Below are 54664 nucleotides of genomic sequence, written 5' to 3'. Positions count from 1 at the left end.
GACGCCGGAGTCCGGCACCCGGGTCGCGTTCCTCACCACCTGCGTGCCGGGCAAGGAGCCGCCGGAGATGGTGCGGGCCACGCTGGTGGCGGCCCGCAGCGTCCGGCACGAAGGACCGTACGACGTCTGGCTGTTGGACGAGGGAAACGATCCTGCAATGCGGGCCCTCTGCACCGAACTGGGCGTCCGCCACTTCAGCCGCGCCGGCCGCCCGCACTGGAACCAGCCGAAGGGGCGGTTCCGTGCCCGGACCAAGCACGGCAACTACAACGCCTGGCTCCAGGCCCACGGCGACGACTACGACTTCTGGGTGTCCGTCGACACCGACCACGTACCGCTGCCCGACTTCTGCGAGCGCATGCTCGGCTACTTCCGCGATCCGGACGTGGCATTCGTGGTCGGACCCCAGGTGTACGGGAACTACCGCAGCTCGGGTTCGGCCGTCACCAAATTCTCCGAGAGCCAGCAGTACCTGTTCCACGCACTCATCCAGCGCGCCGGAAACCGTTACGGCGCACCGATGTTCGTCGGCACCAACAACGCCGTCCGAATCCGCGCGCTCCAGTCGATCGGCGGGTTGTACGACTCCATCACGGAGGACATGGCAACCGGTCTGGAGTTCCACCGGAACCGGAACCCGGAGACGGGGGAGAACTGGAAGTCCGTGTACACCCCGGACGTGCTCGCCGTCGGCGAAGGCCCGTCCTCCTGGACCGACTTCTTCTCCCAGCAGCTGCGCTGGAGCCGCGGCACCTACGAGACCCTGCTCACCCAGTACTGGCGGGTGCTCTGGCGGCTGTCACCCGGCCGGCTGCTCAACTACACGCTGATGGTGGGCTTCTACCCGATGGCGGCGCTCACCTGGCTGCTCGGCGGCGTGTCCAGCGTGCTCTACCTGGGCTTCGGCGCCTCCGGCGTGCACGTCTCCTCGGAGCTCTGGATGATGCTCTACAGCGACGCCGCCGCGCTCCAACTCCTGCTCTACACCTGGAACCGCAAGCACAACGTGAGCCCGCACGAGCCGGCCGGCTCCTCCGGGGTCGCGGGCATGGTGATGTCGGCGCTATGCGGCCCGGTGTACGCGGCCTCGCTGCTCCAGGCGCTGGTGCGCCGCCGCGGCGGCTTCGTGGTGACGCCCAAGGGCCGTGAGGCCAGCGCCGACCGGATCGGCACCTTCCGCTACCACCTGTTCTGGACCGTGGTGTTCGGCGGCGCCGTCGCGGCGTCCTTCCACACCGGCTACGACCACGTCGCGATGCGCACCTGGGCCTGCATCGCCCTGGGACTGACCGTGCTGCCGCTGCTGATCTCGGCCGGCGACGCCGTCCGCCGCCTCCGCACCCGGCCCACCGCCACCCTGACCGTGACCGGCGACCCGACCGGGACCCCCAAGGTCCTGCTGGAGAAGCGTCCTCCGCGCCACGCCCGCGGCCGCCCGGGAACGGGACCGGGAACGGGAACGGGACAGGCGACAACAGCGCCACCGGCAGTCACCCCGCCCCGGCCCGACGCGCTCGACAGCCCCACCCTCGCACTCCGCCTGGCCGCGCCCGACAACCCGACGGTCACGCTCCGCCTCGTCCCACCGGACGACCTGGCGCCCGACCACGCCGAGCGCAGCACGCCCACCCGCTAAGCAGCAGGCCCAGGCCCCGACTCAAGCCCCGGCCCCGGCCCACCGAACCAGTCCCGCCCGCCTCCCGAGGGGACCACCACCGTGAAGATCCACAAGACCGGCCGCACCAAGCGCTTCGCCCTCGGCAGCACCGTCGCGCTGACCGTCGCCGGGATGAACGCCCCGGCCGTCCTCGGCTTCGCCAGCGACCAGTACCACCAGTACGTGATCAACCGCCCCGAGTACAAGGCGCAGTACGGCCACTGGCAGACCCTGTCGCTGCCCGCCGAGTTCCGGGTCAACGCCGTCCACGCCACCCTGCTGCGCACCGGCAAGGTGCTCATCGTGGCCGGTTCCGGCAACGACGAGAAGCAGTTCAACGCGGGCACCTTCAAGAGCCTGCTCTGGGACCCGGCGAAGAACACCTACAAGCTGATACCCACCCCCGCCGACATGTTCTGCGGCGGCCACGCCTCCCTCCCGGACGGCCGGGTGCTGGTGGCCGGCGGCACCCAGCGGTACGAGAAGCTGGACGGCGCGGTGAAGAAGGCGGCCGGCGTGATGCGGGTGCGCAACGAGAGCCCGGACCGCGACCGCACCTTCCCCAAGGGCACCGTGTTCGTCGCCCCCAACGGCCGGGAGTACGCCAGCACCGTCCCGGTGACCGTCCCCGCCGCGACCAAGAGCGGCGCCGGGAAGCAGACCGTGGTCACCGCCGGCGAGCAGCACGTGTTCGTCGAGGCGGTCGGCGAGGGCCGGGACTACGTGAGCGACTCCCCCGCCCAGTACCGGATCAAGGGCCTGACCGGCGCCGACGCCCACAACCTGTACGGGCAGAGCGAGAAGCTGACCCTGGACAAGCAGGAGTACCAGGGCATCCGCTCCGCCTTCGAGTTCAACCCGGACACCGAGCTCTACGAGCAGGTCACCGACATGGCGCACGCCCGCTGGTACCCGACCCTGACCGGGCTGGGCGACGGCCGGGTGGTCACCGTCTCCGGCCTGGACGACACCGGGCAGATCCTCAACGGCAACGACAACGAGGTCTACGACCCGAAGTCCAAGACCTGGGCGAAGGGCCCCGACCGCTACTTCCCGACCTACCCGTCGATCTTCCTGACGGCCTCCGGCAAGCTCTTCTACTCCGGTTCCAACGCGGGCTACGGCCCCGCCGAGAAGGGCCGCGAGCCGGGTGTCTGGGACCTCTCGAACAACGGCTTCCAGCCCGTCCCCGGCCTGCGCGACCCGAACCTGACCGAGACCTCCGCGTCGGTGCTGCTGCCGCCCGCGCAGGCGCAGAAGGTCATGGTGCTGGGCGGCGGCGGGGTGGGCGAGTCCCCGCTGTCCACGGCCCGGACCGACATCGTCGACCTGTCCGCGCCCAAGCCCGCCTTCGTCCCGGGCCCTGACCTGCCGGCCGGCGGGACCCGCTACCTCAACAGCGTGGTCCTCCCGGACGACACCGTGTTCACCACCGGCGGCTCCAGCGGCTACCGCGGCCGGGGCGACAGCGACCTGCTCAAGGCCCAGGTGTACCACCCGGATTCCAACACCTTCAGCACCGCCGCCGAGCCCGCCGTCGGCCGCGACTACCACTCCGAGGCACTGCTGCTGCCGGACGGCCGGGTCGCCGTGCTGGGCTCCAACCCGCTGTTCGCCGACAAGGCCGAGACCCAGCCCGGCGGCTTCGAGCAGCGCATCGAGATCTACACCCCGCCGTACCTGTACCACGGCGACCGCCCCGAGGTGACGGCCGCGCCGACGGCGGCCAAGCTCGGCGGCACCGTCCGGGTCGGCACCGCCCGGCCGGACGCGGTGGCCACCGCCAAGCTGATCAGGCCGAGTTCGGTGACCCACGTGACCGACGTCGAGCAGCGCTCGGTCGCGCTGGACATCACCGGGCGCACCGCCGACGGGGTGTCGCTCACCCTCCCCGGCAACCCGAACCTGCTGCCGCCCGGCTGGTACATGCTGTTCCTGACGGACGCCGCCGGCACCCCGTCGGTCGCCCGCTGGGTCCAGGTCACCGGCTGACCGCCCAGCGCGGCGCAGCTCAACGCGCCGCAGGCCGACGCGGCCCAGCGAACCGCGCCTCAGCGTGCCGCCTGCGCCAGCCCGAGCGCGTACGGCAGCCAGAACTGGCCCGCCCGGGGTTCGCCGCGGCCGCACTCGCCGTCCGACTCCCCCGGGTTCTTGATCCACAGGTAGGCGTCGACCCCGGGCCGCCCGGTCTCGGTGGTCGGCGCCTCGCCGAGCGCCCGGCCGGGCGGGTTGCACCAGGAGTCGGCGCCCGCCGAGCCGTTGCCGCTGCGGCTGGTGTCGATGACGAAGTGCTTCCCGCTCAGGGCGGCGGAGAGCCGGTTGCCGTAGGCCGCGTTCCGGTCGGTCGGGTAGAAGTTGGCGACGTTCACGGCGAAGCCGTCCGCCGCCGCGATGCCGGACTTGCGCAGTGCCCCGGCCATCTCGTCCGGGTCCTGCGCCCAGCCCGGGTTGCCCGCGTCCAGGTAGACCCGGACGTTGGGACGCTTCTTCAACTCCTGGACGGCGAAGGCCAGCAGGCCGTAGCGCTCGGCGGCCAGGTCGCCCTTGATCCCGCAGGTGTCCAGGGTGTGGGCGACCGCGTCCGGCTCCAGCACCACCCAGGCCTTGCGGTCGCCGAGGGCCTCGGCGACGCCGGTGATCCAGGAGCGGTAGGCGGCGGCGTCGGGAGCACCGCCGGCCGAGTACTGGCCGCAGTCCCGGTGCGGGATGTCGTACGCGACGAAGACGGCCGTCCGGCCGGCCTCGGTGGCCCGTCGGCTCACCTGGTCGGCGATCTCCCGGGCGCCCTGTTCGCCGAGCCACTGGGAGGACGGCTGGGCGGCGATCCGCAGCAGGGTGCCGGCCTCGGCGGTACGGCCCTGGCCGCGCAGCACGGCGAGTTGCTGGGCCGCGTTGGTCCGGTCGGAGACGTAGAAGGCCTGCCCGGGAAGCTGGTCGAGACCCGCGGAGCCGACCGTCGGACTGACGGCAGGGGCTCCAGAGGTTCCAGGAGGCCCGGACGCTCCGGCGGCCTCGGGGCCGCCGGGGGATCCACCCAGCCCGCCGCTTCCCCCGCTGCTCCCCCCGCCGCCCTCGGCGCCGCACCCGGCGACCGCCAGCAGCGCCAGACCCGCGATCAGCCCGACCCACCGAATCGTTCCTGCCCGTCCCACCCCGCGCACGTACCGCCCCTCCGAGCCGACTCCCGCCCCCGTCGGACCGGTCCGGCGACCGGTCGGCACCAGCTAAGCACACCCGGCCCGGACCGACGGCCGCCACCGGTGAACGCCAAGTGGCCGTGGGCGGACGGGAATCCGAACCCCGTCCACCCACGGCCACCGACAGACCGAGTGCGCGTCAGCCCTGCTTGAGGTCCGGCACCCGCCAGTCGATCGACTCGCCGCCGAAGCCGTCCAGCGCCTCGTTGATCTGCGAGAACGGGCGGCTGCCGAAGAACAGCTTGGCGGACAGCGGCGACGGGTGCGCGCCCTGGACCACCACGTGCTTCTCGGTGTCGATCAGCGGCAGCTTCTTCTTGGCGTAGTTGCCCCACAGCACGAAGACCACCGGCTCCTCGCGCTCGCTCACCGCCTTGATCACCGCGTCGGTGAACTTCTCCCAGCCCTTCGCCTTGTGCGAGTTGGCCTCGTGGGCGCGGACCGTGAGCACCGCGTTGAGCAGCAGCACGCCCTGCTCGGCCCAGTGCATCAGGTAGCCGTTGTCGGGGGCGGGGATGCCGAGGTCGGCGTCCAGCTCCTTGAAGATGTTGCGCAGCGAGGGCGGCGTCTTCGTCCCGGGCAGCACCGAGAAGCTCATGCCGTGGGCCTGGCCGTTGTCGTGGTACGGGTCCTGGCCGAGGACGAGCACCCGGACCTTCTCGTACGGGGTGGCCTGGAGCGCGGCGAACTCCTGGCCGCTCGGCGGGAACACCTCGTGCTCCGCGCGCTGGGCCGCCACGAAGGCCGCCAGCTCCGCGAAGTACGGCTTCTCCGTCTCGGCACCGAGCACCGCGCGCCAGGACTCGGGCAGCTCCAGCCCGCCGCCCTCGCCGGCCTCGACCACGCCCGCCTCGACCGTGTCCGTCACGACATCTACCTCCCACACCGCGGCTGCTGCGCCGCCCGCCCTCTTACACCCCGAACGCTACACAGCCCCACCGACAACTCACTCCACGGGCGCCGACGCCGACCCGGGCGCGGACACCGAAGCCACCCCACCGACCCGAGCTGCCCGCCCCACCTTCACGTGCTCCACCCAGTTGAGCCCCACCAGCAGCACGGCCAGCACCACCAGCACCACCAGCGCCGGCAGCCGCACCATCGCGGGCAGCAGCCCCAACACCACCGCCGCCGCGGCGATCCGGGTGGTCGAGACCCGGCGGAACATCATCCACCGGGTGTACCCGAAGGTCAGCAGGTACAGCCCGCAGCCGCCGTACAGCAGCGCCACCGACCCGGCGCCGAGTGCCCGCCACGGGTCCGCGACCGTCTCCCCGAAGCCGACCGCCACCCCGATCACCCCGGCCGCCAGCGCCAGGTGCCCGTACTGGAAGACCCGCCGGACCACGTCCCGCCGGGAGTCCGCGACCTCCACCGCGTGCCGCATCGCGTCCGCCGCGAACACGAAGTACTGCCACCACAGCCCGGCCGAGATGGTGAACGCGGCCGCGACGGCGACCAGTTCGGGCGGGTCCAGCCGGGCCGTGGCGGCCGAGCCGCCGATTCCGACGACCGATTCGCCGAGCGCCACCAGCAGGAACAGCGCGAACCGCTCCGGCATGTGCGACGGGTGGTACGCCACGTTCGCGAGCCGTCGCCGGAACGCCAGCGGCGCGGACAGGTCGCAGAGCGCGGCCGCCGCCCACAGCGCCAGCCGCGGCCCGTCCGGCAGCAGCCCGCCGACCAGCAGCAGCGGTCCGCTGACCAGCACGCCCGCCCCGTACGGGCCGCGCCACACGCCCGGGACGCGCACCAGCAGGAGCAGCAGCACCACCCGGGCCAGCCAGTACGCGGCGCCGAGCAGCACGCCCCGCCCGCCGTACGCGCCGGGGACGGCGAGCGCCATGAACAGGCCGGCCAGTCCGACCAGCAGGATGCCCAGGCGGTCGCGCGGGTTGTCCACGTCGCGGATGTTGGCCTGCACGGTGGTGCCGACCCAGCACCAGTACACCGGCACGAACACCACCAGGGCCCGGACCAGACCGGTGAGGTCGTGCTGGTGGTGCAGCAGTCCGGAGACCTGGGTGATCGCGAAGACGAAGACCAGGTCGAAGTACAGCTCCGCCCAGGTGACCCGCTTCTCCGCCTCCTCGACGCCCTCCCCGGCCGCCTCCCCCACAACCTCCCCGACAACCTCCTCCACAGCCTCCTCCGCGACCTCCCCGGCCGCGTCCCCCGTCGTGCTCATCCGCCCGGTCCTCCCCACGCGTACGGAACGAGCCCCGCCCCGGCGCTCGGCCGGGACGGGGCTCGCGACTGCACCGCAGAGGTTAGACCAGCTCGACCAGGTCCGCGATGGACTTGACCACCCGGGTCGGCCGGTACGGGAAGCGCTCCACGTCGGTGGCGGAGGTCAGGCCGGTGAGCACCAGGATGGTCTCCATGCCGGCCTCCATGCCCGCGACGATGTCGGTGTCCATCCGGTCGCCGATCATCACGGCGGTCTCGGAGTGGGCACCGGCGGTGTTGAGCGCCTCGCGCATCATCAGCGGGTTGGGCTTGCCGACGAAGTACGGGTCGACGCCGGTGGCCTTGGTGATCAGGGCCGCGACCGAGCCGGTGGCCGGCAGCACGCCCTCGGTGGAGGGGCCGGTCTCGTCCGGGTTGGTGCAGATGAACCGGGCGCCCGCGTTGATCAGGCGGATCGCCTTGGTGAGCGCCTCGAAGGAGTAGGTCCTGGTCTCGCCGAGGACGACGTAGTCCGGGTTGTTGTCGGTCAGCACGTACCCGGCCTGGTACAGCGCGGTGGTGAGGCCGGCCTCGCCGATCACGTACGCGGTGCCGTTCGGGCGCTGGCTCTTGAGGAACTTGGCGGTGGCCAGCGCGGAGGTCCAGATGCACTCCTCCGGCACCTCCAGCCCCATCCCGGCCAGTCGGGCGCTGAGGTCGCGCGGGGTGTAGATGGAGTTGTTGGTGAGGACGAGGAAGGGCTTGCCGGACTCCCGCAGCCTGCGCAGGAACTCCTCCGCCCCGGGGATCGGCGTGCCCTCGTGGATGAGGACCCCGTCCATGTCGGTCAGCCAGGACTCGATGGGCTTGCGCTCTGCCACGTGCGTGTCTCCCGAAGTGTTGCAAGGTCGTGCGGTGGGGCCCTGACGCGGCACAGCCTAATCCGCACGGGTGGCCGGGGACAGAACGTCCCGTCCAACGGGATGCGGCGACGGACCGACGGAAGGCGATCCGTCGGAAAGCGGGAGTAAAGGGAAACCGGGGGCGGGCGGGGGCGGCGTGATTGAGTAGGGCGTATGAACCCGCTGACCGCCTCCCGTCCCCTTCGTGTCGGCCTGATCGGCTACGGCCTGGCCGGCTCCGCCTTCCACGCCCCGCTGATCGCCACCACTCCGGGGCTGCGGCTGGACGCCGTGGTCACCGCCAATCCGGAGCGCCGCGCGCAGCTGGGGCAGGAGCACCCGGACGCGCGTGCCGTCGACACTCCTGAGCAGTTGCTCGCCGACCCGGACGAGCTGGACCTGGTCGTCATCGCCTCGCCCAACCGCACCCACGCGCCGCTGGCCCGTGCCGCCCTGCGGGCGGGCGTGGCCACGGTGGTGGACAAGCCGCTGGCCGGTACCGCGGCGGAGGCGCTGGAGCTGTGCCGGCTGGCGGAGGAGCGTGGCGTCCTGCTGTCCGTGTTCCAGAACCGGCGCTGGGACGGCGACTTCCTCACCGCGAGCCGGCTGGTGCGCGGCGGCGCGCTCGGCCGGGTGCACCGCTTCGAGTCCCGGTTCGAGCGGTTCCGCCCGAAGCCCAAGCCGGGCTGGCGGGAGCTGGCCGACCCGGCCGAGGTCGGCGGCACCCTGTACGACCTGGGCAGTCACCTGGTCGACCAGGCGCTCACGCTGTTCGGGCCGGTCGAGACGGTGTACGCGGAGATCGACGTGCGGCGGGACGGCGCGGTGGTGGACGACGACGCCTTCGTCGCCCTGACCCACGCCTCCGGCACCCGCTCGCACCTGTGGACCAGCGCGATCACCCCGCTGATCGGCCCCCGGCTGCGGGTGCTCGGCGACACCGCCGGGTACGTCAAGCACGGCATGGACCCGCAGGAGGCCGAGCTGCGCGCGGGCCAGCGCCCGGACGGCGCCCGCCGCTGGGGCGCCGACCTGCCGGAGCACTACGGCACCCTGGGCAGCGATGGGTCCGCGATCACGCTGCCCACCGACCCGGGCGACTACCCCGCCTTCTACGCCGGCATCGCCGCCGCCCTGGCCGTCCCCGGCACCCCGCCCCCGGTCGACCCGCGCGACGCGGTGGCCACCCTCACCGTCCTGGAGGCCGCCCGCACCTCGGCGGCCACCGGCCGGACGATCCGGGTGGGCTGACGGAAGAGCGCCAAGGGCAGGCGCTTTACCTGTCCTTGACTCTTTCTCCTACGATGGCCGCGTGACGACACATCAGCGGCGCCCGCCCACTCTCGAGGAGCGCCAGGAGCGCGAGCGGGCGTGGTCCGCCGAGCAGAAGAAGCGCGAGAAGGCCTGGACCGCGCAGTTCGAGAAGCGGCAGCGGGAGCAGGTGGCCGAGGCGGTGGTCACCTCCACCGTCCAGGAACGGGAGGCCTGGGCGAAGGGCGAGCGCGCCGGGCAGATCGGCTACGTCGACGTCACCGGCCCGGACGACCGGCGGGTCCGGCTCGCGGTGGTGTGGCTCGGCCGGTACCGGGCGACGGCCAAGCCGCTGAACGTCTACGACCCGATGCGCCGCTTCGGCGCGGCGTTCGGTGAAGGGATCCTGGTGCTGATCCCCATCGCCGCGCTCGTCGGCCTGGACTTCGTGCTCCGCTCGACCGTCCTCCGGCTGCTCGGCCGCCCCCGCTGGGCCGTCGCGGCCGCGGTCGGGCCGCACGTCGGCACTGCCGGCAACAACCTGGTGCTGCGGCGCTGCCGGAGCCGGCGGGAGGCCCTGCGGTACGCGGCGGCCGTCGCGGACAACGTCGAGCGCGACGGAGCGGCCGCCCTCACACCCCGATGACCTCCACCGCCGAGCCCAGCCCCCGGAAGTCCGAGACGTTGCGCGTGTACAGCGGCAGTCCGTGGGCGGAGGCGACGGCGGCGATCATCAGGTCGATCCGGCGCGGGCGCGGCTGCCGGCCGGCGGCGATGGTCAGGGTGACGAGGGTCCCGTAGCGGGCGGCGGCGGCCGCGTCGAAGGGCAGCGGGTCGAAGTCGGCCATGGCCGCGCCGAGCACCTCCAGCCGGGCTGCCCGGCTGATCGGGTCGCGGGCCATCGAGACGCCCTGCTGGAGTTCGGCGAAGGTGATCGCGGTCAGCTCCGGTACGGCGGGCAGGTCGCCGGGGTTGAGCAGCGCGAGGTCGATGTAGACGCAGGTGTCCAGCACCCCGGCGGGCCGCCGCCGGGATGCCCTCCGGCGCTCAGCCACGCCGGCGCTCGAACGGGTCGTCGCCCTCGTCGCCGATGAGTTCCTCGGGGCCGAAGTACTCCTCGGCCTCCTTGCGCATCTGCTGGTAGTCCACCCGCGGCAGCTTCACGTGCCGCGCCACCAGCTCCTCCGCCGTGAGCCGCCGCCGCCCGGACACCGGCCGCAGCTCGGCGACCTCGACCCCGTTCCTGGTGATGTGGAAGGTCTCGCCGGCCTCCACCGCGTCCATCACCGCGGCGGAGTTGTTCCGGAACTCCCGCTGGGTAATCGTCTTCATGCCTTCCACGGTAGCCCCGTGTAGCACCGGTGGCTACGCCTTGGACAACAGCGGGATCGGACGGGGTGGTGGGACAGGGCGGTGGGACGGGAACTCGGCGGGCCGTACGATCGTCCTGCTGAACGTCCGAAGCCGGGAACACGTCGAGAGGGGGGCCTGCCATGAGTGTCGTCGCGATGCTGCTGGGCCTGCTCCGGGTGCTGACCGGACAGCTGGTGACCGACGGCGGCGCGCTCGCCTCCGTCGCCGCCGTGGCGGCCATGGTCCTGGTGGCCGGGGCGGTCGCGGGGGCCTTCGCCGGGACGCGGCTGCTGGGGGCACGGGCCCCGGCCGCGGTGCGCAGCGGGGTGCTGCGGCGCCGGGCGTTCCGTACGGCGTTCCTTCCGCAGCGTGATCCGGACGCCCGGGGCAGGCGACGCCCCAGGGCTCCGGGAGCGGCCCCGGCGGCCGCGTAGTCCCGCAGTTCCCCCGTACGGTGCCCGCGTTTCCGCGGCCGCCCGTACGTCACGTCCTTCGCGGCCGTCCTCCGCCGACCACTCATGTCCTGAGACCCCGGAGGGCTCGCTCCACCATGTCCGTTCTGTCTGTTCTCGACCCGGCCGTCACCGTCGCCCACACCGTGGTCGCCACGCTCGCGCACGTCCTGCCGACCGCGCTGGCGATCGTCCTGTTCGTACTCGCCGTGCGGCTGTGCTTGCACCCGCTGGCGCGGGCGGCGGCGCGCGGGGAGAAGGCCCGTTCGAAGCTTGCGCCGAAGGTCGCCGAGCTGAACAAGAAGCACAAGAACAACCCGGAGAAGGCGCGCGAGGCGCTCGCGGAGCTGTACCGGAAGGAGCAGGTGTCGCCGTTCGCGGGCTGCCTGCCGATGCTGGTCCAGGTCCCGTTCTTCTCGGTGATGTACCGGCTGTTCACCACCCCGAACGACCTGCTGGACCACACCCTGTTCGGGGTGCCGCTGGGCCTGCACGTCGGGAACGCGCACGGCGCCGGGCAGTTCGCGGTGTTCGGCCTGCTGTACGCCGGGCTGGCGGCGGTCGGGTACGTCAACTACCGCCGGGCCCGGCGGGCGACGGCGACTGCGGCGGCGACGCAGGCCGCCCCGCAGCCGGGGGCGGCGCTGCTGCCGTACCTGTCCTTCGCCTCGGTGCTGTTCGCGGCGCTGGTGCCGGTGGCCGCCGCGCTCTACCTGCTGACCACCAGTGTGTGGTCGGCCTCGGAGCGGGCCTGGCTGTACCGGGGCACCGGCCAGGTGCCGGCGACGGCGCTCGCGGTCTGACCGGGAGGACGCCCGAGGACGCCCGGCACCCCGCCCGGGGCTCAGAAGTGGCGCAGCAGCTCCGGGAAGGCCGCGAGCTGCAGCGTCGCCTCGTCCGGGCCGAGCTCCTCGTGCTCCAGCACCCAGGTGTGCTCGTGCGGGATGAACACGGTGCGCAGGCCGGCCCGGTGGGCGGGGGCGATGTCGGACTTCGGCGAGTTGCCGATCATCCAGGTGCGGTCCGGGTCGAGGCCGAGCTCCGCGGTGAGCTGCCGGTAGGTGTCGACGGACTTCTCGGCCACGATGTGGATGCCGCGGAAGTGGTGGTCGATCGTGGAGGCCTTCACCTTCGCCTGCTGCTCCTCCTGGTCGCCCTTGGTGAGCAGGAGGAGCCGGTGGCGGCCGGCCAGGGCGGTGAGGGTGTCGGCGACGCCGGCGATCAGTTCGACCTCGCCGCGCCGGGTGAGCGGGGCGAGCAGTTCGTCGATCCGGGCGAGCTCGGCCGCGGTGGGGGTGCGGTCGTCGTTCAGCTGCCGCAGGCAGTCGGCGAGGCTCTGCCGGAAGACGGTGGCGCCGTAGCCGAGGGCGGCGGCGTTGGCGGCCTCGATCCGGTCGAGCAGGGCCCGGGCGCCGTCGCGCTCGCCCGGGGCGGCGACCCAGTCCAGGAAGCCGTCGATGACCCGCTCGAAGAGGACGTTGTTCTCCCAGAGGGTGTCGTCGGCGTCGAAGATGAGGATCTGGTCGGTGTGCATCAGTGGTCCTTGGGTGAGGGGGCGCGGTTCACGCCGGGCAGGCGGTTCAGCCGAGCAGGCGGGCGGCGCGGTTCAGCCGAGCAGGCGGGCGGCGCGGTCGAGGGTCTCGCGGAAGTTCTCCTCGGTGGTCCGCTGCCGGGCCTCGTCGATGCTCAGCCACTCCAGCGGGGAGGCGGGGTTCTCCGGCCTGGCGTCGTCGGGGGTGCCGGTGGCGAGCAGGAAGCGCAGGTCGGCGTGCTCGTGGGCGGGTTCGACGGGCGAGGCCGGGACGGGGACCACGGCGAGGTGGACGAGGGCGGCGTCGGGCCAGGGGGTGAGGTCGGTCAGGCCGGTCTCCTCCAGGCCTTCGCGCAGGGCGATGTCCAGCAGGAGGGTCTCCCCCGGGTCGCCGTGGCCGCCGACCTGCAGCCAGGCTTGCTGGCGGACGTGCCAGCGCAGCAGCACCCGGCGGGTGGGCGGGTGGACGATCAGCGCGGAGGCGGTGAAGTGCAGCGGGGTGCCGCGGTCCCAGGCGTCGGGGGCGTCGACCAGGGCGGTGGCCCGGGCGTGGTCGGCGGTCTCGACCGGTCCCTGCGGCCGGTGGCCGGCCAGGAGTCGGGCCAGGTCGGGGCTCTGCGGGGCGGTGTCCGTGGTCACCATGCTGCTGGACTCTCCTCGTTCCGCCCCGGGGCGCGTCCGCTCCGCCGCCCGTCGGACCGTCTCGCACGAGACCGCGCACGCCGGCGGCGCGGCACGGAACGGCGTCAACGGGCTTGCGGGGACGGGCGATCGGGCCCGGGGGCTCCGGTTCCGGTGAACCCGGGAAGCCTAGCCCGGGGGCGCTCGGGCGGCCCACCGGTTTTCCCGGCCGCCGGGGGCGTACCGGCTGGTCAGGCGGCCCGCCCGGAGGCCGTAGCCTGTGGTGATCGTTTCGGGACAGGTGGAGGGATGTCGTCATGGTGGCTGCTCCGGCGCTCGCCGAGCTGCGCGAGGTGTGCCAGCCGCAGGCCAAGCTGCAGAGCCGCAACGGTGAGCACTGGGCGGGCCGGCTCTACATGCGGGCGATCTCGCTGCGGACCACCCGTCAGCTGGTGCGCACCTCGGTCTCGCCGAACACCCTGACCTGGGTGATGGTGGTGTGCGGGGTCGGCGGCGGCGCGGCCCTGCTGATCCCGGGGCTGACCGGCGCGGTGCTCGCGGCGGTGCTGTTCCAGCTGTTCCTGCTGTTCGACTGCGTGGACGGCGAAGTGGCGCGCTGGAAGCGCCAGTTCAGCATGGCCGGGGTGTACGTGGACCGGCTCGGCGCCTACCTGGCGGACGCCGCGCTGATGATCGGCGCGGGCGTACGGGCGGCGCGCGGCGGCTCGGAGCTGTGGGTGTCGGCGGGCCTGGCGGCCGCGCTGGGCGTGGTGCTGCTCAAGGCCTCGACGGACCTGGTGGACGTGGCCCGGGCCCGCAGCGGGCAGCCGCCGGCGGACGAGGAGTCGACCCAGCCGCGGTCCCAGGGCATCGCGACGGCCCGCCGGTTCGCCTCCATCTTCAAGATCCACCGGGTGACGAACGGCATCGAGGCCTCGCTGGTGCTGCTGGCGGCCGCCGCGGTGGACGCCGGGCTGCACAACCTGGCCGCGACCCGGTGGACACTCGCCGGGATCGCGGTGATCACCTGGGGGATGGTGGTGGCGCACCTGGCGTCGATCCTGTCCTCCTCGCGGCTGCGCTGAGGCAGGCGCCGGGCTGAGACGCCCCTCCCCCGGCAGGGGGAGGGGTCCGGCGCAAGCCCGCCGCCGGACGGACGCGCCGCCACCGGCCCGCCCGGGAGGGTGGAGCCATGACGACGCCGCAGCCGACCACCGCCACCCGCACCACTGCCGGCACTGAGCCCCCCGCCGTCCCCGCCCCGCCGCGCTGGGCCGTCCGGGCCGCCCACGCGGCCGCGGTGACCGCGCTGCCGGCCGGGCTGTGGCGGCTCGGCCTGGTCCTGGGCTGGCACGGCGGGTACACGGACGCGGGCTACCACGCGGTGGGCTTCACCGGCTGGGACGCGGTCTGGCCGGTCACCCTGAGCGTGCTCACCGAGGCGCTGGCCCTGCTCACCCTGGGCCTGGTCCGGCCGTGGGGTACGGTGCCGCCGCGCTGGATCCCCTTCCTCGGCGGGCGGCCGGTGAACCCGCGCCGGGTCGTCCTGGCGGCCTCGCTCGGCGCCGCCGGGCTGACGGTGCTCTGGACGCCGTTCCTCGCCTGGTGGGCGGTGTCGCACCCGAACATGACCCCGCAGGGGCACCTGCTGGTCGGCTTCCTCTACCTGCCCGCGGTCGCCTGGGGCCCGCTGCTGGCGGCGGTCACCGTCTCGTACCACCGCCGGCACCGCGCGGTCGGCGCGTAACCCCTAACCGTGCCAGGCCGGTTCGACCGCGGGCTCCGCCCCGGGCTCGTTGCGCGCGAGCGCGGCGAGGACGGTGTCGAGCAGCCCGGGGAAGCGCTGCTCCAGATCGACCGTCCGCAGCGCGGAGAACCGGCGGTTGGCCTCCTCGCGCTGGCTGATCACGCCGGATTCGCGCAGCACCTTGAAGTGGTGGCTGAGGGTGGAGGGCGCGACGTCCACCGGGAAGGTGCCGCAGGCCCGTTCGGGTTCGGCGCGCAGAACGCGGACGATGGTCATCCGGGTGGGGTCGGAGAGCGCGTGCAGGACGTCGTACAGGTCGATCTCCTCGGCCGCGGGGTGGGAGAGCGCCGGTCGGCGGCGGGTGCTGCGGGGCACGGTCAGACCTCCTCTGATCTGCGATGTTCGACAAACGCCGAAACGGAGTGGTACCACTTTGCCACGGCAATTTCGCCGTTCGTCGAACATCGTAGTCGAGGGGGCCCGACATGCGCGCACTGGTGATGACCGCACCCGGTGGAGCCGAGCAGTCCGAGATCCGGCAGACCGGGGTACCGCAGCCCGGCCCCGGCCAGGTCGCGATCGACGTCGCCTGGGCCGGGCTCAACTTCGTGGACGTGATGGCCCGCCGCGGCGACGGCGGCTACACCGCCGAGTGGCCGTACCTGCCGGGCAAGGAGGTCGCCGGTACGGTCCGCGCGCTCGGCGAGGGCGTCACCGGCTTCGCCCTCGGCGACCGGGTGGCGGCCGCGCCCGTCGGCGGCGGCCTCGCCGAGGTGGCGATCGCCGACGCCGTGCTGACCGTGCCCGTCCCGGACGGGCTGGCGCTCAGCGCGGCCGCCGCCGCCCCGCTCGGCCTGGCCACCGCCGTCCTGCTGCTCACCGACGCGGGCCGGCTGACCGCCGGGGACAACGTCCTGGTCCACTCGGCCGGCGGCGGGATCGGCAGCGCCGTCGCCCAGCTCGTCCCGCTGCTCGGCGGCGGGGGCGCCCTGATCGGCACGGTCGGCCGCCCGGAGAAGGCCGCAGCCGCCGTCGACCTCGGCTACCACCACGCCTTCGCCCGCGACGAGAAACTCGCGGACGCCGTCCGCGCCGCCACCGACGGCCGGGGCGTCGACCTCGTCCTCGACCCGCTCGGCACCGCCGCCCTGGACCTCGACCTCGCCGTCACCGCGCCCGGCGGCCGGATCGTCCTGTTCGGCAACGCGGGCGGCGGCGAGGTCAGCGACCTGCCCCCGCTCGGCCGGCTGATGGGCGGCAACCTCTCCGTCACCGGGTTCAGCCACCGCGCCTACGCCGCCACCGCCCCCGAACGCCTCGCCCGCGCCATCCGCACCACCCTCGACCTCCAGGCGCACCGCGGCCTCACCGTGCCGCTCACCGAACTGCCGGGCCTGGAGGCCGTACCGGCCGCGCACGACGCGATGCAGGAGGGACGGGCCACCGGCAAGTACGTGGTGCGGGTGGGCGGTTGACCGCACCGGATCACACCGCACTGCACCGCACCGACCCGCCCCGGGGCCGTCAGACCGTGAGGACCGCCCCCGGGTCGGCGTGCGCCACCGGCCCGGCGAAGCGGGACGCGGCGCAGGGCGCGGTGTCGCCGGAGTAGACCAGCGACCGGCCGCCGGCCTCCGCCCGGAGCGCGAAGGCCGGCATGCCGTGCGCCACCCCCCGGCTGGTCAGCGTCAGCACGCCGGGGCCGGGGCCGGGGCGGGAGCCCAGCACGACCCGGTGTCCGTCGGACAACTCGGTGACGGCGAAGGCCGATTCGACCGGGCTGCGGTGCGTCGAGTCGGTCAGGAAGTCCGCCAGCCGGTCGGCGATGCCGGGCGGGCCGTAGAGCGGGATCGGCGCGTCGAGCCGGACGTCCGCGTACAACGGGGGTGCGTCGGGGCCGAGGTCGGACATCGGATGAGCCCAACGCCTCGGTCGCCCCGCGCACCGGTACGGACAGTTCCGGTCACGATCGGCCAATGAACCGAACCCGCTTGTGATCAGTGCGGTCCGGCCCCGAGACTGTTGGCCGCTGAGAGTCCGTTGTGCCGTGCCACCGCGACATCCATGCCACCACCCCCGGGGAGAGGCAGCCGTGATCAGACGAGGACGGATCCACCGGATCCCCGTAGTGGCCGGCCTGTTGGCCCTGTCCCTCGGCGGCGCGGTGACCACCACCGCGCCCGCCCACGCCGCCGTCTCCCTCGCCGGCATCAACTGCACCGGCTGGAGCTACACGACCTACAGCCCGGGGCTCACCGACACCGTGCGGCCGACCACCGTCGTGGTCGACGGCGATCTGAACGTCATCGACGAGCACAGCCCGACCGGCAGCTGCCTGCCCGTCAACTCCACGGCCACCGCCGGGGAGCGGGACGTGACGGCCGTGATCGACCTCAGCTGCAACCAGCTGATCGGCGAGAGCGGCGTCGAGACCATCCGCTGGAACACCGGCACCAGCAGCAGCTTCCCGTTCACCGCCACGGTGGTCCGAGGGCTCTCCACCACCGTCCTCACCGAGACCGGCACCGTCACCTCCGGCGAGTTCGCCGGCGGCCACGTGGTGGAGACCTTCACCGCCGCCAACCTCGACCTCACCGGCTGCCTCACCCCCACCGGGGTCACCAGCCTCAACTACGCGACGGTGCTGACCATCCTCCCGCTCTGATCGCCTCCGCTCCGAAGGCCTCGCGCCGGAAGTCGGCCCGTCCGACTTCCGGTGCGACCGGCGACGCCTCGCACTGCTTCCACCTCACCGACACAGCAGGCCGCGCGATCGACGCCGCCGACTGGGACTGCCCCGCCCGGAGTTCGGGGCCCGCGGCCCCGTGACCGCAGCGGGCATAGGCGGGGGCGGGGCCGTGTTGGGCCCGGCATGACCAAGATTCTGGTGATCGGCGCGAACGGCAGTGTGGGCAGGCACGTGGTGGCCTCGCTGGTCGAAGGCGGGCACGAGGTCAGGGCGTTGGTGCGGGACGCATCCACCTCCGCACTGCCCGCCGGGGTGGAGACCGTCGAGGGCGACTTGGCGGCGCCGGAGAGCCTGACGGCAGCGCTGGACGGCGGGGTGAACGGCGTCTACCTGATGTGGCCCGGGATCCCCGTGCAGCCGCGGGTGGTGGAGCTGATCGCCGAGCACGCCGAGCGGGTCGTCTACCTCTCGACGGACGTGCCGGACCTCGCGGACGACGAACCGGCGGTGATCTTCCACCAGGAGATCGAGCGGCTGATCCGCCGCTCCGGCCTGGCCTGGACCTTCGTCCGGGCGATCGACTTCGCGGGCAACGCGCTCGGCTGGGCCGACCAGGTCCGCGCGGGCGTCGTCCGCTGGCCGTACGGGCGGGCCCGCCGCTCGCTGGTGCACGAGCGCGACATCGCGGAGGTGGCCGTCCGGGCCCTCACCGAGGACGGGCACGACGGCGGGAAGTACCTGGTCACCGGGCCCGAGTCGCTCGCGCACGCCGAGCTGGTGCGGATCATCGGCGAGGAGCTCGGCACCGAGGTCCGCTGGGAGGAGCTGGCGCCGGAGACGGCCCGCGCGGAGCTGACGGCGGCCTGGGGCAACGCGGCCTTCGTGGAGTCCCGGCTGCGGGCCTGGGAGTCGTTCACCCGCGAGCCGGAGCGGGTGACGGACACGGTCGAGCGGGTGCTCGGCCGCCCGGCCCGCAGCTTCCGTTCCTGGGTACGGGAGCACGTGGAGGACTTCCGCTGATCAGCCGGGTCGGGCGGCACGGGGCTCAGCCCCGCTCGACGGCCAGCTCGATCTCCCGGTGGGTCTCGTCGCCCGGCACCGGCACGGACACGCCGGAGCGCCGGAAGCCGGCCCGCAGGTACATCGCCTCGGCGCGGGCGTTGGACTCGTGGACGAACAGGCGCACCCGCTGGATCCGGGGCTCGGCGAGCGACCAGGAGCACTCCTGGGCGGCCCGGATCAGCTCGTGCGCCAAGCCGGTGCCGCGTGCCTCGGGGCGGACGTAGACGCCGACGATGTGGGCCTGCGGGACGGTGATGACGTCGCCGCCGAGGGCGCCGTCCCCGCCGGGCCGCTCGACCAGCACGGTCATGGTGCCGAGCCAGCGGCCGTCCGCGGCCTCCGCGACGAGCTGGTGCACCGTGTCGCCCTCGGCAGCGCCGACGGTGCGCTCCTGCCAGAACCCGTCGGGCTTGGCGGCGGCGTTCTCGTAGGTGTCCAGGAAGGCGATGCTCGCGGCCGGGTCCTGCAGCGCGGCGAGGCGGATCTCCTTGACCTGCTCCCACTCTTCGGTCCGGACGCGTCTGATCACTGTGCTCATCCGATGATCGTCAGCGGTTCGGGGCCTCCGCACAACCCCCTTTCGGAAGCCTCGGAGCCGCCGACCGACCGCTCCCCCACGCAGACGGCCTGCCCCGGCGCTGAGACAACGCCGGGGCAGGTCACCGTACGCGGAAGGGCGCGGTCAGTCGGCGGGCGGCGGGATGACGGGGACGAGGATCAGACGGCTGGTGGCGTACACCGACCCGGCCATGCCGGTGAGCAGGACCTGGTACTTGATCGGGTTGTTGCGCGCACCCCACAGCTGGGTCGCGTTGATCCAGGCGACCTCGCGGGCCGCCGACATGCTGAACGCGCTGACCGCGTGCTTGAGCTGCTCCGCCGGCGCGGTGGCGACCTTGACGATCTGCAGCTCGAACTCGGCCCGGATCTCGGCCTCGACGGAGGCGAGCAGGTCGTTGACCTTCTCGAAGTCCTCGTGCACGGGCGGGATCTCGGGCGCGGTGCCGCGCTCCTTGCAGGTCTCGACGACGGCGAGCGCGAGGTCGTGGTTGATGTGGGCGTTCATCCCGGCCAGCGCGAACTGGATCGGCCAGATGATCCGATTGTCGCGCGCCTCGAACAGCTGCTGCCAGGGCATGTCGACCGGGCGCCCGGCCTTCGCCGCGTCGACGTTCTTGAGGTAGTGCCCGGCGAAGATGACGTCCATCCGCTCCAGGAACGGACCGTCCTTGAAGGTGCCCTCGGTGACGTGCTCCTTCACCATCTTGGTGACTTTCAGGTACACCCGGTTGAAGCAGGCCACGCCGTCGTGCGGGTCGAGCTCGCGGTCGATCTCCTCCATGCGGGAGATCACCTCGTCGATGGTGGCCGGGAGTTGGGTGGTCATCACAAGCCTTCCGTGGGACGGGACGGTGTGTGCGCCGAACGGCTCCGGGAGCGACTCGGTCACGGAGCGTGGCAGTGCAGCACGAAAGGTAGTGCGCGGAGGAAGGGAAGTCCTGCAAGCCGCGCACGCGCGTCGCGACGTCACACAACGGCAGGCCCCCACCGGTTCTCCCGGAGGGGGCACCACAGGATCGGCCGAACGGCCTCACGCGGACGGCAGCATGGCTGCGGCGTGGAGCGCATCAGAACGTGGCATTGATCCTGCCGTGGGCCTTGCTGGCGGTGAAGTTGGCACTGCCCTTGAACTCGGCCTCATAGCCGGAAGCCGCCCCGAAGACCGTCGTCTGAAGATCGAGGATCTTCTGGCCGCTCTCGAGTTTCGCGATGCCGTCATGGTTGGTGGGCGCATTGCCCAGGTCCTTGCCGGAGCCGGAAACGGTGAAGTAGATGGTCTGCCCGTGGAGGGGCTGGTTGTCCTCGTCGGTGAGGACGGCCTCCAGGACGGCGCTCGCTTTGCCCTGGACGAGACTGCCGTCGACATTGTGCGCATCGAGGAAGGATGCGTACCTGCGCTTGGAGACCTCAGGGGGTCGGTCCTTGGACATGGCGACTCTCCTTGCAGTGTTGCGTGTGATTGCACGGAGGTGGGCGAGGGTCTTCATCGGAGCGCGATCGGCCACCGGTTGCCCGCAATGATGTTCAGGGCATACGCCTCACCAACATTGTGCGCACACAACCTAGCGAATGTCGACCCGGGCGATTACATGCAGTGACCGTCCTGGGGGGGTCGTCACAGGCCGGCCGAGGACCCCGTGCGCCCGGGCCCGCCAAAGGACCTTGGGAGCTCAGGAGCGCTTGAAGGCGTCCACGGCGTGGTCGGGGACCTCGATCACGATGGAGTGCATGCTGTCGATCCGGGAGACGATCGCCTCGCGCGGGCCCCGGCGCCAGACGTCGCTCCCGTAGAACGCCTCCTCCTGCGCGCGGTGCTGCTCGACGGAGTCGAACGCCCGGATCAGGTAGGCCTCTTCGTGGCCGTCCTCGGCGACGAGCGAGGCGCCGTGGTCGACGACCCGGATGCCGGCGGCTTCGAGGAGGGGGACGGACTCCTCGGCCATCACGCGGACGAACTCGGCGCCGGTGCCGGGCAGTAGGCGGTAGGTGCGGATTTCCAGGATCACGACGGCTCCCCCTTCTGGCTGGTAGCAGCCGCTCAGCCGGCCTTGGGCTCGGCGAGGGTGTGGGCGACCAGCGCGTTGGCGTGGCCGTGGCCGAGGCCGTGCTCGCTCTTGAGCCAGGCGACGAGCTCCATGTGCTTGGTGAGCGGCGAGGTGCGGATCAGGCCCTTCCACTCCTCGACCGGACGGCCGTACTTCTTCTCGATGGCCGGGAAGTAGCTGGCGGGGCCCTTGACGGGGGTGGTCATGGCGCGGGTGTCCTGTTCTCTGTTCGGGCGACGGGCGACGCTCTGACTTGCTGATGCGACGTTAGCGGCTGGCACTGACACGGGCGATGGCCACGGTGAGGGCAAGCAGGCCGAAGCCAGCGCCGGCGGTGAAGGCGATGACGGTGGCCCCGGAGGCCGCGAAGCCGGCCAGGACGACGACCGGGGCGATCCGGTAGGCGAGGGCCCAGCCGCGCTCCCCGCGCGAGGCGAAGTGCCGGGCCAGGGCGAGGAAGGCGAGGCAGAGCGCCAGGTAGCCGAGGGTGCCGGCGAGCAGGTGGACGGTGCCGTGGCCGCTGAGTTCACCCGGGCCGTCCGGCGTTCCGGTCGGGAAGCCCGCGCCGGGGTCGGCCTTGAATACGCCGGCGAGGAGGAAGGAGGCACCGAAGGCGGCGACCAGCCCCGGCGCCCAAGTGCCGCCGGGGGTACCGCCGATGGTGCGGCGCAGGCCGACCGCGCCGGCGGTCAGCAGCAGGCCGGTGAGCAGGAAGCTCGTGACCTGGATCCAGCCGAGGTCGCCGAGGCCGAGCTGGCTGATGGCGTTGCGGGAGAAGTCGAAGCCCTGGCGGGTGAGGCCCTGGGCCACGCCGAGGCCGAGGAACAGCGGACCGGCCAGGGCGCCACCGGCCAGCAGCGCGCGACGGGCGGTGAACGTGGTGGTGGCAGTGATGGAACGGGTGTTGAAGGCCTGCTGGGCCATGGAAATCCCCCAAGGATGTGACACCGCCAGAACTGGACTGTCCAGTACTGCGGAACTGGACGGTACGGTACTGGGATAAGAACTGGACTGTCCAGTACTGTTCTGTCCAGGACGAGAAGTCGAGAAGGAGGAGGGAGACAGGGTTGGAAGCCAACGAGCCCGGCAACCGGTCGGCCCGCAAGCACCAGGCGATCATGGAAGCCGCGACCACGGTCTTCATGGCCAAGGGCTACGCGGGCACGAGCATGGACGACATCGCCAAGCTCGCGGCCGTGTCCAAGCAGACGGTGTACAAGCACTTCGCCGACAAGGAGAAGCTGTTCGCCGAGATCGTGCTCGCCACGACCGACCGGATCGAGGCGATGATCGACCTCGTGTCCGACATCCCGGCGGACGCGGCCGCGCTGGAGGAGAACCTGGGCACGCTCGCCCGGCAGTTCCTCACCACGCTCACCCAGCCGCAGGTACTCCAGCTGCGCCGGCTGATCATCGCCAACGCCGACAGCTTCCCCGAGCTGGGGGCGACCTGGTACGAGCAGGGCTTCGAGCGGGTGCTCGCCACCCTCGCCGAGACCTTCCAACGACTTGCCGACCAGGGCGTGTTGAAGGTGGACGACGCACTGCTCGCGGCCAACCACTTCTCAGGGCTGCTGCTCTGGATCCCGGTGAACAAGGCGATGTTCCACGGGAGCCCGCAGCACACGGAGGCCGAGCTGGAGCGCTACGCCGACGCGGGCGTACGGGCGTTCCTCGCCGCCTACCGCTGAGACGTCGGACGCGGCGAGGCCCCGACCAACCGCCGTTGGTCGGGGCCTCGTTACGTCGGACGGCGTGCCGCGGGGCCTAGAAGTTCGGCTTGAGGAAGCTGCCGAAGGTGTAGGGGCCGTCGAACAGCCAGCGGGAGATGCGCATCGTCACGGGGGACGAGGAGCTGCCGTTGAGCTGGAGCTTCGAGTCCAGGTAGTCGTAGTCGAAGCTCATCGTCAGGCAGTCGGACCAGGTGTAGGTGCCCGCGGCGAGCTTGACGGTGCGGTTCACCGTGGGGGCTATGTCGTACCAGCCCCAGCCGTACGAGCCGGCGGCCAGGGTGATGGTCCGGGACGTGCACGTCGTACCCGCCATGGTGCTGTTGCTCACAGTGATCGTCTTGGTGTCGTACACCGTGGTCGCCGCGGAAGCGGTGGTTGCGGTGCCGAGGACGCCTGCGGCGGCCACTGCCACGGCCGCGACGGCAATCTTCCTGTTGGACATGAGAAGTCTCCCCGTTGTCGATGAATTCGCCGCCAACTCATGGCTTTCGCACTGGAGTTCGCGCGGTCGCCGACTCTTTCAATACTGTGATGGAACGTCAAGTCTCTTGTGCAGCAACGGTGATGTTGCGCCACATGCACTTCACGGGTGTTTATGGATCTTGCTGGAGAGACCGGGGCAGGCGGAGGTGTACGCAGGAAGTCGAGCGGACCGACTTCCTGCGTACGGGCGGGAGTTGGTTACGGGTGGCGGTCGTCACCGGAGGAGGGTCGGGCCTCGATCGGTTTCCGCCAGAAGCGGGAGGAGCGGGTTTCGCAGAGACCGCCGAAGAGGGCGGCGATGAGGTTGAGGATCAGGAATCCGAGCATCGGTGGTGGTCGCCGTCGCGGTTGCGCTTGTACTCGCGCAGCAGCGCGAGGAGGTTGATAAGGGTGCTCGCCGGGACGTTGCCGAAGTTGACGAGCCGGCGGCCGCTGAGGTTGGTCTCGCCCGTCTGGGTGGAGGGCCAGAGGAGGCCGAACTCGCGGCCCTCAGTACGGAGTTCGATGATCAGCTCGGCGAGCTGGGGGCCGGTGAGGTGGAGCAGGGCCGGATCGGCGGGGTGGATCGGGTGGTGGGCGCTCACGCGGCACCGTCCAGCTCGAACCAGACGGTCTTGCCCAGCTTTTGGGGGCTGACGCCCCAGCGGTGAGTGAGGCCGGCGACGAGCTGGAGGCCCCGGCCGGACTCGGAGAGGAGGTCGTGCGAACGCTGCTCGGGGAGGACGGAGGAGCGGTCGGAGACGCCGACGCGGAGGGTGCGGTGGCGGAGGAGGATGACGACGACCGGGGCGGGGGTGTCGCCGTGGTGCCAGGCATTGACGATCAGTTCGACGAGGGCGAGCTGGGCGTCGGCGATGAGGGACGGGGGCCAGCCCTCGAGGGCGTCCCGGAGGGTGTCGCGGGAGAGGCCGAGGGAGGGGGAGTTGAGGTTGCGCACAGGGATCTCCCAGAGGGGAATGGGTGAGATCGGCGGATGCGTCGCCGTGAACAAGCCCACTGGACATGGGTGTTCTTCGGTGCCCGAGCGGCGTTATTGACGATCCGTTCGGTGATCGGTGCATCACAGACTGTAGAGCATCGCCACTCACATGTGCCACTGGATCGAGAAACATGGTCCACCTGTAGTCGCTGGACTGATCCCGAGTCGACGTAGATGCTTGGGCCATGCCACCACGGACCACCCCAACAGCCCGGCAGGAACGGTTGGGCATCGAGCTGCGGAAGATGCGCGACAGCGCCCGCCAAACAACTGCGCAAGCGGCTGCAGTCTTCGGCCTGGACCGGACGAAGATCACTCAGGTCGAGAAGGGGCACTACCCCATCACGGCCGAGCGAGTCCGAACGCTCGCCGAAGCGTTCGGCGAAACCGACTCCGCATACATCGATGCCCTTGCAGCCATGGCCGAGGACCGACGCAAGGGCTGGTGGGACGAATACCGGGGCTTCGTGCCGCAGGGCTTCCTCGACATCTGCGAGTTCGAGCACCATGCGCAGGGCATGTACTCCTACCAAATCTGCCACCCGCCAGGGCCTATGCAGTCGGAGCGATACAGCCGCGCGATCTTCCAGGACAATCAGGTCCGGCTGACTCCGCGCGTCGTGGAAACGCGTGTCGAGCAGCGGATGCGGCGCTCAGAGATGCTGATGGCGAAGGGCACCCATCCCTACACGGCGATCGTCCACGAGGCGGCCCTCCGCATGCAGTTCGGCGGCCGCGACGTAGCACGGGAACAGCTGGACTGGATGCTGGAGTTGTCCCAGCTGCCACATGTCACGCTTCGAGTGATCAGCTTCGCCGCTGGAGGCTTCAAGGGGCCCGGCCAGGCCATCAACTACGCGAACGGGCCTGTCTCCCGACTCGACACCGTGAGTTATGACTCCATGGAGGGTCCGATCTTCCTCCACCTGGCCGAGCATCTGGAGGAGTACCGCTCGGTCGTCGAGCAGATGGCCGACAGGTCTCTCTCGGTCGAGGGCTCCCGCGATCTGATCGCGAAGATCAAGAAGGAGATATAGCCGATGGAGAACCACAACTGGATCCGGCCCAGTGCATGCTCCAATGCGAGCAACTGCCCGGAGGTAGCCATCGCCCCCGACGCCGTCTACGTCCGCAGCAGCCTCCTGCCCGACGCCATCGCCCAACTCACCACCACCGAATGGCGCGACCTCGTCGCCGCCATCCGCAACGGCGAGTTCGACGCCTGACCCCGACCGCTCCAGCCGCCCGTTTTGGATCACGGGGCTCTGAGCTGCTAACGTTCTTCTTGTCGCGAGGAACACAAAACCTCGCCAGGCGTCAGCGGTACTACCAGAGTACGTCCTACTTTCAGTAGGAAGAGTCCGTGCAACCCGGGCCTGGCGCTCCACAGTCGGACGGCCCGGCACCTTTCACAGGTGCCGGGCCGTTCGCGTTGCCGCCCCCGACTCAGGCCACGCTGATGTCCCACAGCTGACGCGGGTTGCCGTCGTAGAACCCCTGGAACACGGGGTTGCCGGTCGGGGTGGACTCGATGACCTTCTGCGGGTCCTGCTGCAGGGCGATCACGTGTTTGTCACCCACCATGGGAAGCACCCACCACTGGGTCGGAATGTACTTGTTGCACGTCACCACAGCGATCGGGTCGCCGAAGTTCTCAGGTGCCTGGAGGCACTGGCCGACCCGCGCCTTGCTCTCGATCTGGAGACCACCCTGGCTGCCGAAGCGCAGGATCCAGGCCTGGTAGTCCGTGCCGTTGGGCGCCCATGAGATGGCGACGTTGCCCCCGACGGCGTTGGCGTCCAGCGTGCCGCCCGTGTCCTCGTTGAAGAAGCGGACGTTCTCCGAGCCCTGACGGACGGAACCGGCCGAGGCTGGCGCGGCGGCGGCCAGCGCGCCCGCCGTGACCAGGGCGGCGGCAGCGACGGCGGTGGCCTTCTTGACGGTGAACACGGAACTCTCCCTCTGCGGTGTATCCACGGAATCCCATGACCGGGTGTTCGGTCACGACGGCGACGCAATCACCAGCCCCGAGGGCCCGCAATCGCGGTTGACCCAGGTGGAGTCCGCACCCGAACAGATTGCCTCGGATCGCCGCACCTGACGAGGCTGTTCGAGTTCCACCTGTTTATAGGCCCGGCGGACTAGGACCAGCGCCCGATGGCACCCGCCCCCCGGCTCCCTAGGCTCGCTGCTGCCCCCAACGCCGCCTCACTCCCCTGCCCAGGAGCCAGAACCATGCCAGCCGACGCCACCGCGCACATCCGCATCGCCCGCCCCTCCCGGAACCTCGAAGCAGCCGAGCGCTTCTGGGCCTCGGGCCTCGGCCTCGACGTGCTCTACCGGCACACCACGGACGGCACCCCCGGCGAGCACTCGCTCCTCATGGTCGGCTGGCCCGACGCCGCCTGGCACCTGGAGCTCGTCCACGACCCCGCCGCGCCCGTCGAACCGCAGCCGACCGCCGACGACCTCCTCGTCGTCTACCTCGGCGAACCCGTCAGCGACACCCTCCTGGAGCGGCTCGAACAGCACGGCGGCAAGCGCGTCCCCGCGCACAACCCGTACTGGGACGCCTAGGGCGTCACCGTCCAGGACCCGGACGGCTACCTGCTGGTGCTCTCCACCCGCTCCTGGTCCAACGCGTAGGCCGGCGCCGGGCGCCACGCCGGTTGCACCGGAACGGCTTGGTCAACACAATCGGGCGGTGGACCTTCCCCTGCTGCTGGCCGGCATCGAACGCGGCGACGACATCATGGTGTTGAGCCTCTTGGACGAGGTACCGGAGGCCGAACTCCTCGCCGACGACGCCGCCTACACACTGCTGGCCGCCGCCGCGCACGCCAGGCGGCACGACGTCGTCAGAGAGCTCGTCTCCTCGGGCCTCGACGTGACCCGCCCGTGGGCCGACGGGGCCGACCCCGTGACCTGGGCGGCCGACCGTGGTGCATACCGGGTCCTGTTGGCCCTGCTGGGGCACAAGACCGCCCCGCTGGCCGCCGACAGCCCGCACCACCGGGCGCTGCGGGTGGCACAGGCCGCGATCGACACCGCGGAACCAGCAGAGGCAGCAGAGGCAGCCGGGCCGCCACCCGCCCACCGCGCGATCATCAGCCGCATGGAGGCCATGCTCGGCATCCGGCGCACGCCGGACGAACTACTGGCCCGCGCCCTGGTCCACGCCCAGCCCGAGCACGACGACTGGTTCGAATCGCTGTACTACCTGGACTCCATCGCCGACCCGGAGGTGGGCAGGTGGGCGCTGGAGGTCGCCCGTGACACCTCCTCGCTCGACCGGCGACGCTTCGGGCTCCACGCGCTGAACTTCCTCGACCTCGGGCTCGACGCGTCGCCGGAATCCCTGCACCCGGACCTGATGCCGGCCCTCGACCCGGACCACGACGAGGAGCCGTTCCGTCGGGAGACCCTCGATCTGCTCCGCGGTCTGCTGGACACCGAGCAGGACCCGTACGCCCTCCGTACCGTCATCGCCGCCTTCACCTCCTACGGCGGCGACCGCTTGGCCCTCCTGACCCACGCCGACCACCCCGACCCCTGTGTTCGCAGGAGCGTCGCCTCGGAGCTCGCCACCGACTACCACGCCGTCACGGCCGACCACCCCGAGGTCGTCGCGACGCTCCTCCGGCTGACGGCGGACCCGGTACCCGAGATACGGGCCCACGCGCTCTACGCGTTCGTCCTGTCCCCCGTCGACACCCCCGAGCTGCGCGACGTCCTGGCGGCCCACCTCACCGACCCGCACTCCTACGCCAGGACGGAAGCCGCCGGCGGGCTGGCCCTGCGGGGCGACGAGCGCGGCTTGCCGGTCCTCGACGAGATCGGCCGGGGCATCGAGTACCAGCGCGACCCGTTGGCCGGGCGGCTCTACAACCTCCGCTACTACGTCCAGAGGTCCCGCGCCGACGCGGACAGCCAGGGCCGCCCCTGACCTCCGCCTCCGCCGCCGCCCACTCGGCTCTGCGGCCGAAGGGAACGTCCTTCGCACCGGAACCGAACAGTGATGCCGGAGCGTCCGGCTTCCCGAGGTGCCGTCGTTCGCAGCCGGGAGGGGTTCGGGTCATGGTGTGGGCCGTCATCGGGGTGCTGTTCGCGCTACTACCGCTCGTCCACTGGCTGCTGCGCGCCCGCCCGACTCCCCTCCGGGTTCCCATCGCCGCCGCGCTGCTGCTCTGGTTTGCCCTCGTCCTCTCCGTGGCCCTCGGCCTGCTGCACCTGCAGAGCCCGGTCGAGCTGTACCTGCTGTACACGCCGCTCGCCGAACTGGCCGTACTCATCGGGCTCCGGGCGGAACGACGCTTCGCCGGGCCGCGCACGGAACGCCCGCGGGGCTGGTCCCGGGCCGTCGGCATCGCCTTCCGCACCCAGCTGGCCCTGGTCCTCCCCGCCACCCCGCTGCTCGCGCTGCTGTGCTTCCACGAGGCGAGCGTCCCCGCCGCGCAGGCCCTGCCGGAGGCACCGCCCGGCTACACCACCATCGACACCGGCCAGGGCTGCGGCAACGGCCACCACGCCACCTGCTCGCGCACCCGCTACCTCACCGGCCCGGCCGGCCTCTCCATGGAGGAAGCCGCCGCCCGACTCCGGCCCTCGCAGCGCTGCGAGGCGAACGGCTGGCTGCTCGACCGTCGCGACCTCTGCACCGAGGTGAGCACCGACGGCACCACCATCGTCTACCGCGTCTTCCTCTACTACGGACTCTGAACCTCCCGACCCGGGGAGATGAGCAAGGCCCCTGTTATCGTGCGCCGATGTCAACGATCAGACAGTTCCAAGTGACCTTCGACTGTGCGGAGCCTGCGCGCCTCGCCGCCTTCTGGTGCGAGGTGCTGGGGTACGTCGTGCCGGCGGTCCCGGAGGGCTTTGCCACGTGGGAGGAGTACCACCGCACGCTGCCGCCCGAGGACGAGGTCTACTTCGCGTGCACCGATCCCTCGGGTGTGGGCTCGCGCCTGCTCTTCCAGCGGGTTCCCGAAGGCAAGGTCGTCAAGAACCGGGTGCACCTCGATGTGCGGGTCGGCACCGGACTCGTGGGTGAGGAGCGCCTGGCCACGCTCGAGGCCGAATGCGCACGGCTGACGGCGCTCGGCGGGAAGCACGTGCTGACGCAGCACGCCGACGGCGTCAACGAGTCGTGCATCACGATGCAGGACATCGAGGGCAACGAGTTCTGCCTCTCCTGATCCCCCTCCGGGACCGCGAGGTGGGGAGCCCTCTCCGACCTTCAGCCTCGCGAGCATCGGGACAGCCGATATCCGCTGTCCCGATGCTCCCGAAGGCCGGTCCAGGGTCGGGGCCCGACGCGGATTCAGGAATGTCGTACCGGAACGGCACAATCGGCCCGTGCCCGAAACCTTCACCGACCTGGGATCCGTCACCGCGCCGTCCGGCCTGCTGGTGCTCGGCATGGCCACGTGGATCGACTACTGGCCGGAGCTCGGAGCGCCCCTCGGCGAGCGCGCCCGTACGGCGGCCGCCGCAGGCGGAGCCCACCTCCAGGACGAGGAATGCGAAGCCGTCGCCGTCCCGGCCGCCGCCGACCGGCCGCTCCGGGTCCGGGCCACCACCTCGCCGTCCCCGTTCGACGAGGAACCGGCCATCGCGACCCTGGAGATCGAACTCGGCCTCCCCTGGCCCGCCGACGCCGACCCGACCGTACCGATACCGCTCGGCGACCTGCCCGTCGACCGCTGCGGCACGGTGATCGGCGACGCCGTCGCCCTGGAGGCGTGGACCGGGCTGGGCGGCGACTCCACCGACGGCCTCGCCGACGTCACCTACTGGGGCCGCCACGAGGACGACGCCCACGCCCACTTCGGCGGCGAGCGGATCGTCTGGCACGGCGTCGACGGTCCGCACGGCTGGCTCGACCTCCCGCTCGCCGAGGCCGCCGCCCGCACCGCCGAACTGACCACCTGGCACGGCGGCCTGCACGGCACGGGCGTCGCCGTCTCCCTCGACGCGCACACCGACCACTATCTCGCCGAGCGGGCCGGCTGGGACCACCCGCTCCGCACCGGCACGGTCGAGGTCGGCGGTTGCCCGGTGCTCGGCATCGGCTGGGACCAGGGCGACCACGCCGTCCGGCACCACGGCGAGCGCGGCTGGGGCCAGGTCTACCCGGTCACCCTCGAGGCCGACCCGGCCGGCGGCACGGTGCTGCGCTGGACCATCCCGCCGTACGAGGACGACTGACGGGACGACGTGTCAGGCGTCCTCGTCGCTGCCGAGCACGGCGGGCCCGAGGTCGGCGGGCAGGTGGGCGACGGCCAGTGCGACGGCCTCCTCCGCCGTCCCGGCCTCGGCGATCAGACCACCGTGCGGGAACCGCTGCACCTGGTACGGGGAGCCGTCGTCCGCGGGGGCGATCGCGATCACCACCTCCGCGCACGGGAAGCCGGTGCGGGGCTGGAAGACGAGCACCTGGTGGCTGACGACCGGGTACAACTGCCGCAGCTTCGGCTCCGCACCGGCCGCCTCGACCAGCAGGCCGAACCCGGTGAACTCCGGCTCCCGCAGCGCCCGTTCCCGGAGCCACCCCCACTGCAGCCCGACCACGGCGGTAGCCCCGTGCTCATGGGCCTCGGCCAGCTCCGAGGAGGCGAGGAACGGGAACCGCTCACGCAGCTCCCGCAGGCTCCGGCCGCTCCCCCAGGCCGTGGCGGCCCGGACGACATCCCGGATGTCCGTCGTCCCGCCCCTGACCATCTCGACGCCCAGACTCCGGCCGCTGACCAAGAACCAGCGCTCCTTCACGGCGAGATGGACCTGGAGCGGCCGGCGCACGGGCATCGTGCCCCCTGAGACAGCGATGCCCGCCGAGTCCGCGTCGCCCCAGACTCCGGGCACCAGGGCGATGTCCACGGCCAGTTCGGCGGCCGCCGACTCCAGTGCGGCGGCGAGGCTCCCGGCGGCGGCCACGTCCGGGTAGAGATCAGGATTCATCCGCCCAGTCTGACCATACGAATTCCCTGAATCCAGAAAACGGCCTGATCCGACCACTTCCGAACGAACCGTACGGAAGCGGGTTTTCCGCTCTCCAAGGCCGGGGTAGGGCGGAGACGTTCGCACTCCGACGATCACCGAGACCGACGCGGAGGCGAATCGTTGAGAATTTCCTCGGAAGGAATCCGCATGAACAGGACCGTTCGCAACGCCCTCGTCACCGTCGTCGCCGCCGGCGCCCTCACCGCCGCCGTCGCACCCGTCGCCATGGCCGCCGAGCAGACCCGGACGACCACTGTTGCCCAGGCCCGGCTCGCCAACCCGAAGACCGTCAAGGCCGCCGCCTACAACCAGGCCCGCAGCACCCTCGCCCAGGCCGGCAGCCAGACGGCCGCCAAGTCCCACCCGGCGCACGGCACCAAGGACGTCCCGGTCTCCTACGGCACCAGCCTGCTCGCCGCCGCCCGCGACGAGTTCCGCGCCGCGGACAAGAACCTTCCGGCCGGCCAGAAGAAGTCCGACATGTCGATCCCGCACTACAACGCCATCCACAGCGCGGCCGACACCATGGGCATCACCGTCTGGTGACCAGTGCCCTGGCCGCCCCGGGCAGCGCGGCCACCCCGGGTTGACCGCCGCCCCGCGTGCTCAGGCCTCCTGGGCGCGCGGGGCCGCTCCCGCGTACGGGCCGGTGCGGAGGAACTCCCGGCGCAGCGGGGCCGCGGTGACGAACACGAACAGCCCGAAGAGCGTCATCGCCGGCAGCCCGACGACTCCCCGGAGGTAGTCGAGCGGATGGCGCACCACGTCGTGCCAGTTCGCCCACCAGTTCGCCGTCAGATCGGCCACCATGACCCCCGCCCCGAGCCACGCCCCCGCCGGGCGCGCCCGGGCCACCAACACGGCGGCCAACGGGTCGAGCACGAGCAGCGCGTGGAACAGCACCTGGCTCGGCAGCGGCCACCACGCATACGCGTGCAGCCCGCCGGTCAGGACGTCGAAGGCGTGCACCGCCGCCCCCTCGACGAACCCGATCACCCACACCGCCGCCACCCACCGCACCCAGCGCGGCCGCGCGCGCCAGCCCCCATGGATCCCTTGCGTCCCCTGTGTCCCTGATGTCCCCTGTGTCACCGCACCAGCCTAGAGGGGCGGTTGATCACCCCCGGGGCCCCTGGGCCGCCCTACGGCCCGTCCGGTTCCTGCCTCGGGAGGACCCGGGGCTCGCCCGGGCTGCCGTCGGGGAGGACGTCGAAGACGGTGAGCGAGGTGCGGCCGGTGACGGTGATCTGGTCCGGGCCGGACCAGTCGACGCGGACGAAGTCGCCGCCGCTGGTGTTCCAGGTGCCCATGCTCCAGTGGCGGGCGGACCAGCCGGTGCCGGTCTCCAGCTCCACCCGGTAGATCGGGTCGATGGAGAAGGCGACGTTGGTGACGGTGAGCACCCGGTCCGGCCGGTTGGGGCTGGCGAAACGGTCCTCCCGGCCCCCGTGGCCGCTGAACACGAAGGACAGGAACAGGATCGGCACCGCGGCGAGGACGAGCGGCGCCAGCACGGCCGCGCAGCCGATCTGCGAGAACCGGGAGCGGAACTCCAGCTGGATCACCAGCGAGACCACGACCAGCACCACCGCCGCCCCGATCAGCAGGACCGGACGGTTGAGCCAGTGCTCGAGCAGCACCAGCCCGCCCGAACGGGAGGCGTGCCAGCCGGGCAGGTACACCAGCAACGCCGCGAGCGCCGAACCCCTGAGCACCCACGCGATCTGTCTGCGACGCCTCGCCGTCATCCGTCCCCCCGGGCGGTCTTTTGCCGACCTTTGCGCGGACTTTACTACAGGGGCCCGCTACGGTCCGGGGAGCGCTGCCCGGGGCTCGAACGGGCCGGGAACCGCCTCCGGGCGGTCAGCGGAGCGTCACCGCCGGGCTGCCCGGATCACCGTCGGGGGCGAGGGTGAAGACCCTGACCTCGCGGGCCGTGGTCACCGTGATCCGGTCGGGGGCGGACCACTCGGCGCCCTGGAAGCGGTCACGTCCGCCGTCCCAGTTGCCGACGGTCCAGTGGCGGGCGGACCAGCCGGTGCCGGTGAGCAGGTCGACGCGGTAGGAGGCCCGGTCGACCGAGGCGGAGTCGCCGGTGACGGTCAACACCCGCCCCGGGTGGTCGGGGTGGACCTTCCGCTGGACCGACCGGGCCCCGTCGTCGAGCAGTCGGGCGCTCACCGCACCCACCGCCGCGGCGGCCACCAGCGGCGCCAGGACGACCGCGCAGGCGATCTGGACGAACCGGGCGCGGGGCCCGCTCCCGAGCACCGCCGCGACCACGAGCAGCACCACGGCCGGACCGAGCAGCAGCACCGGGTGGTCGAGCCGGCGCTCGACCACCACCAGCCCGCCCGAGCGGGAGGCGTACCGGCCCGCCGCGTACGCGAGGAGCGCGGCCACGGCGCCCGCCCGGCACCCCCGGACGATCCACCGGTGACGCACTGTCATCCCCCGCCCCCCAGCGGCACTTTGCCGATCCTTGGCGCGGACTTTACCGCAGGGCTCGGCGGCAGGGTCGGGCGGCAGGGCCCGACAGCGGAGCGGGGCCTGGAACGCCACGGCGGCCCGGGCGGCGGGTGTCCCCGCTGCCCGGGCCGTCCGACGGCTACCGGCCGTACCCCCGTCACCGCCGGTAGAAGACGCTCCGCGACCAGAAGTAGCCCAGCAGGGTCAGCCCGGTGCACCAGGCGAGGGCGATCCAGCCGCTGTTGCCGATGGCGGTGCCCATCAGCAGGCCGCGCAGGGTCTCGATGATCGGGGTGAAGGGCTGGTACTCGGCGAACCAGCGCAGCACGGTCGGCATCGAGTCCGGCGGCACGATCGCGCTGCCGATGAAGGGCAGGAAGGTCAGCGGCAGCGGCGTGTTGCTCGCGCTCTCCGGCGTCTTGGAGACCAGTCCGATCCCCGCCGATATCCAGGTGAGCGTCAGGGTCACGAACAGCAGCAGGCCCGCCGCCGCGAGCCAGGCCAGCGGCCCGGCGCTGGACCGGAACCCCATGGCGAAGGCCGCACCCGTCACCAGCACCAGCGCGATCACCGTCTGGATCACGCTCCCGACCACGTGCCCGGTCAGGAACGCCGAGCGCGAGATCGCCATCGTGCGGAACCGGTTGACGATCCCCTCGGTCATGTCGACGCAGACGCCGACCGCCGTGGCGACCGCCCCCGACGTCGCCGTCATCAGGACGATCCCCGGCGTCACGTAGTCGATGTAGCTCCCGCCCCCGATGCCGGCTCCCAACGCGCCTCCGAAGGCGTAGTTGAAGAGCAGCAGCATCATCACCGGCATCAGCACCACGGAGAAGGTCATCGCCGGGTACCGCTGCGCGCGCTTGAGGTTCCGCCTCAGCATGGTCAGCGAGTCGCTGACCGCGTACGTCGCCGTGCTCATCGTGCTCCCTCTCCGGTGAGTTGCAGGAAGACGTCGTCCAGGCCGGCCGTCTCCACGACCAGGGACTCGGCCGGCACCGCGGCGTTGTCGAGCGCGTCCAGCACCGCCCGTACGGTGAGCACGGAGTTGTCCCCCGGGATGTCCAGCCGCAGGGCCTCCGCGTCGGCGGTGGCGTAGTCGAACAGCGCGGCGGCGGCGGTGAGTCGGTCGAGGTCCGAGAACTGGAGCCGGATCCGCCCGCCGGGGACGATCCGCTTCAACTCCTCGGCCGTGCCCTCCGCGACGATCCGGCCACCGTCCAGGACCGCGATGCGGTCGGCGAGTTGGTCGGCCTCGTCCAGGTACTGGGTGGTGAGGAAGATCGTCACCCCGTGGTCGGCGACCAGGCCCCGGATGATCTCCCACATGGTGCGCCGACTGCGCGGGTCCAGTCCGGTGGTGGGCTCGTCCAGGAAGATCACCTTGGGGTCGCCGACCAGCGTCATCGCCAGGTCGAGCTTGCGCCGCATGCCCCCGGAGAAGGTGGCGACGGGCTTGCGCGCGGCTTCGGTGAGCTCGAAGCGCCGCAGCAGTTCCTCGGCCCGCCTCCGCCCCTCCCGACGGGGGAGGTGGTTGAGGTCCGCCATCAGCATCAGGTTCTCCTCGGCGGTGAGGAGGTTGTCCACCGCCGAGAACTGGCCGGTGACCCCGATCGCCTTCCGCACCCCGTCGGCCTGGCGGACCACGTCGTGCCCGGCCACCCGGGCCGAGCCGCCGTCGGCGGGGATGAGGGTGGAGAGGATCTCCACCGTCGTGGTCTTGCCCGCGCCGTTCGGGCCGAGCAGGGCGAACACGCTGCCCGCCGGGATGGACAGGTCGACGCCCCTGAGCACCGCCTTGTCCCCGTAGCTCTTGGTCAGCCCGGCCACCGAGATCGCCGCCGTGCTCGCGACCGGGGCCGTTGCCGGGTTCGTCGTCGTGGTCGCCATCAGGCCCTCCGGATGAGGATGCTGCCGACCTGGGTGGCGCCGCGGACCTCGACCGTCTCCCGGGCCTCGCCCGGACCGGCCGCCGTGTCGAGGGCGTTGCGGACGGCGCCGAACTTGCTGTGCACGTCGAGCCAGGCGGCCGTGCCCTCCGCGATGCCGACCTCGATGTCCCCGACGCCGACCTGGAGGCCGACCTTGCCGCGGACGACCTGGCCGACCCGGATGTGGCCGTTCGCCGTCTTGGCCTCGACGCCCCCCTCGGCGAGGCCGATGTGGATCCGGCCGTTGGAGGCGTTGGCCGTCAGCTCGCCGCGCACCTCGTCGATCTCGGTGTCGCCGTTGCTGTTCTTGGTCGTCAGCCGGCCGCCGACGGCGCCGACCTCGATCCGGCCGGAGCCGGTCACCTCGGCATCCCCGGCGACGGTGCCGAGCCGGATGTCGCCCATGTCGGTCTTGAGCCGGGCGCCCTCGGCCCGGTCGACCTGGATCCGCCCCATGGAGGTCTTGATCCGGCAGTCGCCGAGCGGGCCCTCGGTGACGAAGTCCGCCATCGGGGAGTCGGCGTGCACCTCCGAGCCGGCGGGCAGCTCGACCGTGATGTCGATCGAGCCCTTCTTGCTGGAGAACACCGTCCGCTGCTTGGGGCCCTTGACGGTGAGCCGGCCGCCGGAGAAGTCGACCTGGGTCAGCTCGGCGGCCTTGACGTCCGCGTCCCTGGCGGAGCTGGTGGGCCGGACCTCGACCACCGTGTCGGTGCGCTTGCTGGCCCGGATCCACACCGAGCCGATCTCGAACTCGAGGGAGGCGGAGATCTGTCCGTCGGTCTCGTACGTGGGCATGGCTGTGCCGTCCTCTTGACTCGTGTGGGTGTTCCCGCTGGTCGGAGCGGAGGTGACGTCGAAGGGGCAGTCGGTCTGACGGTGGTGCCGAAGCGCTAGTGGACCCAGCCGGTGAAGCCCTGGCCGCCGCCGCGGGTGGTGCGGGCGCCGAGGTCGGCGGCCGGGCGGACGGCCGGGCGGCCGCCGTCGACCGCGCCGGCGACGGCCCGGACCAGCCAGGCGTTGAGCGAGAGCCCCTCCTGCCCGGCGGCCTCCTCCGCCCTCGCCTTGAGGTGCGCGGGCAGGCGCAGGTTGATCCGGGCGGTGCCGCTGTCGTCCGACTCCGGCATCGCGGACGAGGGCACCGACGCCGCTATCGGTGGCACCACGGGCGGCACCACCGGTGGCACCACGGGCGCCGGCCCACCCGGCGCCGCGGGCGGCTCCTCGCCGTGGAAGCCGCCGGAGCCCGGCGGGGCCGTCACCACGAACTCGGGATCGAGGCCGCGCAGTCGCACGTCCACCGAGCCCGGGGCGAGGTCACGGGTGACTTCGCCCATGGCGGCGGAGAGGGCGTTGAGCAGGGTGAGCCGCACGGCCGACTCCAGCGGGAGCGTCAGCCGGTCGGCCAGCGCCCGCGCTTCGTCCCCGCCGGTGGCGGCGGCCACCGCGAGCTCGTTCCGGAGGTTGTCGACGTACGGCGTGAGGTCCATGGCTAGAGCATGGCACAGCAGTGGTGTCATGTCGAGGCGTTTATGGCACCACTTTGGCGCCACATCCGGCACCAGGCCCGGCACCATGCCCGCGCCGTGCCCGAGCCACGCCCGCGGCAGCACGCGAACCGCCCCGCCGACCGGGGTCGACGGGGCGGTTGACCTGCGGGAACGTCAGCCCTGCTGCTGCCAGCCCGCCAGGTAGGAGTCGATCTCGCCGACCAGCCGGGTCTTGCCCGGCTGCTCCAGGAACGAGGCCTCGACCGCGTTGCGGGCCAGCGCCGCCACCCCGGTCTCGTCCAGCCCCAGCAGCCGCGCCGCCACCGCGTACTCGGTGTTGAGGTCGGTGCCGAACATCGGCGGGTCGTCGCTGTTGATGGTCACCAGCAGCCCGGCGTCGACCATCCGCTTGATCGGGTGGTCCTCGATCCGCTCCACCGCCCGGGTGGCGATGTTGGAGGTCGGGCAGACCTCCAGCGGGATGCGGTGCTCGCCCAGGTAGTCGACCAGCGCTGGGTCCTTCACCGCCTGGGTGCCGTGCCCGATGCGCTCGGCGCCGAGCTCGCGGATGGCGTCCCAGACCGTCTCCGGCCCGGTGGTCTCACCGGCGTGCGGGACGGAGCGCAGGCCGGTCGCCCGGGCCCGGTCGAAGTAGGGCTTGAACTGCGGCCGCGGCACGCCGATCTCCGGGCCGCCCAGGCCGAAGCTGACCAGGCCCTCGGGGGCCAGCTCGGTGGCCAGCCGGGCGGTGACCTCGGCGGACTCCAGGCCGGCCTCGCCCGGGATGTCGAAGCACCAGCGCAGCACCACGCCGAGGTCCTTCTCGGCGCGCAGCCGGGCGTCCTCGATCGCCTCCATGAAGGCCACGTCGGGGATGCCGCGCTTGACCGAGGAGTACGGGGTGAGGGTCAGCTCGGCGTAGCGGATGTTCTGCCGCGCCATGTCCTCGGCCACGCCGTAGGTGAGCGCGCGGACGTCCTCGGCGTCGCGGACGAGGTCCACCACGCTCAGGTAGACGTCGATGAAGTGGGCGAAGTCGGTGAAGGTGAAGTACTCGGCGAGCGCCGCCGGGTCCGTCGGCACCTTGGACTGCCCGGCGTACCGGGAGGCCAGGTCCGCGACGATCCGCGGCGAGGCCGAGCCGACGTGGTGGACGTGCAGCTCCGCCTTGGGCATCCCGGCGATGAACGCCTCGATGCTCCGGTCGTTGAGCCCGCTCTGGTTGGTGTTGAGGCCGATCCGACTTCCGTCCGGCTGGACCACGGTCGTTCCCTTCTTCCTTCTTCTTCGTCTTCTGCGTCTTCTACGCGCGTACCGAGTGGTGCTGGCAAGGATAGGCCGAAGCCCGGATCACCCGCCGAGGGCCACCGCCACGGTGTGGATCAGCAGCCCGGCGAGGGCGCCGACCACGGTGCCGTTGATCCGGATGAACTGGAGGTCCCGGCCGACGTTGGCCTCGATCTTGCGCGAGGCCTCGTCGGCGTCCCAGCCCGCGACCGTCTCCGAGATCAGCGAGGTGATCTCGGTCCGGTAGGTGTCGACCAGGTACTGGGCGGCGTCCTGCAGCCAGCCGTCCACCTTGGCCTGCAGCTTGGCGTCGGTGGCCAGGCGCTCGCCGAAGCGGCGCACGCCGTCGCGGATGCGCCGGCGCAGTTCGCTGTCCTCGTCCTCGGCCGCACCCATCACCAGGGTGCGCACGGCCGCCCAGGTGGAGTTGATCAGGTCCTGCACCTCGGGGCGGGTCAGCAGCTCGCCCTTGGCCCGTTCGACCCGGGCGATGGTCTCCGGGTCGTTCTGCAGCTCGGTGGCGAAGTCGGCGAGGAAGTTGTCGATCGCGCCGCGGGCCGGGTGGTCGGGGTCGTCCCGGATGTCGGTAACGAAGCGCAGCAGCTCCTTGTAGACCCGCTCGCCGACCTGGTGGTCGAGGAACTTCGGGGTCCAGCCCGGGGTCTTCTGGGTGACCTTGCGGACCACGTCCTCGTGGTTGTCGGTCAACCAGCCGTGCGCCCGGACGGCGACCAGGTCCACCACGCCGTGGTGCCCGCCGTCCGCGACCACCTTGCCCAGCATCCGGCCCATCGGCTCGGCCACCGAGGTGGCGGCGGCCCGCCGGGTCACCGCCTCGGCGACCACCGCCCGCACGTCGTCGTCGCGCAGCACCGCGAGCAGCCCGCGCAGCGCCGCCGAGGCCTCCTTGGTGACCCGCTCGGCGCTGCCCGGCGCGGCCAGCCACTCCCCCAGCCGGCGGCCGATGCCGAGCGCGGCGAGCCGGCCGCGCACCACGTGGCCGGCCAGGAAGTTGTCGCCGACGAAATCGCCGAGCGAGCGCCCGAAGGCGTCCTTCTTGGTCGGGATGATCGCGGTGTGCGGGATCGGCAGGCCGAACGGGCGCCGGAACAGGGCCGTCACGGCGAACCAGTCGGCCAGCGCGCCGACCATGCCCGCCTCGGCGGCTGCCGCCACGTACCCGGCCCAGGGGCCGGCGCCGGCCGCCTTGGCCCAGGTGGAGAGGGCGAAGACCAGGGTCGCGAAGGCCAGCAGGCCGGTCGCGATGGTCTTCATCCGGCGGACACCGAGACTCTTCTGTTCGTCGGCCGCGGTGAACCGGACCCCGGGGCCGGTCCCGCTGAAGGCTTCGTCGCTCACCCCGCCAGTCTGCCCGCTGCCCGGCGCGGACGGGGGCGCGCCCCGCGATCACACGCCCCGGGCCCGACCCGGCACGCTCCCGGGCCCGGCCCACGACCCGCCCCGCCCCCCGGCTCACGCCCCGCCCAGCACGATCCGCCGCACCCCCGCCGCCGCCCACCGCGCCGGGTCCGTGCAGCGCCGCCCGTCCAGCAGCACCCGCACCCCCGGCAGGTCCGCCGGCCCCAGCTCCCGGTACTCCGGGTGGTCCGCCTGCAGCACCGCCGCCACCACCGGCTCCCCGCCGTACGGCGGCAACCCGAGCGCCGCCAACTCCTCCGCCCGGTACAGCGGATCGGCGACGTACGGCCGGGCCCCGGCCGCCTCCAGCGCCGCCACCAGCGGGAACACCCCCGAGTACGCCGTCTCCTTGACCCCGCCCCGGTACGAGGCGCCCAGCACCAGCACCCCCTGCCCGGCGATCCCGCCCGGCACCGCCCCCGCCAGCACCCCGACCGCGTACCCGGGCACCTCCAGGTTGGCCTCCCGGGCCGCCCGGACCACCGTCGCCGCCGGGTCGTTCCACAGGTACAGCCGCGGGTACACCGGGATGCAGTGCCCGCCGACGGCGATGCCCGGCCGGTGCAGGTGGCTGTACGGCTGCGAGTTGCAGGCGTCGGCGACCTCGGCGAAGTCCACCCCGACCCGGTCCGCGTACCGGGCGAACTGGTTGGCCAGCGCGATGTTGACGTCCCGGTACGTGGTCTCGGCGAGCTTGGCGAACTCGGCCGCCTCCACCGAGGCCAGCTCCCACACCCCGTTGGGCCGGGGCAGGTCGGGGCGCGGGTCGAAGTCCAGCACCGCCCGGTAGAACTCGGCGCCGCGCCGCAGCGAGGAGGCGTCCAGGCCGCCCACCAGCTTGGGGTAGCGCCGCAGGTCGGCGAAGACCCGCCCGGTGCGCACCCGCTCCGGGCTGAACACCAGCGCGAAGTCCGCCCCGGGCGCCAGCCCGGAGCCGGCCGCCAGCCGGGGCGCCCAGCGCTCCCGGGTGGTGCCGACCGGCAGGGTGGTCTCGTAGCTGACCAGCCCGCCGCGACGCAGCCCGGCCGCCACCGCGTCGGTGGCCGCGTCCAGCAGCGCGAAGTCCGGGGTGCCGTCGGCGGCGGTGACCAGCGGGACGACCAGGACGACGGCCGCCGAGGCGGCCGCCGCGGCCGTGGTGTCGGTGGTGGCACGCAGCCGGCCCTCGGCGACCACCCGTTTGAGCGCCTCGTCCAGCCCCTCCTCCCGGGGGAACGGCGGCACGCCCCGGTTGACGCTCTCCACCACCCGGGGCGCGATGTCCGCCCCGATGACCCGGTGGCCCTTCAGAGCGAACTGCACGGCCAGCGGCAGGCCCAGCTTGCCGAGGCCGACGACACAGACATCGAGGCCGCCGTCGAGGCTCATCCCCGTCCTCCGTTCACCGAGTTGGCGAGCCGGCGCCACACCGGATGGCGTCGCAGCCCGCGCCGCAGCTGCTCCGGGACGACGCCGCGCCACAGCTGCTGGGCGAGGTTGAGCGGCGGGGCGTCCACCGGCAGCGGCTCCTCGCCCAGCAGGAACAGCCCGTCGGGCAGGCCGAGCCGGGCGTCCCGGAACGCCGGGTAGCCCGCGTAGCGCCGCCGCCCGACCGCCACCGCCGGCGGCTCGCCGTGCGCGGCCTCGTAGCGGATCTGGTCGCGCAGCGCCTCCGGCCGTACGGCGGCGGCGAGTTCGAGCCGCAGCCGGGCGGCGACCGGCAGCCGGTCGTACACCGCGCGGGCGCCGAACCGTTCGACCATCCGGCCGACCTCGGCGCACACCCGCTGCTGCAGCCCGTCGTCCAGCAGCAGGAAGCCGTCCTGGAGCAGCCGGGGCACGTCCCAGGCGAAGCTGCGGGCCCGGATGGCGTCCAACTCGTCGCCGGGATCGGCCAGTTCGTCGGCCACCTGCTGCAGGGCGGCGATCCCGCGCAGCCGGTCCAGCACCGAGGCCCGCTCGGTGACGTTGCCCCGGTCCTCGCGCAGCACCAGGAAGTAGTAGTCGTAGTCGGCGAGGACGGACACCCGGACGGCCCGCAGGCAGGCCTCCAGGGTGAACGGCTGGTCCGAGAAGACCTTCAACTCCTCGTTGCGACGCAGCCCGTGGCGCCGGATGAGGTCCATCCGGAACAGCTTGGTGTCGGACAGCGCCCAGGCCAGCGCCGAGTCGGTGAAGCCGACCGACTCGGCGTCGGCGTGGAAGATGCCCTGCGGCACCAGCCGCCCGTTCACCCCGACCTGCTTGGGCACCACCACGTCCGAGCCCCAGGCGTCGGCGGCCGCGACCAGCCGCTCCAGCGCCTCGGCGCCGAGCCAGTCGTCGGCGCCGAGGAACAGCACGTACCGCCCGCGGGCCAGGGCCACGCCGCGGTTGGTGGGGGCCGCCGGGCCGCCCGAGTTGGGCTGGTGGACCACCCGGAACAGCCCGGGGTGCCGGGCCGCGTACTCGTCCACCAGCACCTCACCGCCGTCCGTGGAGCCGTCGTCGACGACCACCACCTCCAGCCGCCCCGGCGCGAGGGACTGCCCGACCAGCGAGTCCAGGCAGGCGGTGAGGTACGGCATGGTGTTGTGGACCGCGACCACCACGGTCACGTCGGGTACGGTCATCGGGCGGCGGGCCTCCGGGGCTGTGGCGGTTCGCCGGCGCGCTGACCGGCGGCGACGCACCGTCCAACTCGGCCGCCCGCCGGGGAGTCACGTGCCCTCCCCGGACGGGTGACCGGAACCGAACGCCCGCCCGAACGGTCACCCGATCACCGGGCTCACACGCCCCGCGCCTCAGCCGATCGCGACCTTCGCGTACATCCGCGCGATCACGTCCTCGATCGCCGGCTCGCGCACCGAGAGGTCCACCAGCGGGTAGCGCGCCGCTACCGCCGCCACGATCGGCGCCGCGCTCTCCTGCGCCGGGAAGGCCAGCCACTGCCGCGGCCCCTCGACCTTCACCACCCGCGCCCCGGCCACCTCGATCGCGGGCCGGGCTTCGGCCAGGTCGACCACCAGGGTCCGCTCGCTGCGCCCGGCGGCGTGCAGCCCGTCCAGTCCGCCGTCGTGGACGACCCGGCCGTGGTCGATCACCATCACCCGGTCGCAGAGCTGCTCGATGTCGGTGAGGTCGTGGGTGGTGAGCAGCACGGTGGTGCCGCGGTCCCGGTTGACCTCGCGCAGGAACTCCCGCACCCGGCCCTTGCTGACCACGTCCAGTCCGATGGTCGGCTCGTCCAGGTAGAGCACCTGGGGGTCGTGCAGCAGGGCCGCCGCGAGGTCCCCGCGCATCCGCTGGCCGAGCGAGAGCTGCCGTACGGGGGTGTCCAACAGGCCGTCCAGGTCGAGCAGTTCGACGCAGCGGTCGAGGTTCTCGCGGTACCGCCGGTCGGGGATCCGGTAGATCCGGCGGGCGAGTTCGAAGGAGTCGCGCAGCGGGAGGTCCCACCACAGGGTGGTGCGCTGGCCGAAGACGACGCCGATCCGGCGGGCCAGCGTGACCCGTTCGCGGGCCGGGTCGACCCCGGCGACGCGCAGCCGGCCGGAGCTGGGGACGAGGATGCCGGTGAGCATCTTGATGGTGGTCGACTTCCCGGCGCCGTTGGGGCCGATGTAGCCGACGCACTCGCCGGCCTCGACGGTGAAGCTGAGCCCGTCCACCGCGCGCACCTCGCGCTTGACCCGGCTGAACCGGCCGGTGCGGGCGCGCACGGTGAAGGTGCGGTGGACGTCCTGGAGTTCGATCAGTGCCATGGGTGCTCCTTGCGTTGCGGAGAGGGCGTGGGAAGGGCCCGGGAAGGACCCGGGGAGGGCGCGGGGACGGTCAGCTGCCGGTGCCGCGGTAGGCGCGCAGTCCGGCCCGCCAGGCGAGCCCGGCGGCGAGGACGCACAGCGCGGCGGCGACCGGGGAGGCGAACTGGAAGGCGGTCGGCAGCCCGAGCGGGTCGGGCCGGTCGAGGATGCGCAGGGTGGGCAGCCAGTTGACGAAGGCCAGCGGGACGCCGAAGACCACCCCGGCCACCAGTTCCTTGGCGAAGACGGTCGGCGGGTAGTGCAGCAGGGTCGCGCCGCCGTAGGTGAAGGAGTTCTGGATCTCCTTGGACTCGCCCCACCAGAACTGGACGGTGGCGCCGCCGATGTAGATCGCGCCGAAGATGACGCTGCCGCAGACCAGCAGGACGGGCACCAGCAGCACCCGGTCCCAGGTCCAGTGCACGTCCAGGGCGGCCAGCGACCAGCCGAGCACCAGCACGGCCTGGAGCGGGCGGCCGAGCCGGCGCAGGCTGAACCGCTCGGCGCACAGCTGGGAGAGCGCGGGCGCGGGGCGGATCAGCATGGTGTCCAGCGAGCCGTTCATGATCCGCACACCGAGCCCGTCGGCCGAGCCGACCAGCAGGTTGGCCATGCCGAGCGAGAAGGTCGCGGTGGCGTAGAGGAAGGCGATCTCCGGCAGGTGCCAGCCGCCGAGCTGGTCGGTGTGCCGGAACATGATCACCAGCACGATGAAGTCGAGGGAGTGGGTGACCAGGCTGGCCAGCAGGTTCAGCAGGAAGGAGGCCCGGTAGGCCATCATCGAGCGCATCCACATCCGGGCGCACAGCCACCAGGAGCGGACCGCCCAGGACGTCCGGGCGAGCAGCGGCTCAGCCACCCTGCACCACCACCCGGCGGGTCGCCAGCCACTGCGCGCCCCGGCCGGCCGCGAGCAGCGCGGCCGCCCAGCCGAGCTGGAAGCCGAGCGCCGGGAGCAGCCCGCCGCCGCTCGCCCGCTCCAGGAAGACGTCGGTCGGCACCTTGACCAGGGCCGCCCAGGGCATCACCCGGGCGAGGTCGCCGAGCCAGCCGGGGAAGAGCACGATCGGCAGCAGCATCCCGGAGAAGAACATCGAGACCACCAGCATCACGGCGCGCACCCCCTCCGAGTCGTGCAGCCAGAAGCCGGTGATCGAGACCAGGAACCGCACCCCGAAGCTGACCAGCAGCGCGAGCAGCACCGAGACCAGGAAGAACACCCAGGTCAGCGGGTGTTCGGGCATCCGGGTGCGGAACACCAGGGCGCCGACCAGCAGCGGCACGGTGCCGCGGACCAGCGCCTGGAAGCCGGCCCGGCCGAGGTCGGTGGCCAGCCACCAGCCCTGGAAGTCGACCGGGCGGTAGAGGTCGACGGCGATGTCCCCGCTGCGGAAGCGGTCCTGGACCTCGTCCTGGAAGCCCCCGCCCCAGACCGAGACGGTGACCAGCAGGGCCTGGCTGACCCAGATGTAGGTGACGGCCTGGCTCTGGTCGTAGCCGCCGAGGTTGGGGCGGGCCTGCCAGAGGGCGAGGAAGGAGGAGGCCAGGATGATGCCGAAGACGGTGTTGGTGAAGGTCCCGGCCAGGGTGGCGGCCCGGTAGGTGGAGTAGCGGCGGAAGGCGCCGCGGGCGACGGCGGCGTACAGCCCGAGGGCGGTGCCGGCACCGGTATCGGTCTCGGTATCGGGAGGCCTCGCCTCCACGACGGAAGCACTCTGCATATTGTCTCCTTGTCGACAAATATGGCCAAGGAAAGGTGCCCATCGACATCTGCGCACACCCCATCGGCCCCGACCAGCCGCACCCGGGGGTACCGGGCCGGACGGGCGGAGCTGTCAGAAACGGGTGCGCTATGAAGTTCGCATCTTTCACCGTACCGCCGCCGCACCACCCCCGCACCCGGTTTTCCAACCACGCAACCACGCTGGCCAGACCCCCGCCGCCGCTGAACCCGCGTCAAATAGCAGATAATCCCGCCATGACGTTGAGCACCCGCCGCCAGGCCAAACGGGCCGCCCGCCGCGAAGCCCGCCGTGCCCTCCCCCTCTGGCGCCGGCTCCTGCCCACCTGGCGGATCACCCTCGGCACCCTCACCGCACTGCTGCTGCTCGCCGTCGGCGCCTTCGCCGTGCTCTACGTCATCGTCCCGGTGCCCGACCCCAACGCCCACGCCACCGCCCAGAACAACATCTACCTCTACGCCGACGGCACCACCGAGATCGCCCGCACCGGAGCCGTCAACCGCACCGACGTCACCGTCGACCAGATCCCGCTGCAGACCCAGCAGGCCGTCGTCTCCGCCGAGGACCGCACCTTCTACCAGAACCGCGGCATCGACCTGAAGGGCATGCTCCGGGCCGGCTGGAACACCCTGCTCGGCAAGGGCATGCAGGGCGGCTCCACCATCACCCAGCAGTACGTCAAGAACTACTACCTGACCCAGGACCAGACCTTCGAACGCAAGGGCCGCGAACTCTTCATCGCCCTCAAGGTCGACCAGCAGCGCAGCAAGAACGAGATCCTCGCCGGCTACCTCAACAGCAGCTACTTCGGCCGCGGCGCCTACGGCATCCAGAGCGCCGCCCACGCCTACTACGGCGTCGACGTCTCCCAACTCACCCTCGGCCAGGGCGCCTACCTCGCCTCCCTGCTCCAGGCCCCCAGCCTCTACGACGTCAAGACCGCCACCCCCGCCAACCGCGAGAAGGCCGTCGCCCGCTGGAACTACGCCCTCGACGGCATGGTCCAACTCGGCTTCCTCACCAGCGCCGACCGCGCCGCCACCACCTTCCCCGACCCCATCGACCCCCAGCCCGCCACCGGCCTCGCCGGCCAGGCCGGCTACCTGGTCGGCGTCGCCGACGACTACCTCATCTCCTCCGGCACCATCGACGCCGCCACCCTCAAGGCCGGCGGCTGGCGGATCACCACCACCTTCGAGAAGCCCCGGCAGGACGCCTTCGTCAAGGCCGTCCAGGACGAACTCACCGGCGACCTCGACCCCAAGGCCCGCCCCACCACCGACACCGACGTCCGGGTCGCCGGCGCCTCCGTCGACCCCGCCACCGGCCGGGTCGTCGCCGTCTACGGCGGCCCCGACTACGCCAAGCAGCCCTTCAACGACGCCCTGCGCCAGGACAACCAGATCGGCTCCACCTTCAAACCGGTCGACCTCGCCGCCGGACTGATCGCCCAGCACACCGTCGACGGCCGCCCCATCACCACCGAGACCCGCTACGACGGCACCAGCGAACGCCCCGTCACCGGCGGCCCCACCCCGTACGCACCGCCCAACGAGGACGACGTCGACTACGGCAACATCACCCTGCGCTACGCCATGGTCAAGTCCGTCAACTCCGTCTACGCCCAGGAAGGCGTCGACGCCGGACTCGGCCGCGTCCGGGACACCGCCGTCAAACTCGGCATCCCCGACAGCGTCCGCGGCATGGACCCGGCCAACACCTCGATGACCCTCGGCACCGCCACCCCCAGCGCCCTCGACCTGGCCGGCGCCTACGCCACCCTCGCCAACCACGGCCAGGCCCACACCCCGTGGTCCGTCCAGAAACTCGAACGGGTCAACCCCGGCGGCGCCACCGACGTCCCCAAGATGCCCGACCACAAGCCCACCGACGCCGTCGGCCGCACCATCGCCGACTCCGTCACCGACGTCCTGCGCGACGTCGTCAGCCCCCGCGGCACCGGCGCCGCCGCCCTCGACCTCGGCCGCCCCGCCGCCGGCAAGACCGGCACCACCGACGCCAACCTCTCCGCCTGGTTCGCCGGCTACACCCCCGAACTCACCACCGCCGTCGGCCTGTTCCGCGAGAACCCGAAGAGCCACGCCAAGGAACCGCTGTCCGGCACCGCCGGCCTCACCCGGGTCAACGGCGGCGCCTTCCCCACCAAGATCTGGACCGCCTACATGACCGCCGCCCTCAACGGCACCCCCACCCAGCAGTTCGACCTGCAGACCGGCCACGGCGACCCGGGCCCCGACAGCTGGCCCACCACCGGCGCGCCCAGCACCACCACCTCCCCGAGCACCACCCCCAGCACCGCGACCACCGGCGCCCCCGCGCCCACCACCCCCAGCCACGCCCCCAGCGCGCCCGCCCCCGCCGACCAGCCCGGCCCCGGCCCCGCCCCCGACGCCCCCAGCCCGCAGAACCCCCAGCCCACCCCCAGCCAGGAACAACCCACCCCCAGCACCCGGCCCACCCCGACCAGGCCCGCCCGCCCCAGCAACCCGCCCACCGCCACCACCGGGCCCACCGGGACGGCCACCGCGCCGGCGCAGTGAGCCCCGGCGCAGCGAGCACGGGCCCTGGCGCAGTGACCGATCGGGGGGACCCGCCCGGTCAGCCCTACGCCACCAACTCCCGCTCCAGCGGCGTACGGAAGCGCGGCGTCACCCGCACCTCCCCCAACCACCCCGCCAGCCGCCCGGCCTCCGCCGCCACCGCCCGCTCCGCCGCCGCCCCCACGTCCCGGAACAGCCGCCACACCACCTCGCCGTCCGACCGCTGCGCCCAGCCGCCGACCACCTCACCGCACCACCACACCGTCGGCCCCGCGTTGCCCGCCCGGTCGAACAGCGCCGGCACGTCCTCCGGCCGCAGGTACCAGTCCCGCCCGCGCCAGCCCATCACCGCCGGGTCCAGCGCGGGCAGCAGCGCCGCCCACGGCTCCGGGGCCGCCACCGGCCCCTCGTCCCCCGGCAGCACCACGGCCGCCGCGCCGTCCGCCAGCGCCACGGCCCGCGCGTCCACGTCCGCCAGCGCCTTCCGGACGTCCCCCAGCGTCCAGCCCGTCCACCACTTCACGTCCTCGACCGTGGCCGGACCGTACGCCGCCAGCCAGCGCCGCACCACCTCCGCCTTCGCCTTCCGCACCGGCACGTCCGGCCACTGCGGCACCAGCGCCCACGGATAGCTGCTGCTCAGCCAGGACCCGCGCGGACGGCACCGGCGCACGTGCCCGTCCGAGGCCAGCAGCCGCAGCAGCCGGCTGCCCACGCTCTGCTTCGCCTCGTACGCCTTGCCCGCCGACATCAGCATCGTCTCGCGCAACTGCGGTACGTCGTCGCCGAGTTCCTTGGTGGTCGCCTCGCCGCGCCCGCCCAGCGCGGCCAGCACCGCGCGCTCCGTCTCCGCCAGCCGGGCCTCGTCCCAGCCCTCCGCGTGGTCGCGCAGGTGCTTCAGCAGCGTCGCCCGCTCCTTCGCCGCGATCGCCCGCGCCGCCGCCGAACTCACGTACGGGGCCAGGTCCTCCGTCACCGCGAAGATCGTCCGCCGCATCGACAGCAGCTTCACCAGCGAGACGGACTCGTACAGCGCCCGGTCCACCTCCGCCGCCGAGGGCTCCGCCAGCCGCGCACAGGCCGACAGGTACACCGTCGCCGCGTCCGTCGCGTGCAGCCCGACCACCGCGTCGGCCACGTCCTCCACCCGCGCCGCCCGCACCGAGGGCGCCAACAACTGCCGACGACCCAGCCGGGCCCGCCGCTCCGCATCACCGATCACCCGGACACTCATGCCCGGACCCTAGCGGCTGCCACCGACGAACCCCGCCATTCGCCGCCCCGGCCGCCTACGCCGCAGACGACACCGACTCCGCCACCGCCACCGCCACCGCCCCGGCCGTAGACCCCGCCACCGCCCCGGCCGCCGCCACCGCCACCGACGACGCCGCGGACTCGGCCAGCTCCGCGAACTCCGCGATCAGCGGCGACGTCCGCCCCGCCGCCCAGGCCAAGCACACCCGGTGCGGCGCGATGTCCGACACCGGCACGTGCACGACGTCCGAGCGGGTGTAGAAGGCCGCCATCGACAACGGCAGCACCACCATCCCCTCCCCCTCCGCCACGCACTCCAGCTTCTCCTCCACCGTGTCCAGCCGCGGCCGGGACCGCTCCGGCCGCCGCCCGGACACCCCCGGCAGATCCCGCCACTCCGGCACGAAGTCCGGATCCTGCAGCAGCAGCTCACCACCCAACTCGGCCATCTGAACCGACACTTCACCAGCCAGCCGGTGCCCGGCCGGCAACACCGCCACCCGCGGCTCGGTGAACAGCGGACGCAGCACCAGACCCTGCCGGTCCACCGGCAGCCGGACGCACGAGACGTCCGCCCGGCCGTCCAGCACCACCCGCGCCTGGTCACCCCAGGAAGTCCGCAGCACCTCCACCGCCAGCCCGGGATGCCGCCCACGCATCCCCCGCACCGCCGCCGTCACCGTCACCGTCACGCCCGGCATGAACCCCACCACGAACCGTGCCGGCCCCTCGCCCGACCGCCCCACCCGACGGCGCAACGCCTCCGCCGCCGCCAGCAGGGGCGGCGCGTCCTCCAACAACTGCCGCCCCGCGTCCGTCAGTTCGGTCGACCGCCGGTCACGCCGGAACAACTGCGCACCGAACTCCGCCTCCAACGCCCGGATCTGCCGCGACAGCACCGGCTGCGCGATGTGCAACCCCACCGCCGCCCGTCCGAAGTGCAACTCCCGTGCCACCGCCACGAAGTACCGCAGCTTCCGCAGATCGACGTCCACCGCCACCCCCACTCCCCGCTCCCAGCTGATACCCCGAGGGTATGACAGCCGACCGAACAGGTCTTGGACGGCACCACCCCACCCGGAGCACGATCGACACAAGCCCGAACCACCCCACGAAAGGCGCCACCATGGCCCTCAAGGAACAGCACGTCGTCGTCCTCGGCGGCACCTCCGGCATCGGCCTCGCCACCGCCGCCCTCGCCGCCGAACGCGGCGCCCGCGTCACCGTCGTCTCCAGCCGGCCGGACAGCGCCCAGCGCGCCCTCGCCACCCTGCCCACCGGCACCGCCGCCGAGACCGCCGACCTCACCGACAGTCAGCAGGTCAGCGCCCTCTTCGACCGCCTCGGCCCGCTCGACCACCTGGTCTACACCGCCGGCGACCCCCTCGCCCTGCTGACCGTCGACGCCATGGACATCGACGCCGCCCGGAACTTCTTCACCCTGCGCTACTTCGGCGCCCTCGACGCCGTCCGCGCCGCCACCCCGCAGCTGCGCCCCGGCGGCTCGATCACCCTCACCTCCGGCACCGCCGGCCTGCGCCCGGTACCGGGCTGGAGCGTCCCCGCGAGCGTCTGCGGCGCGATCGAATACCTCGTCCGGGCGCTCGCCGTGGAACTCGCCCCGATCCGGGTCAACGCCGTCCGGGCCGGGATGATCCGCACCCCGCTCTGGTCCGGCCTGCCCGAGGCCGACCGCGAGCAGCTCTACGCGCAGACCGCCGCCGCCCTCCCCCTCGGCCGGATCGGCGACCCCGAGGACACCGCCGAGGCCTTCACCTACCTGATGGAACAGCGCTTCGCCACCGGCACCGTCGTCACCGTCGACGGCGGCGGCCTGCTCGCCTAAAGCACCCGGCCCCGGTCTCAGAGGGACAGCCCGGTCTCAGAGGTACAGGCCCGTCGACCCCTCCGTGTCACCGAAGCGGGTCGCCGCCACCGCGTGCAGGTCCCGCTCGCGCAGCAGCACGTAGGTGGCGCCGCGGACCTCCACCTCCAGCTTGTCCTCCGGGTCGTACAGCACCCGGTCGCCGGGCTCCACCGAGCGCACGCTCTGGCCCACCGCCACCGCCTCCGCCCAGGTGCAGCGCTTGGACAGCTCTGCGGTCGCCGGGATCAGGATGCCGCCGGTCGAGCGGCGCTCACCCTCACTGCCCTCGATCCGCACCAGCACGCGGTCGTGCAGCATCCGGATCGGCAGCTTCTCGCCCAGCCGGTCGTGCCGCACGGAGTCGTGCTCGTGGTCGGGACGGGTCGGTTCGTCGTTCGTACTCACGGTCCCGAAGGTACCGCCCCCGGGCGCGACGCGTGACGCTGGCCCGGCATGCGGAAGGGCCGGGCCGCCCGACGGCGCGCCCGGCCCTCCGAAGCCGTGCTCGGACCCCTGCTCAGTCCTCGCGGCGCTTGCGGGAGGAGGCGAGCAGCACGACCAGGCCGACGCCGACCAGCGCGACCGGGACGATCCGCTCCTTGCGCGGCTGCCCCTTCTCGTCCAGGAACTGCGCCTTGACCTTCTCCACCAGACCGTTCGCGGCCACGTACGCCCGGGCCGTCTTCTCCTCGACGGTGGCCATGGCCTTCGCCTTGACCTGCGCGGAGATGGTGCTCGGGTGGATCCGCACGGCCAGCTCGTCCAGGTTCGACGCCAGCCGGTCACGGGTGCGCTCGATGTCCGCCTCGATCTGCGCAGCCGTCCGCGCCGGCTTGTCCTGCGTGCTCGCGTCGCCCACTCGGGCCACCCCATTCACTTGCCGATGTAGTCCTGTCGTCCTGTGCGACCAAACCAGTTTGTCAGCTGCCACGCACGGGCGCGCGGCCCCACCCACCAACGGAGGTAAGTTTGCCGTGGTACGACCGCCCGTCCCAGCCTCCAGGAGAGTACGACCGTGACTGAGCGTCTCCAGCCCGGCGACACCGCACCCGCCTTCAGCCTGTCCGACGCCGACGGCAACCAGGTCTCGCTGGCCGACCACCTCGGCCGCAAGGTCATCGTCTACTTCTACCCGGCCGCCCTCACCCCCGGCTGCACCAAGCAGGCCTGCGACTTCACCGACAACCTGGCAGTCTTCGCCGGCGCCGGCTACGACGTCATCGGCATCTCCCCGGACCAGCCCGAGAAGCTCGGCACGTTCCGCGAGAAGGAGGACCTCAAGGTCACCCTGCTCTCCGACCCGGACCACGCCGTCCTGGAGGCCTACGCCGCCTACGGCGAGAAGCAGAACTACGGCCGCACCTACCTCGGCGTGATCCGCTCCACGATCATCGTGGACGAGCAGGGCAAGGTCGAGCGCGCCCTCTACAACGTCAAGGCCACCGGCCACGTCGCCAAGCTGCTGCGGGACCTCAAGGTCGAGGCCTGAGCCTCCGGAACGAAGCAGCGGTGGCGGCCCACCCCCCGACCGGGTGTGCCGCCACCGCCGTCCCTCACCTCGGGTAGCCGGACTCAGCAGGCCCCGAGGTCGTTCCAGACGCCCCAGGCGCCGCTCGCGGCGGGGTCGTCGCCCTTGGTCCACCACTTGTTCTGGTAGTAGTGGCCCTTCCAGGACACCTTGGTCGACGTCGCGTAGGTGGTGCCCGCGTCCCAGCCCGGGGCGGCCGTGCAGGCACCGGAGGTCGGGGTCGCGGTCGGGGTCGGCGTGCCCGTCGGGGTGCCGGTCGGCGTGCCGGTCGGCGTGCCGGTCGGCGTCGGAGTCGGCGTGGCCGTCTGGGTCGGCGTCGGAGTCGGGGTCGGGGTCGGCGTGCCGCCGTCCACCGCGCCCCGGGTCAGGTCACCCTTGAGCCCGTACAGCGTGCCGCCCACGTTGACCGTCCAGTTCGACGGCGTGGACACCGGCAGGTAGTAGACGAAGTCGATGTCCACCGAGGCGCCCGGCGCCAGTGACTGCCAGCCCGGCAGCTTGACCGACACCCGGTTGTAGGTGCCCTTCAGCCCGCCGACGTTGCCCGGCCCCGGGTTGTCCTGCCTGATCACCTGCAGCCCGAAGCCGGACTGGTCCTTGGCGTTGCCCGGCGCCGAGTTGCTGTAGTCGAACTGGAACTCGGTGCCGCCCGGCAGGGTCAGCGTCGAGTTGTTGACGATGTGCAGCTTCGGGTTGATCGGGTAATTGGAGTCGCCCAGCGCGAAGTTGGTGAACGACACGTCGACCGGCAGGGTCTGCTGCGGCAGCGCCACCGTCGAACGGACCGCCCCGTACGGGCTCGCCGCCTTGAACTTGTCGTACATCAGCGAGGTCAGCGTCGAGCCGGGCACGTACTCGCCCTTGCCACCGTTGGCGGTGGCGTCCCAGCGGTAGTCGCCCGCGAGCTCCCAGATCATCGCGCCGCCGGCGCCCTGGGTGACGATGTAGTCCGCCTTGGCGCCCACCGACTGCTCGTCCTCGGTGGACAGGAACACCTTCTTGCTGTCGTTCCACAGCCACGGCGCCGCCAGCGAGTCGCTGTAGTTGCGGGTGTAGCTGCCCTGGAGCGCGGTGTCGGTCACGCCGTACTTGGAGAGGTAGTCGGGCAGGACCCCCTTCTCCAGGTTCTTGGCGTGCCACATCGGGTTCGACCCGGCCGGGGACTCCTTGCCCGCGTCGTCCTTGTCGTTCCAGATGTTGTCGATGCCCACCGCGCCGTCACCGCACGCGGTCAGCCCCGAGCCGGCCGGGCAGCTGGTCGCCGAGGCCGTGCCCCAGAGGCCGTTGGTGCCGCCCTGGACGTTCTTGAAGCCGCGGGTGTAGTACGGCAGGCCGACATTGATCCGGCCGCCCGGCATCGCGCCGCGGAAGTAGTGGTACGACCAGTCGGCGTTCAGGTAGCCGATGCCGCCGTACTGCCCGGTGCCGTACACGTTGGCGGCCGCCAACTCGCCGTCCTTGCCGTCGTCGTAGAGCGAGGCGTTCGGGCCGACGTACTTGTTCCAGGCGCCGTGCAGGTCGTACGACATGATGTTGACGTAGTCCAGGTACTGGGCGACCTGGAAGGTCTCCATGCCGCGCAGCAGGTACCCGGAGGACGGCGCCGCCACCGACAGCAGGTAGTGCCGGCCGTCGGCCGCACCCGCCCGGTCCAGGTTCTCCCGCAGGGTCTTCATCAGCGCCGCGTAACCCTTGGCCAGCGAACCGCGCTTGGCGTTGGCCAGCTGCCAGTCCAGCGGGTTGCCGGCGTCCTTCATCGAGGTCGGGTACTCGTAGTCGATGTCGACGCCGTTGAAGCCGTACTTGCGGATGAAGTCGACGGACGAGGCGGCGAAGGTGTCGATGCCGGCCTGGTTGACGCTGCCGTCCGGGTTGACCGTCATCGAGTAGAAGCCGCCCGAGTTGACGCGCTTGCCGT

The 54664-nt window shown here is 72.3% G+C and carries 61 protein-coding genes and 2 pseudogenes (2 of these 63 only partly in view); 23 read left to right on the top strand and 40 right to left on the bottom strand.

The features are described 5' to 3' along the window. Positions 1-1636, top strand: the 3' portion of a protein-coding gene (locus ACFVXG_RS24240) for a glycosyltransferase family 2 protein (RefSeq protein WP_387930480.1). It extends 626 nt beyond the left edge of the window; 1636 of the gene's 2262 nt are visible here — the last part of the coding sequence; the start codon falls outside the window, past its left edge; it ends in the stop codon at positions 1634-1636. A gap of 81 nt (positions 1637-1717) precedes the next feature. Beyond that, complete coding sequence (locus ACFVXG_RS24235) at positions 1718-3649, top strand: galactose oxidase-like domain-containing protein (protein WP_387930479.1); 1932 nt, start codon at positions 1718-1720, stop codon at positions 3647-3649. Between the two features lie 59 nt (positions 3650-3708). Here ACFVXG_RS24235 and ACFVXG_RS24230 read toward each other — a convergent pair whose 3' ends face one another. The 4 genes from ACFVXG_RS24230 to ACFVXG_RS24215 form a co-directional block, all read right to left on the bottom strand. Beyond that, positions 3709-4818 (bottom strand): glycoside hydrolase family 6 protein, encoded by a 1110-nt coding sequence (locus ACFVXG_RS24230; RefSeq protein ID WP_387930478.1) that lies wholly within the window; start codon positions 4816-4818, stop codon positions 3709-3711. A 175-nt stretch (positions 4819-4993) separates the two neighbouring features. After that, the gene (locus ACFVXG_RS24225) at positions 4994-5722 is read right to left on the bottom strand and encodes a uracil-DNA glycosylase (protein WP_387930477.1); all 729 of its coding nucleotides are present in this window, start codon (positions 5720-5722) and stop codon (positions 4994-4996) included. A gap of 78 nt (positions 5723-5800) precedes the next feature. Continuing rightward, positions 5801-7042 carry a low temperature requirement protein A gene (locus tag ACFVXG_RS24220; RefSeq protein ID WP_387930476.1) on the bottom strand — a complete coding sequence of 414 codons (1242 nt, stop codon included), beginning with the start codon at positions 7040-7042 and terminating at the stop codon, positions 5801-5803. Between the two features lie 82 nt (positions 7043-7124). Continuing rightward, positions 7125-7904 carry an HAD-IIA family hydrolase gene (locus tag ACFVXG_RS24215; protein ID WP_350504836.1) on the bottom strand — a complete coding sequence of 260 codons (780 nt, stop codon included), beginning with the start codon at positions 7902-7904 and terminating at the stop codon, positions 7125-7127. A gap of 195 nt (positions 7905-8099) precedes the next feature. Between ACFVXG_RS24215 and ACFVXG_RS24210 the strand changes: the two genes are divergently transcribed. Beyond that, positions 8100-9176, top strand: coding sequence for a Gfo/Idh/MocA family oxidoreductase (locus ACFVXG_RS24210; protein ID WP_387930475.1), 1077 nt, complete (start codon positions 8100-8102; stop codon positions 9174-9176). A 61-nt stretch (positions 9177-9237) separates the two neighbouring features. Beyond that, positions 9238-9822, top strand: coding sequence for a hypothetical protein (locus ACFVXG_RS24205; protein WP_387930474.1), 585 nt, complete (start codon positions 9238-9240; stop codon positions 9820-9822). On the opposite strand, the gene ACFVXG_RS24200 is transcribed toward ACFVXG_RS24205, so the two are convergent. Continuing rightward, entirely contained in the window at positions 9809-10231 is a 423-nt protein-coding gene (locus ACFVXG_RS24200) for a type II toxin-antitoxin system VapC family toxin (protein WP_387930473.1), read from the bottom strand. The two genes, ACFVXG_RS24205 and ACFVXG_RS24200, sit on opposite strands and share 14 nt — an antisense overlap. Continuing rightward, entirely contained in the window at positions 10224-10508 is a 285-nt protein-coding gene (locus ACFVXG_RS24195) for a type II toxin-antitoxin system Phd/YefM family antitoxin (RefSeq protein WP_387930472.1), read from the bottom strand. The genes ACFVXG_RS24200 and ACFVXG_RS24195 overlap by 8 nt, the downstream gene beginning before the upstream one ends. Positions 10509-10669: 161 nt before the next feature. Here ACFVXG_RS24195 and ACFVXG_RS24190 point away from each other — a divergent pair, with 161 nt between their 5' ends. Both ACFVXG_RS24190 and ACFVXG_RS24185 read left to right on the top strand, forming a co-directional pair. Beyond that, a complete protein-coding gene (locus tag ACFVXG_RS24190; protein ID WP_350504832.1) occupies positions 10670-10963 on the top strand; it encodes a DUF6412 domain-containing protein in 294 nt (97 codons plus the stop codon). A gap of 116 nt (positions 10964-11079) precedes the next feature. Then, positions 11080-11784, top strand: a complete 705-nt coding sequence (locus ACFVXG_RS24185; RefSeq protein ID WP_387930471.1) for a YidC/Oxa1 family membrane protein insertase — start codon at positions 11080-11082, stop codon at positions 11782-11784. Positions 11785-11825: 41 nt separating this feature from the next. Here the strand turns inward: ACFVXG_RS24185 and ACFVXG_RS24180 are convergent, their stop codons facing one another. Beyond that, positions 11826-12515, bottom strand: a complete 690-nt coding sequence (locus ACFVXG_RS24180; protein WP_387930470.1) for an HAD family hydrolase — start codon at positions 12513-12515, stop codon at positions 11826-11828. Positions 12516-12587: 72 nt separating this feature from the next. After that, entirely contained in the window at positions 12588-13154 is a 567-nt protein-coding gene (locus ACFVXG_RS24175) for an NUDIX hydrolase (protein ID WP_387930469.1), read from the bottom strand. A 296-nt stretch (positions 13155-13450) separates the two neighbouring features. Between ACFVXG_RS24175 and ACFVXG_RS24170 the strand changes: the two genes are divergently transcribed. Together ACFVXG_RS24170 and ACFVXG_RS24165 are read left to right on the top strand one after the other, a co-directional pair. Further along, positions 13451-14218 (top strand): CDP-alcohol phosphatidyltransferase family protein, encoded by a 768-nt coding sequence (locus ACFVXG_RS24170; RefSeq protein ID WP_387930468.1) that lies wholly within the window; start codon positions 13451-13453, stop codon positions 14216-14218. A gap of 107 nt (positions 14219-14325) precedes the next feature. Next, a complete protein-coding gene (locus ACFVXG_RS24165; RefSeq protein WP_387930467.1) occupies positions 14326-14880 on the top strand; it encodes a hypothetical protein in 555 nt (184 codons plus the stop codon). 3 nt (positions 14881-14883) lie between these two features. On the opposite strand, the gene ACFVXG_RS24160 is transcribed toward ACFVXG_RS24165, so the two are convergent. Then, positions 14884-15255, bottom strand: a complete 372-nt coding sequence (locus ACFVXG_RS24160) for an ArsR/SmtB family transcription factor (RefSeq protein WP_387930466.1) — start codon at positions 15253-15255, stop codon at positions 14884-14886. A gap of 110 nt (positions 15256-15365) precedes the next feature. Here ACFVXG_RS24160 and ACFVXG_RS24155 point away from each other — a divergent pair, with 110 nt between their 5' ends. Next, the gene (locus ACFVXG_RS24155) at positions 15366-16355 is read left to right on the top strand and encodes a zinc-binding alcohol dehydrogenase family protein (protein WP_387930465.1); all 990 of its coding nucleotides are present in this window, start codon (positions 15366-15368) and stop codon (positions 16353-16355) included. A gap of 112 nt (positions 16356-16467) precedes the next feature. Here the strand turns inward: ACFVXG_RS24155 and ACFVXG_RS24150 are convergent. Further along, positions 16468-16881: pseudogene (locus ACFVXG_RS24150) on the bottom strand (hypothetical protein); the annotation flags it as partial. Between the two features lie 91 nt (positions 16882-16972). On the opposite strand from ACFVXG_RS24150, the gene ACFVXG_RS24145 reads away from it, so the two are divergent. Continuing rightward, positions 16973-17545 (top strand): hypothetical protein, encoded by a 573-nt coding sequence (locus ACFVXG_RS24145; RefSeq protein ID WP_387930506.1) that lies wholly within the window; start codon positions 16973-16975, stop codon positions 17543-17545. Between the two features lie 207 nt (positions 17546-17752). Beyond that, positions 17753-18589, top strand: a complete 837-nt coding sequence (locus ACFVXG_RS24140) for an NmrA family NAD(P)-binding protein (protein WP_387930464.1) — start codon at positions 17753-17755, stop codon at positions 18587-18589. Between the two features lie 25 nt (positions 18590-18614). Here ACFVXG_RS24140 and ACFVXG_RS24135 read toward each other — a convergent pair whose 3' ends face one another. From ACFVXG_RS24135 to ACFVXG_RS24110, 6 genes are all read right to left on the bottom strand, one after another. Then, positions 18615-19169 (bottom strand): GNAT family N-acetyltransferase, encoded by a 555-nt coding sequence (locus ACFVXG_RS24135; RefSeq protein WP_387930463.1) that lies wholly within the window; start codon positions 19167-19169, stop codon positions 18615-18617. 144 nt (positions 19170-19313) lie between these two features. Continuing rightward, on the bottom strand, positions 19314-20018 hold the full coding sequence (locus ACFVXG_RS24130; protein ID WP_387930462.1) for a DUF5995 family protein: 705 nt from the start codon (positions 20016-20018) through the stop codon (positions 19314-19316). 241 nt (positions 20019-20259) lie between these two features. Next, on the bottom strand, positions 20260-20622 hold the full coding sequence (locus ACFVXG_RS24125) for an Ig-like domain-containing protein (protein WP_387930461.1): 363 nt from the start codon (positions 20620-20622) through the stop codon (positions 20260-20262). 240 nt (positions 20623-20862) lie between these two features. Further along, positions 20863-21198: an NIPSNAP family protein gene (locus ACFVXG_RS24120; protein WP_387930460.1), complete on the bottom strand. Its 336-nt coding sequence runs from the start codon at positions 21196-21198 to the stop codon at positions 20863-20865. A gap of 32 nt (positions 21199-21230) precedes the next feature. Next, positions 21231-21443: a DUF4287 domain-containing protein gene (locus tag ACFVXG_RS24115; protein WP_387930459.1), complete on the bottom strand. Its 213-nt coding sequence runs from the start codon at positions 21441-21443 to the stop codon at positions 21231-21233. Positions 21444-21504: 61 nt separating this feature from the next. Then, positions 21505-22161 carry a DUF998 domain-containing protein gene (locus ACFVXG_RS24110; protein ID WP_387930458.1) on the bottom strand — a complete coding sequence of 219 codons (657 nt, stop codon included), beginning with the start codon at positions 22159-22161 and terminating at the stop codon, positions 21505-21507. A gap of 143 nt (positions 22162-22304) precedes the next feature. Here ACFVXG_RS24110 and ACFVXG_RS24105 point away from each other — a divergent pair, with 143 nt between their 5' ends. Then, positions 22305-22928, top strand: a complete 624-nt coding sequence (locus ACFVXG_RS24105; RefSeq protein WP_387930457.1) for a TetR/AcrR family transcriptional regulator — start codon at positions 22305-22307, stop codon at positions 22926-22928. A 76-nt stretch (positions 22929-23004) separates the two neighbouring features. Here ACFVXG_RS24105 and ACFVXG_RS24100 read toward each other — a convergent pair whose 3' ends face one another. The 3 genes from ACFVXG_RS24100 to ACFVXG_RS24090 form a co-directional block, all read right to left on the bottom strand. After that, positions 23005-23412 carry a hypothetical protein gene (locus tag ACFVXG_RS24100; RefSeq protein WP_387930456.1) on the bottom strand — a complete coding sequence of 136 codons (408 nt, stop codon included), beginning with the start codon at positions 23410-23412 and terminating at the stop codon, positions 23005-23007. A 352-nt stretch (positions 23413-23764) separates the two neighbouring features. Continuing rightward, complete coding sequence (locus tag ACFVXG_RS24095) at positions 23765-24037, bottom strand: hypothetical protein (protein WP_387930455.1); 273 nt, start codon at positions 24035-24037, stop codon at positions 23765-23767. Then, positions 24034-24390, bottom strand: coding sequence for an ATP-binding protein (locus ACFVXG_RS24090; protein ID WP_387930454.1), 357 nt, complete (start codon positions 24388-24390; stop codon positions 24034-24036). Before ACFVXG_RS24090 ends, ACFVXG_RS24095 begins: the two co-directional genes overlap by 4 nt. 266 nt (positions 24391-24656) lie before the next feature. Here ACFVXG_RS24090 and ACFVXG_RS24085 point away from each other — a divergent pair, with 266 nt between their 5' ends. Together ACFVXG_RS24085 and ACFVXG_RS24080 are read left to right on the top strand one after the other, a co-directional pair. After that, positions 24657-25469, top strand: a complete 813-nt coding sequence (locus ACFVXG_RS24085; RefSeq protein ID WP_387930453.1) for a DUF5753 domain-containing protein — start codon at positions 24657-24659, stop codon at positions 25467-25469. A gap of 3 nt (positions 25470-25472) precedes the next feature. Next, positions 25473-25658: a DUF397 domain-containing protein gene (locus ACFVXG_RS24080; protein ID WP_387930452.1), complete on the top strand. Its 186-nt coding sequence runs from the start codon at positions 25473-25475 to the stop codon at positions 25656-25658. A 220-nt stretch (positions 25659-25878) separates the two neighbouring features. Here ACFVXG_RS24080 and ACFVXG_RS24075 read toward each other — a convergent pair whose 3' ends face one another. Further along, positions 25879-26382 carry a hypothetical protein gene (locus ACFVXG_RS24075; protein WP_387930451.1) on the bottom strand — a complete coding sequence of 168 codons (504 nt, stop codon included), beginning with the start codon at positions 26380-26382 and terminating at the stop codon, positions 25879-25881. Between the two features lie 285 nt (positions 26383-26667). On the opposite strand from ACFVXG_RS24075, the pseudogene ACFVXG_RS24070 reads away from it, so the two are divergent. The 5 genes and pseudogenes from ACFVXG_RS24070 (at position 26668) to ACFVXG_RS24050 (ending at position 30642) form a co-directional block, all read left to right on the top strand. Then, a pseudogene (locus tag ACFVXG_RS24070) lies at positions 26668-27078 on the top strand (VOC family protein). Positions 27079-27136: 58 nt separating this feature from the next. Next, positions 27137-28378, top strand: a complete 1242-nt coding sequence (locus ACFVXG_RS24065; RefSeq protein ID WP_387930450.1) for a HEAT repeat domain-containing protein — start codon at positions 27137-27139, stop codon at positions 28376-28378. Positions 28379-28509: 131 nt separating this feature from the next. Beyond that, positions 28510-29151 carry a hypothetical protein gene (locus ACFVXG_RS24060; protein WP_387930449.1) on the top strand — a complete coding sequence of 214 codons (642 nt, stop codon included), beginning with the start codon at positions 28510-28512 and terminating at the stop codon, positions 29149-29151. A 47-nt stretch (positions 29152-29198) separates the two neighbouring features. Beyond that, complete coding sequence (locus ACFVXG_RS24055; RefSeq protein ID WP_387930448.1) at positions 29199-29630, top strand: VOC family protein; 432 nt, start codon at positions 29199-29201, stop codon at positions 29628-29630. A gap of 160 nt (positions 29631-29790) precedes the next feature. Further along, complete coding sequence (locus tag ACFVXG_RS24050) at positions 29791-30642, top strand: hypothetical protein (RefSeq protein ID WP_387930447.1); 852 nt, start codon at positions 29791-29793, stop codon at positions 30640-30642. Between the two features lie 12 nt (positions 30643-30654). Here the strand turns inward: ACFVXG_RS24050 and ACFVXG_RS24045 are convergent, their stop codons facing one another. Next, on the bottom strand, positions 30655-31392 hold the full coding sequence (locus ACFVXG_RS24045; protein ID WP_387930446.1) for a DUF6193 family natural product biosynthesis protein: 738 nt from the start codon (positions 31390-31392) through the stop codon (positions 30655-30657). Between the two features lie 189 nt (positions 31393-31581). On the opposite strand from ACFVXG_RS24045, the gene ACFVXG_RS24040 reads away from it, so the two are divergent. Further along, on the top strand, positions 31582-31980 hold the full coding sequence (locus tag ACFVXG_RS24040) for a hypothetical protein (RefSeq protein ID WP_387930445.1): 399 nt from the start codon (positions 31582-31584) through the stop codon (positions 31978-31980). Positions 31981-32040: 60 nt separating this feature from the next. Here ACFVXG_RS24040 and ACFVXG_RS24035 read toward each other — a convergent pair whose 3' ends face one another. The 14 genes from ACFVXG_RS24035 to ACFVXG_RS23970 form a co-directional block, all read right to left on the bottom strand. Next, positions 32041-32445: a hypothetical protein gene (locus tag ACFVXG_RS24035; protein ID WP_387930444.1), complete on the bottom strand. Its 405-nt coding sequence runs from the start codon at positions 32443-32445 to the stop codon at positions 32041-32043. A 131-nt stretch (positions 32446-32576) separates the two neighbouring features. Next, positions 32577-33149, bottom strand: a complete 573-nt coding sequence (locus ACFVXG_RS24030; protein WP_387930443.1) for a hypothetical protein — start codon at positions 33147-33149, stop codon at positions 32577-32579. A 148-nt stretch (positions 33150-33297) separates the two neighbouring features. Next, complete coding sequence (locus ACFVXG_RS24025) at positions 33298-33885, bottom strand: hypothetical protein (protein ID WP_387930442.1); 588 nt, start codon at positions 33883-33885, stop codon at positions 33298-33300. Positions 33886-34060: 175 nt separating this feature from the next. Continuing rightward, a complete protein-coding gene (locus ACFVXG_RS24020; RefSeq protein ID WP_387930441.1) occupies positions 34061-34828 on the bottom strand; it encodes an ABC transporter permease in 768 nt (255 codons plus the stop codon). Continuing rightward, a complete protein-coding gene (locus ACFVXG_RS24015; protein WP_387930440.1) occupies positions 34825-35796 on the bottom strand; it encodes an ATP-binding cassette domain-containing protein in 972 nt (323 codons plus the stop codon). Before ACFVXG_RS24015 ends, ACFVXG_RS24020 begins: the two co-directional genes overlap by 4 nt. Continuing rightward, entirely contained in the window at positions 35796-36635 is an 840-nt protein-coding gene (locus ACFVXG_RS24010) for a DUF4097 domain-containing protein (RefSeq protein WP_387930439.1), read from the bottom strand. The genes ACFVXG_RS24015 and ACFVXG_RS24010 overlap by 1 nt, the downstream gene beginning before the upstream one ends. A gap of 95 nt (positions 36636-36730) precedes the next feature. Then, on the bottom strand, positions 36731-37327 hold the full coding sequence (locus ACFVXG_RS24005) for a toxin-antitoxin system HicB family antitoxin (RefSeq protein WP_387930438.1): 597 nt from the start codon (positions 37325-37327) through the stop codon (positions 36731-36733). A gap of 174 nt (positions 37328-37501) precedes the next feature. Continuing rightward, a complete protein-coding gene (locus ACFVXG_RS24000; protein WP_387930503.1) occupies positions 37502-38566 on the bottom strand; it encodes an adenosine deaminase in 1065 nt (354 codons plus the stop codon). 111 nt (positions 38567-38677) lie between these two features. Then, complete coding sequence (locus ACFVXG_RS23995; RefSeq protein ID WP_387930437.1) at positions 38678-39973, bottom strand: DUF445 domain-containing protein; 1296 nt, start codon at positions 39971-39973, stop codon at positions 38678-38680. Positions 39974-40087: 114 nt separating this feature from the next. Further along, positions 40088-41401 (bottom strand): nucleotide sugar dehydrogenase, encoded by a 1314-nt coding sequence (locus tag ACFVXG_RS23990; RefSeq protein ID WP_387930436.1) that lies wholly within the window; start codon positions 41399-41401, stop codon positions 40088-40090. Next, positions 41398-42624, bottom strand: a complete 1227-nt coding sequence (locus ACFVXG_RS23985; RefSeq protein ID WP_387930435.1) for a glycosyltransferase family 2 protein — start codon at positions 42622-42624, stop codon at positions 41398-41400. Before ACFVXG_RS23985 ends, ACFVXG_RS23990 begins: the two co-directional genes overlap by 4 nt. A gap of 171 nt (positions 42625-42795) precedes the next feature. Continuing rightward, on the bottom strand, positions 42796-43755 hold the full coding sequence (locus tag ACFVXG_RS23980) for an ATP-binding cassette domain-containing protein (protein ID WP_350504797.1): 960 nt from the start codon (positions 43753-43755) through the stop codon (positions 42796-42798). A 70-nt stretch (positions 43756-43825) separates the two neighbouring features. Beyond that, positions 43826-44653 carry an ABC transporter permease gene (locus tag ACFVXG_RS23975; RefSeq protein WP_387930434.1) on the bottom strand — a complete coding sequence of 276 codons (828 nt, stop codon included), beginning with the start codon at positions 44651-44653 and terminating at the stop codon, positions 43826-43828. Continuing rightward, positions 44646-45515, bottom strand: coding sequence for an ABC transporter permease (locus ACFVXG_RS23970; RefSeq protein WP_387930433.1), 870 nt, complete (start codon positions 45513-45515; stop codon positions 44646-44648). The genes ACFVXG_RS23975 and ACFVXG_RS23970 overlap by 8 nt, the downstream gene beginning before the upstream one ends. 257 nt (positions 45516-45772) lie before the next feature. Between ACFVXG_RS23970 and ACFVXG_RS23965 the strand changes: the two genes are divergently transcribed. Then, positions 45773-48097, top strand: a complete 2325-nt coding sequence (locus ACFVXG_RS23965; RefSeq protein ID WP_387930432.1) for a transglycosylase domain-containing protein — start codon at positions 45773-45775, stop codon at positions 48095-48097. Positions 48098-48161: 64 nt separating this feature from the next. Here the strand turns inward: ACFVXG_RS23965 and ACFVXG_RS23960 are convergent, their stop codons facing one another. Both ACFVXG_RS23960 and ACFVXG_RS23955 read right to left on the bottom strand, forming a co-directional pair. Next, on the bottom strand, positions 48162-49331 hold the full coding sequence (locus ACFVXG_RS23960; protein WP_387930431.1) for a winged helix DNA-binding domain-containing protein: 1170 nt from the start codon (positions 49329-49331) through the stop codon (positions 48162-48164). A gap of 55 nt (positions 49332-49386) precedes the next feature. Continuing rightward, positions 49387-50346 carry a LysR family transcriptional regulator gene (locus ACFVXG_RS23955; protein ID WP_387930430.1) on the bottom strand — a complete coding sequence of 320 codons (960 nt, stop codon included), beginning with the start codon at positions 50344-50346 and terminating at the stop codon, positions 49387-49389. A 131-nt stretch (positions 50347-50477) separates the two neighbouring features. On the opposite strand from ACFVXG_RS23955, the gene ACFVXG_RS23950 reads away from it, so the two are divergent. Continuing rightward, on the top strand, positions 50478-51197 hold the full coding sequence (locus tag ACFVXG_RS23950) for an SDR family oxidoreductase (protein WP_387930429.1): 720 nt from the start codon (positions 50478-50480) through the stop codon (positions 51195-51197). 36 nt (positions 51198-51233) lie between these two features. Here ACFVXG_RS23950 and ACFVXG_RS23945 read toward each other — a convergent pair whose 3' ends face one another. Together ACFVXG_RS23945 and ACFVXG_RS23940 are read right to left on the bottom strand one after the other, a co-directional pair. Continuing rightward, the gene (locus tag ACFVXG_RS23945) at positions 51234-51536 is read right to left on the bottom strand and encodes a co-chaperone GroES (RefSeq protein WP_079136310.1); all 303 of its coding nucleotides are present in this window, start codon (positions 51534-51536) and stop codon (positions 51234-51236) included. A gap of 199 nt (positions 51537-51735) precedes the next feature. Continuing rightward, positions 51736-52077, bottom strand: coding sequence for a DUF3618 domain-containing protein (locus tag ACFVXG_RS23940; protein ID WP_350504792.1), 342 nt, complete (start codon positions 52075-52077; stop codon positions 51736-51738). A 156-nt stretch (positions 52078-52233) separates the two neighbouring features. Here ACFVXG_RS23940 and bcp point away from each other — a divergent pair, with 156 nt between their 5' ends. After that, entirely contained in the window at positions 52234-52707 is a 474-nt protein-coding gene (gene bcp / locus ACFVXG_RS23935) for a thioredoxin-dependent thiol peroxidase (RefSeq protein WP_387930428.1), read from the top strand. 83 nt (positions 52708-52790) lie between these two features. On the opposite strand, the gene ACFVXG_RS23930 is transcribed toward bcp, so the two are convergent. Beyond that, a protein-coding gene (locus ACFVXG_RS23930; RefSeq protein ID WP_387930502.1) for a chitinase C-terminal domain-containing protein crosses the window boundary here: on the bottom strand, positions 52791-54664 show its 3' portion. It continues 559 nt past the right edge of the window; only the last 1874 of its 2433 coding nucleotides appear in the window; the start codon falls outside the window, past its right edge; the stop codon is at positions 52791-52793.

It is taken from the genome of Kitasatospora sp. NPDC058162, assembly GCF_042884005.1.
In the GTDB taxonomy this organism is placed as follows: domain Bacteria; phylum Actinomycetota; class Actinomycetes; order Streptomycetales; family Streptomycetaceae; genus Kitasatospora.
The sequence above is the reverse complement of the archived record's forward strand: the minus strand, read 5'-3'. Positions and strand labels throughout refer to the sequence as shown.

Excerpts from the sequence above, each read along its gene's own strand:
- ACFVXG_RS24100 (WP_387930456.1), bottom strand. The coding sequence starts at position 23,412 with ATGTCCAACAGGAAGATTGCCGTCGCGGCCGTGGCAGTGGCCGCCGCA.
- ACFVXG_RS24115 (WP_387930459.1), bottom strand. The coding sequence starts at position 21,443 with ATGACCACCCCCGTCAAGGGCCCCGCCAGCTACTTCCCGGCCATCGAG.
- ACFVXG_RS24165 (WP_387930467.1), top strand. The coding sequence starts at position 14,326 with ATGACGACGCCGCAGCCGACCACCGCCACCCGCACCACTGCCGGCACT.
- ACFVXG_RS24110 (WP_387930458.1), bottom strand. The coding sequence starts at position 22,161 with ATGGCCCAGCAGGCCTTCAACACCCGTTCCATCACTGCCACCACCACG.
- ACFVXG_RS24135 (WP_387930463.1), bottom strand. The coding sequence starts at position 19,169 with ATGAGCACAGTGATCAGACGCGTCCGGACCGAAGAGTGGGAGCAGGTC.
- ACFVXG_RS23970 (WP_387930433.1), bottom strand. The coding sequence starts at position 45,515 with ATGCAGAGTGCTTCCGTCGTGGAGGCGAGGCCTCCCGATACCGAGACC.
- ACFVXG_RS24170 (WP_387930468.1), top strand. The coding sequence starts at position 13,451 with ATGGTGGCTGCTCCGGCGCTCGCCGAGCTGCGCGAGGTGTGCCAGCCG.
- ACFVXG_RS24125 (WP_387930461.1), bottom strand. The coding sequence starts at position 20,622 with ATGTCCAAGGACCGACCCCCTGAGGTCTCCAAGCGCAGGTACGCATCC.
- ACFVXG_RS24045 (WP_387930446.1), bottom strand. The coding sequence starts at position 31,392 with ATGAATCCTGATCTCTACCCGGACGTGGCCGCCGCCGGGAGCCTCGCC.
- ACFVXG_RS23985 (WP_387930435.1), bottom strand. The coding sequence starts at position 42,624 with ATGACCGTACCCGACGTGACCGTGGTGGTCGCGGTCCACAACACCATG.
- ACFVXG_RS24055 (WP_387930448.1), top strand. The coding sequence starts at position 29,199 with ATGTCAACGATCAGACAGTTCCAAGTGACCTTCGACTGTGCGGAGCCT.
- ACFVXG_RS23950 (WP_387930429.1), top strand. The coding sequence starts at position 50,478 with ATGGCCCTCAAGGAACAGCACGTCGTCGTCCTCGGCGGCACCTCCGGC.
- ACFVXG_RS24060 (WP_387930449.1), top strand. The coding sequence starts at position 28,510 with ATGGTGTGGGCCGTCATCGGGGTGCTGTTCGCGCTACTACCGCTCGTC.
- ACFVXG_RS24010 (WP_387930439.1), bottom strand. The coding sequence starts at position 36,635 with ATGCCCACGTACGAGACCGACGGACAGATCTCCGCCTCCCTCGAGTTC.
- ACFVXG_RS24190 (WP_350504832.1), top strand. The coding sequence starts at position 10,670 with ATGAGTGTCGTCGCGATGCTGCTGGGCCTGCTCCGGGTGCTGACCGGA.
- ACFVXG_RS24185 (WP_387930471.1), top strand. The coding sequence starts at position 11,080 with ATGTCCGTTCTGTCTGTTCTCGACCCGGCCGTCACCGTCGCCCACACC.
- ACFVXG_RS24180 (WP_387930470.1), bottom strand. The coding sequence starts at position 12,515 with ATGCACACCGACCAGATCCTCATCTTCGACGCCGACGACACCCTCTGG.
- ACFVXG_RS24210 (WP_387930475.1), top strand. The coding sequence starts at position 8,100 with ATGAACCCGCTGACCGCCTCCCGTCCCCTTCGTGTCGGCCTGATCGGC.
- ACFVXG_RS23945 (WP_079136310.1), bottom strand. The coding sequence starts at position 51,536 with ATGCTGCACGACCGCGTGCTGGTGCGGATCGAGGGCAGTGAGGGTGAG.
- ACFVXG_RS24175 (WP_387930469.1), bottom strand. The coding sequence starts at position 13,154 with ATGGTGACCACGGACACCGCCCCGCAGAGCCCCGACCTGGCCCGACTC.
- ACFVXG_RS24020 (WP_387930441.1), bottom strand. The coding sequence starts at position 34,828 with ATGAGCACGGCGACGTACGCGGTCAGCGACTCGCTGACCATGCTGAGG.
- ACFVXG_RS24130 (WP_387930462.1), bottom strand. The coding sequence starts at position 20,018 with ATGACCACCCAACTCCCGGCCACCATCGACGAGGTGATCTCCCGCATG.
- ACFVXG_RS24025 (WP_387930442.1), bottom strand. The coding sequence starts at position 33,885 with ATGACAGTGCGTCACCGGTGGATCGTCCGGGGGTGCCGGGCGGGCGCC.
- ACFVXG_RS24195 (WP_387930472.1), bottom strand. The coding sequence starts at position 10,508 with ATGAAGACGATTACCCAGCGGGAGTTCCGGAACAACTCCGCCGCGGTG.
- ACFVXG_RS23990 (WP_387930436.1), bottom strand. The coding sequence starts at position 41,401 with ATGAGCCTCGACGGCGGCCTCGATGTCTGTGTCGTCGGCCTCGGCAAG.
- ACFVXG_RS24155 (WP_387930465.1), top strand. The coding sequence starts at position 15,366 with ATGCGCGCACTGGTGATGACCGCACCCGGTGGAGCCGAGCAGTCCGAG.
- ACFVXG_RS24220 (WP_387930476.1), bottom strand. The coding sequence starts at position 7,042 with ATGAGCACGACGGGGGACGCGGCCGGGGAGGTCGCGGAGGAGGCTGTG.
- ACFVXG_RS24005 (WP_387930438.1), bottom strand. The coding sequence starts at position 37,327 with ATGGACCTCACGCCGTACGTCGACAACCTCCGGAACGAGCTCGCGGTG.
- ACFVXG_RS23960 (WP_387930431.1), bottom strand. The coding sequence starts at position 49,331 with ATGAGTGTCCGGGTGATCGGTGATGCGGAGCGGCGGGCCCGGCTGGGT.
- ACFVXG_RS24080 (WP_387930452.1), top strand. The coding sequence starts at position 25,473 with ATGGAGAACCACAACTGGATCCGGCCCAGTGCATGCTCCAATGCGAGC.
- ACFVXG_RS23980 (WP_350504797.1), bottom strand. The coding sequence starts at position 43,755 with ATGGCACTGATCGAACTCCAGGACGTCCACCGCACCTTCACCGTGCGC.
- ACFVXG_RS24040 (WP_387930445.1), top strand. The coding sequence starts at position 31,582 with ATGAACAGGACCGTTCGCAACGCCCTCGTCACCGTCGTCGCCGCCGGC.
- ACFVXG_RS23965 (WP_387930432.1), top strand. The coding sequence starts at position 45,773 with ATGACGTTGAGCACCCGCCGCCAGGCCAAACGGGCCGCCCGCCGCGAA.
- ACFVXG_RS24140 (WP_387930464.1), top strand. The coding sequence starts at position 17,753 with ATGACCAAGATTCTGGTGATCGGCGCGAACGGCAGTGTGGGCAGGCAC.
- ACFVXG_RS24015 (WP_387930440.1), bottom strand. The coding sequence starts at position 35,796 with ATGGCGACCACGACGACGAACCCGGCAACGGCCCCGGTCGCGAGCACG.